Genomic DNA, 41,513 nt, shown 5'->3' on the forward strand with positions numbered 1-41,513 from the left:
CGGCGGGCATCGCCTCGAGCACGCGGGCCACCCGCAGGTCGCTGCCGCGCTGCGAGGTGACGTCCGACGCGACACCGAGCAGCCGGGTCGCCGTCCCGTCCGGATCGCACAGCGCCCGGCCGCGCGCGGACACCCAGCGGACCCCGCCGTCCGGGCGGAGCACCCGGTAGGCCGCGTCGAAGTCCCCGCACGTCTCGATCGCCACCTGCAGGGCGCTCGACACGGTGGGCAGGTCGTCCGGGTGCAACCGGGCGTTGAAGCCCGCGATCGTGCGGTCGAACTCCTCGTCGGCCCCGTAGCCGAACATCTGCAGCAGCCGGTCGTCCCAGTCGAGCTCGCCGGTGACCAGGTCCCAGTCGAAGGTGCCGATGCGGGCGGCGTGCAGGGCGAGCTCGCCGCGGAGCCTGGCCGCGAGGTCGTCGAGGTGGAACTCGTCGCCGGGGTCGTCCGGCCCGACGTCCGCCGTCTCTTCTCCCGCTCGCGCGCCGCTGCTCTCGTCCACTCCAGCCCTTCTGCACCCGTCGGACGACCCGACGACCCCTGAGTATCCAGGGGTCGCGGTGGTCACTCCCCGAGCGCGGCACTCACAGCATGCGGGCCAGGTGCCGGTTGCGCCGGACGACGGTGTGCTTGAGCACCAGCCCCGCGTGCGCGGCGATCGCGGCCAGCAGCGCGACCTGGCCGGCGACGTGCACCGGCAGCCAGCCGGTGCCGGCGGCCACGAGCAGCAGCCCGGTGGCCGGGACGACGACGAGGAGCAGCAGCAGCGCCTTCTCGAGCCGGCCCTCCAGCCGCCGCTCGCCCGGGCTGAGGTGCTCGGCCCAGGGCGGCAGCGGGGTGGTGCGCCGCCAGAGCAGCCGGACCAGCGCCAGGAGGACCACCGGCAGGCCGAGGGCGACGTGCAGCTCGCCGAGGGTGAACCCGTCGTCGAACGCGTCGCCCCGGACGACGTCGGTGAGGACGGCGGCCGCCTCGTCGTCCTCGCGGGCGTCGAAGGCGTCCTCGATCCGCTCGCTCTCGGCCTCGGCCGCCTCCTCGGCGGCCTCGCCCTGCTCCTCGGCCGCCTCCTCCCGCGCGTCGGCCTCGGCGTCGAGCCGGTCGCCCTCGCGGTCGAGGCCCTCGTCGAGGTCCATCGCCCAGCCGACGGCGAACTGGCCGGCGAGGGCGGCGACGGTGAGCCAGTGCAGCGCCTTGGTGACCAGTCCGTAGCCGTGCGGGCCGTTGCGCAGGCGCAGCCGGCGGGGCTGGGTCCCCGTGGTGGTCACGCCGGTCACGGTAGGGCGGGGGCGCGGCGGTCGCCCGCCCGTTCACCTGCTCGTGCGTAACCCGCCGCGGGCTAGGTTGCGGTCTGGTCGCCCGCTCTTCGCGCGCTCCGCCCGGACAGCAACACGGGTCTTCCGCGCGAGGAGCGGGCGATGGCCGCCCGGGCCATGGCGGTGCTCGGCCTGGCCTGAGCGGGCGGCCGCGCCGTCTTGATCGGGCGGCCCGGTGGTGGCTGGATGGCCTCCGAGCACATCGGCGTGCTCGGCCAGGAGGTCCAGCGATGACCACGTTCACCGCCGAACGGCCGGCCACGTTCGCGCCGCCGCGGATCGCGGCCGAGCAGCGGCCCGACGGCCGGCTGCACATCCGCTCGACCGAGCCGCTGGGGGAGCACCCGGCGAGCGTCGTCCACTCCTTCCGCGCGCACAGCGAGGCCCATCCCGACCGGCTGCTGGTCGCCGAGCGGGGCCCGGACGGGAAGTGGGCGCGCTGGACCTGGGGCGAGGTCCGGGCGCTGGTCGACCGGCTGGCGCAGGGGCTGCTCGACCGCGAGCTCAGCGGGCGACCGGTGATGGTCCTCTCGGGCAACTCGCGCCTGCACCTGGCGGTGACGCTGGCGGCGATGACCGTGGGGACGCCCGTGGTGCCGACCAGCGTCGCGTACTCCCTGCAGAGCACCGACCACGCCAAGCTCCGGGCGATGGCCGACCTCGCCGATCCCGGGCTGGTGGTGGCCGAGGACGCCTCGTACGCCGCGGCGGTGGCGGCCGTGGGGCAGGGGCGCACCGTGCTCAGCCGGGACGGCGTGCTGACACCGGAGTCGTTCGGGGCCGACCCGACCGACGCCGTCGACCGGCGCTGCGCCGGCCTCGAGGGCGGCGACGTCGCCAAGATCCTGTTCACCTCCGGCTCGACCGGGACGCCGAAGGGCGTGGTGAACACGCACGGCATGCTGGCCGCGAACCAGCAGCAGATGCGCCAGGTGTGGCCGTTCCTCGACGACGAGCCGCCGGTGCTGCTCGACTGGCTGCCCTGGTCGCACACCTTCGGCGGCAACCACAACCTCGACATGGTGCTGACCCACGGCGGGTCGCTGTGGATCGACGACGGCCGGCCCGCCCCGCCGCTGATCGGCCGCACCGCGCGCAACCTGGTCGACGTCCGGCCGACGCTGTACTTCAACGTGCCCGCCGGCTACGCCGCGCTGCTGCCCCTGCTGGAGGGCGACGACGACCTGGCGCGGGCGTTCCTCGACCGGCTGCGGCTGGGGTTCTTCGCCGCCGCGGCGCTGCCGCAGCAGCTGTGGGACCGGCTCGAGGCGCTCAACACGCGGCACGGCGGGTCGATGCGGATGACCACCTCGTGGGGGCTGACCGAGACCGCCCCGGCGGCCACCAGCGCACACTTCCCGATCACCCGCAGCGACGTGCTCGGCGTGCCGCTGCCCGGGGTGGAGGTGGCGCTGGTGCCGGTGGGCGAGAAGCGGGAGGTTCGCGTGAAGGGGCCGAACGTCACGCCCGGCTACCACCGCGCGCCCGAGCTCACGGCCGCCGCGTTCGACGAGGAGGGCTTCTTCCGCACCGGCGACGCCGTGGCGCTGGCCGATCCCGAGAACCCCGCGGCCGGGCTGGTGTTCCGCGGCCGGATCGCCGAGGACTTCAAGCTCTCCACCGGCACGTTCGTCAGCGTGGGGACGCTGCGGCCGAAGCTGCTCTCGGCGTCGCAGGGTCTGCTGGCCGACGCGGTGCTCTGCGGCGCCGACGGCGACGTCGTCACCGCGCTGGTCTGGCTCGCCCCCGCGCACGCCGGCCGGGTCGACGCGGACGGCGTGCCGGAGGAGTCGCTGCGGGACGAGCTGGCGGCGACGATGGCCCGGCTGGCCGCCGAGAGCGGCGGCTCCTCGCAGACCGTCGAGCGGCTGCTGGTGCTCACCGAACCGCCGCAGCTCGACGCCGGCGAGATCACCGACAAGGGCTACGTCAACCAGGCCGCCGTCCGCGACCGCCGCGCCGACCTCGTCGCCCTGCTCACCGCCGACCCGCTGCCGGCCCGCGTCGTGACCCGCTGACCGGCGCTGCCCACGACGGGGCAGCGCCGGCGCCGGTCGTCAGCGGGGGTCGATCGGCGTGAGCACGCCGGCGCGGGCCTCGATCGCCTCGCCGGCGCGCAGCAGCGCCTCCTCGTCGAACCGGCGGCCGAGCACCTGCACGCCCACGGGGAGCCCGTTCGTCACGCCGACGGGCACCGAGAGCGCGGGGAAGCCGAGCGCCGGGACCGCCATCTGCGACCACTGGACCGCGGCCAGCCGGCGCGAGGCGTCGAGCCCGGCCAGGTCGGCGTCCTGCTCGAAGGCCTGCTCCGTCGAGACGGGCATGAGCACGAGGGGGAAGGACTCCATGAACGCGGCCAGCTTCGCGACCAGGGTGTTCCGGCGGGCGTACCCGTTGATGTAGTCGGCCAGGGTCGGCGACGTCCCCCACCAGTCGGCCGCGGTGGCGTAGACCCCCTCCATGGCGATCTGCAGGCTCTTGCCGCCGAGGTCGTCCATCACCGGCCGGATCGTGCGGATCTCCTCGACCGCCAGCAGGTACCAGAGCCGGTAGGCCTCGGCGAGCAGGGGCAGCTCGACCTCCTCGACCTCGTAGCCGGCGTCGCGCAGGTGCCCGGCGGCCCGGTCGAGGGCGGCGTCCACCTCGGGGGAGGGGTCGGCCACGCCCACGGTCCGCAGCAGCCCCACCCGGCGGGCCCGCCGGGACACCGGCGCGACCGCGCCGTGCGCGTAGAAGGAGTCGCGGGGGTCGAACACCGCCATCGCCTCGTAGGCCAGCCGCAGGTCCTGGACCGACCGGGTCAGCGGCCCCTCGACCGAGAACAGGTGCGCCGTCATGGGCGCGTCCAGGCCCTCGATGCCCGAGGACGGCAGCCGGCCCGCGGTCGGCCGCAGCCCCGTGACGCCGCAGGCGAACGCCGGGAAGCGGATGGAGCCGCCGATGTCGTTGCCGTGGGCGACCGGCACCATGCCGGCGGCCACGGCCGAGGCGGCCCCGCCGCTGGAGCCGCCCGGCGTGCGGGTGGCGTCCCACGGGTTGAGCGTGCGCCCGTGGAGCTCGTTGTCCGTGATCCACCGGAAGGAGAACGCCGGCACGTTGCTGCGGCCGACGAACACCGCCCCGGCCCGGCGCAGCGCCGCGGCGCTCGCGCTGTCCTCGGCGGCGACCACGCCGGCGTGGGCCACCACGCCGCCGTCGGTCGCCCGCCCGGCCTCGTCGGTGTTGACCTTCATCGAGGTCGGCACCCCGTGCAGGGGACCGACGGCCCGGCCCTCGGCGACCATGCGGTCGGCCAGGTCGGCGGCTTCCAGCGCCACCTCCGGGTAGACGTCGACCAGCGCGTTGAGCGCGGGGTTCACCGCCTCGATCCGCGCGAGGCAGCTGCTGACGGCCTCGCGGGAGCTGATCTCCCGGGACGCGATCGCCCGCGCGAGGTCCGCGGCGGACCACCGCCACAGCTCGTCGGACGACGGGGGCGGTGGGGTGGCGTCGGTCATGGCTCTCCTCGAGGCGGCTGGCGGCACGAGCGGTCGCGTCATTCTCGGAACGGCTCCCGGCGTCCGGGGGCAAGCGATCTGTCACCCCCGTCGGGCGAATCCGACGATGTGCCGGCCGCCCGGCGGGCCCGGGCCTCCTTGAATCGGCGCAGTGCGTGGACCATCCCCCCGGGTCCGCCTCCACCGAGCGGAGACACCGATGCACTCGACCCCCGCCACACCGTCCCGGAAGCGCGGTGCCGCGCTGGCTGTCACCGCCCTCCTGACCGCGGCGTCCGCGGCCGCCTGCGGCGGTGACGACGGCGGCGGCGGGCAGCGGCAGTTCGAGGCCGAGCTCACCACCGAGGTGGCCGCTCCCACGGCCGACGTCGACAGCGTCACCTGGAACCTGCCCACCGGCGAGCCCCCCGTCCTGGACCCGGCCCAGTCGGCGCTGGAGAACATCAGCACCGTGGTCGGCAACATGTGCGAGGCGCTGTTCCGCTTCGACCGCGACTACCAGCTGCAGCCGGCACTGGCCGAGTCGGTGGAGCAGCCGGACGACCGGACCTACGTCTTCACGCTGCGCGAGGGCGTCACCTTCTGGGACGGCACGCCGATGACGGCGCAGGACGTCGTCTACAGCGTCAACCGCGTGCTCGACCCGGCCGTCGCGTCCCCGTGGGCCGGGTGGGCGGTCAACTTCGAGTCGGTCACCGCCACCGACGACCGCACGGTCACCCTGACGCTGCGCAACCCCGACCCGCTGGCGGAGAACTACTTCGCCCTGCCGGCGTTCACGGTCGTCTCGCAGGCCTTCGCCGAGCAGGCGGGCCCGGCCTTCGGCACCGCCGGCACCGGCGTGATGTGCACCGGCCCCTACGAGTTCGGCTCGTGGACCCCGGGGCAGGGCATCGAGCTCACCCGCAACGACGACTGGTGGGACCAGGACGCGCAGGCTCGCGTCGGCGCGGTGACCTTCACCTTCACCACCGACCCGGCCGCCCAGATAGCCTCGCTGCGCAGCGGGGAGACCGACGGCCAGTGGTCGATCCCGACCTCGGCGTTCGAGCAGCTGGGGGAGAGCGGCGAGCTGCTGTTCGGCAACAGCCTGTCCCCGTTCTTCCTGGTCCCGCTGGACCTGGCCGGCCCCATGGGGCAGCCCGAGGTCCGCGACGCCTTGCAGTCTGCCGTCGACTACCAGGGCATCGCCGACTCGGTGTACCGCGGGGTCGCCAGCCCGCTGCGGGCGCTGGTGCCGCCGGCGGCCTACGGCTACGCGCAGGAGACCTACCAGGAGGCCTACGACGCGCTGCCCGAGCCGGCGCAGGACCTCGACCGCGTCGCCACGCTGGTGGAGCAGAACCCGGCCGCCGCCGAGCCCATGACGCTCGCCTACCTCGCGGCCTCCGACGAGGAGAGCCGCGCGGCCACCGCGATCGCCGACGCGGCGAACCAGGCCGGCATGAGCGTGGAACTGCGGCCGCTGACCCCGCCCGAGTTCGGCGCGGTGTTCTCCTCACCCGAGGCGCGCGAGGGGATCGACGTCTTCCTGGTGACCGGCTACCTCGACTTCCCCGAGCCGCTGCAGTACTACCAGTACTTCACGACCGGCACGTTCTACAACTTCGCCGGCTACAGCAACGCGGAGTACGACGAGCTCATCGCCCGGGCCCTGGCCACGATCGACGACGAGGAGCGGGCCCAGCTGGTCCTCCAGGCGCAGCAGGTCCTGCTCGACGACGACGGCGTCATCCCCGTGGCCACGGTCGACGTCTCGCTGTACCACGGCGCCGACCTGACCGGTGTGGTGCCGCGGCAGAACTTCCTCTACACGCCGTGGCTCACCGAGCTCGGCGGCGTGTGAGCGGCACGGGCGGACGGCGAGGAGGCGGGCGGTGAGGGGATCGACCGGAGCGCAGCTGGCCCGGCGGCTGGTCGGCGGCGTGCTGACCGTCGCGGTCGCGTCGGTCGTCATCTACGGCTCGCTGCGCCTCGTCCCGGGCGACCCGGCCACGGTCCTGGCGGCCGGGCGCCGGCTCAGCCCGGAGCAGCTGGACGCGCTGCGGGAGCGGTACGACCTCGACGCCCCGTTCCTCACCGGCTACCTGAACTGGATCACCGACGTGCTGACCGGCGACCTCGGCACCTCGTCGGTGTACCAGGACGGCGTCGGCACGCTGCTGGCCGCGCGGCTGCCCGTGTCGGTGTTCCTGATCTCCTACTCGGTCGTGCTGACCGTCCTGCTCGGGCTCGCGGTGGCCCTCGTCGGCGCGGTCAGGGGCGGCGCCGTCGGCCGGCTCACCACGGTGCTCACCAGCGGCGCGGTCGCCACCCCGCCGTTCGTGGCCGCGGTGGTGCTGCTGTCGGTCTTCGCCGTCCAGCTCGGGTGGTTCCCCGTGACCGGGGCGGGGGACGGCTTCCTCGACCGGCTGTGGCACCTGACCTTGCCGGCGCTGGCCATGGCCCTGGTGGCGTTCGGCGTGCTCGCCCGGGTGGCCCAGGCGAGCTTCGTCGAGCAGCTCCGGCGCGAGCACGTGGAGGTGGCGCGCAGCCGCGGGGTGCGCTCCGCCGACATCGTCCGGCGGCACGTGGTCCGCAACTCCCTGGGACCGGTCCTCACCCTCGTCGGCCTGCTGGTGGCCTCGCTGTTCGTCGGGACGGCGGTGGTCGAGACGGCGTTCGGCATCAACGGCATCGGCTCGTTCCTGGTGTCGTCGGTGAACCAGCAGGACTTCCCGGTCGTCCAGGCCATCTCGCTGATCGCCGTCACCCTCTTCGTCCTGCTGAGCACGCTCGTCGACCTGCTGCTGCCGGTCGTCGACCCCGGGATGCGGAAGGAGCGCGCCCTCCTGTGACGCTGACCATCCCGGCCCTCCGCACCCGCCGGGCCGGCCTGCGCTCCCGCCGGCACCCGGTGGTGGTGCTGCTGGCCGGCGGCCTCCTCGTCGCCGTCGCCGTCGTCGCGGCCCTGGCACCGCTGCTGGCCCCGCACCCGCCGAACGCGGCGAGCCTGTCCGACTCGCTGCTCGCGCCCGGGGCACCCGGGCACCTCCTCGGCACCGACTCGACCGGCCGCGACGTGCTCTCCCGCCTCATGCACGGGGCGCGGCTGTCGCTGCTGGCACCGCTCGGCGTGGTGGTCATCGCCACCGTCGCCGGGGTGGTGATCGGGCTCGCCGCCGCGCGCGGCCCCGGCTGGCTGGACACGCTCCTGTCCCGCGGGATGGACGTCGTCTTCGCCTTCCCCGGCCTGCTGCTGGCGATGCTCGCCATCGCCGTGTTCGGCAAGGGGCTGACCGCGCCGGTGATCGCCCTGGCGATCAGCTACACGCCCTTCGTCGGGCGGGTCGTGCGCAGCCTGGCCCTGCAGGAGGCGAGCCGGCCCTACGTCGACAGCTACGCGGTGATGGGCTTCTCCCGGCTGTCGGTGACGGTCCGGCACATCCTGCCCAACCTCGTCCCGGTGATCGCCGCGCAGTCGGCGCTGTCGTTCGGCTACGCGCTGGTCGACCTGGCGACGCTGTCGTTCCTCGGCCTCGGCGTCCGGCCGCCGGCGTCGGACTGGGGGTCGATGATCAGCCAGGCCCAGCCCGCCCTGCTGCAGGGCCTGCCGTGGCCGGCCGTCGTGCCGGGGCTGGCGGTGCTGCTCACCGTCGTCGCGGTCAACGTCGTCGGTGACCACCTCGCGAACTCGGTGGGCCGCACGGGTGGTCGGTCGTGAGCGAGGTCGACGTGGAGGTCCTGCCGGCGGCCGGACCCGGGACGACGGCGCCGCCCGTCCTGTCGGTGGAGGGGCTCTCGCTGTCGGTGCCCGGACCCGACGGGCCGGTGCCGCTGCTGGCCGACGTGTCCCTCGCCGTGCACCGCGGCGAGACGGTCGGCCTGGTGGGCGAGTCGGGCTCGGGGAAGTCGCTCACCGTGCGCTCGGCGCTCGGCATGCTGCCGACGGGCGCCTCGGTCGGGGGCCGGGTGGTCGTCGGGGGGACCGAGGTGCTCACCGCCGGCCGGCAGCGGCTGCGCGCCCTGCGGCGCTCGGACGCGGCGATGGTCTTCCAGGACCCCCGTGCCTCGATCAACCCGGTGCGGCGCATCGGTGATTACCTCGTCGAGGGGCTGCGGGCGTCCGGGGTGTCCCGCGCCGAGGCCCGGGCCGAGGCCGTCGCGCTGCTCGGCAAGGTGGGCCTGCGCGACCCGGAGCGGGCGATGCGGCAGCACCCCCACGAGTTCTCCGGGGGGATGCTGCAGCGGGTGGTGATCGCCGGGGCCCTGTCGATCCGGCCCTCCCTGCTGCTCGCCGACGAGCCGACGACGGCGCTGGACGTCACCACGCAGGCCGAGGTGGTGGCGCTGCTCCAGGACCTCCAGGCCGAGCGCGGCATGGGGCTGGTCTTCGTCACCCACGACCTGGGCCTCGCCGCCGCCGTGTGCGACCGCGTCTACGTCATGTACGCCGGCCGCATCGTCGAGCACGCCGCCAGCGCCGACCTGTTCCGCGCGCCGGCCCACCCGTACACCGCCGCGCTGCTGGAGGCGCACCCGGCGCTGCACGGCCCGCGCCGGGAGCTGCGGGCGATCCCCGGCCGCCCGCTCGCGCTGGCCGAGACGCCCACCGGGTGCTCGTTCCGCGACCGGTGCCCGCGGGCGGTCGAGGCCTGCGGGGACGAGGTGCCGGCGACCCGCCGGCACGGCGCCTCGGACGTCGCCTGCATCCGGCCCGGGAAGGAGGACCCGGCATGACTCCACCCGTCCTGCAGGTGACCGGCCTGCGCAAGGACTTCGGGCAGTTCACCGCGGTGGACGACGTGACCTTCTCGCTGGCGCCAGGCGGCTCGCTGGGCATCGTGGGGGAGTCCGGCTCGGGCAAGACCACGACCGCACGGATCCTGGTGGGCCTCGAGCGGGCGACGGTTGGGGAGGTCCTGCTCGACGGGGAGCCGGTCGGCACGCCGTCGCGCGAGCAGCGCCGCGCCCGTGCGCGGAGGATCCAGATGATCTTCCAGGACCCGTACCAGTCCTTCGACCCGCGGCTGACGATCGAGGAGTCGATCGCCGAGCCGCTGCGCCTGCACTTCGGGCTCGGGCCGGAGGAGCGACGCCGGCGGGTCACCGAGCTGTGCGATCAGGTCGGGCTGGCCGAGCGCCACGCCCGCTCGCTGCCGCGGCACCTCTCCGGCGGGCAGCGGCAGCGGGCCGCGATCGCCCGGGCGCTGGGCATCGAGCCCCGGGTCCTCGTGCTCGACGAGGCGGTCGCCGCGCTGGACGTGTCGATCCAGGCGCAGGTGCTGACCCTGCTCGCCGGCATCCGCCGGGACACCGGGATCTCCTACGTCTTCGTCAGCCACGACCTCGCCGTCGTCCGCGCGGTCACCGACGAGGCGATCGTCATGCGGCACGGCCGCGTCGTCGAGGCCGGCGCCACCGAGCAGCTGCTCGCCGCACCGCAGCACCCGTACACGCGGCTGCTGCTGGCCTCCGTGCCCGAGCCCGGCTGGGACCCGGCCGCCGTCGTGCGCGCCGGCCGGGCGCTGACCGCGACCCCGTCGGAGGTGGGCAGGTGACCGACCTGGACGCCGTCCTGGACGCGGCCTCGCCGGTCCCGCTCTGGCTGGACACCCCCGACCGGCCCGCCCCGCGGCCGCCGCTGGACGGCGACGCGGAGACCGACCTGGTCGTCGTCGGCGGGGGCTTCACCGGGCTGTGGACGGCGCTGCGGGCCAAGGAGCGCCGCCCGGATCGCCGGGTGCTGCTGCTGGAGGCGGACCGCATCGCCGAGCACGCCACCGGTCGCAACGGCGGCTTCTGCGAGGCGAGCCTGACCCACGGCGAGGCGAACGGCCGGCAGCGCTGGCCGGACGAGTACGAGCTGCTCGACCGCCTGGGCCGGGAGAACCTGGCGCAGATCGCCGAGACGGTGCGGCGCTACGGCATCGACTGCGACTTCCGGACCGACGGCGTGCTGGCCGTCGCCACCCGCCCGCACGAGGTGGCCGGCCTGGAGCCGGGCGAGCCCGGCTTCCTCGACGCCGCGCAGGTGCGCGAGCTGGTCGACTCGCCCACCTACCTGGCCGGCCGCGAGGACCGGGACGGCTGCGCGCTGGTCGACCCCGCCCGGCTCGCGTGGGGGCTGGCGGCGGCGGCCGAGTCCCTCGGCGTGCGCATCGCCGAGCGGACCCCCGCCCTGGAGCTGTCCGGTCGCGGGGGCCGGGTGACGGTGCGGACCCCCTCGGGGACCGTCTCCGCCGCCCGCGTCGTGCTCGCGACCAACGCCTTCCGCCCGCTGCTGGCCCGGCTGCGGCTGCACACCGTCCCCGTCTACGACTACGTGCTCGCCACCGAGCCGCTCACCGCCGCGCAGCTGGGTGCGGTCGGGTGGAAGGGCCGGCAGGGGATCGCCGACTCGGGCAACCAGTTCCAGTACTACCGGCTCACCGCCGACGACCGGGTCCTCTGGGGTGGGTACGACGCCATCTACCACTACGGCCGCCGGATCGACCCCGCGCTCGACGACCGCCGCGCCACGCACCGGCTGCTGGCCGAGCAGTTCGCCGAGACCTTCCCCCAGCTGGCCGGCGTCCGGTTCACCCACCGCTGGGGCGGCGTGATCGACACGTGCACCCGGTTCTGCGCCTTCTACGGCACCGCGCTGCGCGGCCGGGCCGCCTACGCGCTGGGGTTCACCGGCCTCGGCGTCGGGGCCTCGCGGTTCGCCGCCGACGTGCTGCTCGACCTCGTCGACGGGCAGCGGACCGAGCGCACGCGGCTGCGGATGGTGCGCCGCCGGCCGCTGCCCTTCCCGCCCGAGCCGCTCGCGTTCGTCGGCATCCAGCTCACCCGCTGGTCCCTCGCCCGCGCCGACGTCACCGGCCGGCGAAACGTCTGGCTGCGCACGCTGGACCACCTCGGCCTCGGCTTCGACAGCTGACCTCGAGAACTGGAGACCCCGTGGACATCCGCGTCCTGCGCCCCGCACCCGTCCCCCCGGACGCGGTCGAGGTGTGGATCCCCATGCGCGACGGCGTCCGGCTCGCCGCCGACCTCTACCTCGCCGACCCGGGCCCGCGCCCGGTGGTGCTGGTCCGGCTGCCCTACGACAAGGACGGCGAGTACTGCTTCATGCCGGCCATCGCCCGCTACGCCGTGCGGCGCGGCTACACCGCGGTGGTCCAGGACGTCCGGGGCAGGTTCCGGTCGGAGGGCGCCACCGAGTTCGGCGTGCACGAGGTCGACGACGGCTACGACACCGTCGACTGGATCGCCGCCCAGCCCTGGTGCGACGGCGACGTCGTGTTGTGGGGCGACTCCTACTACGGCATGACGCAGCTCGCCGCGGCGGCGAGCGGGCACCCGGCCCTCCGGGCGATCTCGCCGCGGCTCACCGGCACGCGGCTCGGGCGCGAGGTGACGTTCCCCGACGGCAGCCGGGACGTCGAGGTCACCTCGCGCAAGGTCTACTTCTCCAGCTGGTACGTCGACCGCGACGCCTACGAGTGGCCCGTCGACTGGACGGCGCGACCGCTGCGGAGCACCTTCGAGAAGTTCTTCGGGGAGCTCGGCCGGCGCTCGGTCAACTTCGACGGCGAGTTCGCCGGGGAGCCGGACGGGGCGCGCTTCGAGGGGCCGGCGCTCGAGCGCCTGCTGGCCGCTCCGCCGCTGCCCGTGCTGTTCACCGTCGGCCTGTTCGACAACTGCGCCCCCTACTCGTGGCACGACCTGCGCGGGCTGCTCGCCGACGACGGCTGGCGGGACCACGTGCACCTGCGGCTGGAGGCGCTCGACCACGAGAACATCCACCTCGGCGACGACCCGGCCGTGCCCCCGGGGCCGACCCCGGAGGCGCTGGCGCGCATGGTGGGCCCCGGCCTCGACTTCTTCGACGCCGTCCTCGGCGGGCGGCGGTCGGAGGTCCCGTCGGTCCTCTTCGAGACCTGCCACGGGGAGACCCGCACCGCCGCGACCTGGCCCCCCGACGGCGCCCGCGAGGCGTTCCTGCACCTGGCCGTGGTCGACGGCGCGCTGGTGCTCGCCGACGAGCGCGGCGCCCCAGCGGCCGCCTCGTGGCGGCACGACCCCGACGACCCGGTGCCGTCCGACGCGGAGAACCCCTTCGCCCGGCTCGCCGACCGGCGCGACCTCTCGGCCGTCGCCGAGCGGCCCGACGTCCTCACCTTCGTCGGCCCTCCGGTCGGCGAGGCCGTCGACCACACCGGCCCGGTGCACGTGGAGGTGGTCCTGGAGAGCACCGCGCGGGTGACGAACCTGCACGCCCGGCTGCTCGACGTCGAGCCCGGCGGCGCCCACCTGCTCGTCGCCAAGGGGCAGGTGCACCTGCCGGAGGTGCCCGCCGACCGCCCGGTCCGGGTGGACCTGCACTCGATCAGCTACCGCCTGCGCGCCGGCCACCGGTGGGCCCTGCAGCTGATGAGCAGCGACTTCCCGGAGTACGTGCTCGAGCCGGGCGACGGCACCGACCCGTGGGAGGCCGGGACGTTCGCGGCCTCCGAGCAGACCCTGCACCTCGGCGGCCCCTCGGCCGGCCGCCTGTCCCTGACCCTGCGCTGACCGCGCGCCCCCGACGGAGACGATGCCCCGATGTCCGAACTGCTCGAGCCCCGGCTCACCTTCGCCTTCGAGGCGCGCGTCGAGGTCGCGCCGTCCATCCGGATCGGGCGGGGCCCCGCTGAGGAGGTCTGGTTCACCCCGATCACCGGCGGGGTCGTGACCGGTCCCCGCCTGAACGGCGCCGTCCTGCCCCACGGCGGCGACTGGTCGACCACCCGCCCGACCGGCACCGAGCTCGAGGCGCGGTACCTGCTGCAGGCCGACGACGGTGCGGTCATCGACATCCTCAACCGCGGGTTCTGGCGGGCCGACCCGGACGTCGACGCGCGGGTGGAGGCGGGGGAGGACGTGCCCGAGACCGAGTACTACTACCGGACCTCGCCGATGTTCCAGACCGACGCCGAGCCGCACGCCTGGCTCACCTCGACCGTGTTCGTGGGGATGGCCCGCGGCGAGCAGGGCACGGTCTGCATCCGCTTCTTCGAGCTCAGCTGACGTCGCCGCGCGCCGCCGTCAGCACCTCGTCGGCGACGACGGCGGCGTGCAGCGACAGCCGCACGTCCGGGTCGTCGAGGTCGACGCCGAGCAGGCGCTCGATCTTGGTCAGCCGGTCGTAGAAGGCCGGCCGAGACATGTGCAGGCTCGCCGCCGCGTCGGACTTGCTGCACGGGTGCAGCACGAGCGCGCGGACGGCGTCGAGCAGGCCCGTCTGCCACCGCGCGTCGTGCTCGCGCAGCGGCTCGAGCTCCCGCGAGACGAACATCCGCAGCCGGTCGTCCTCGGCGAGCATGGTGAGCAGCCCGCGGACGTGCACGTCCGCGAGCCGGTGCACGACGGGACCGGTGCTGCCGGCGCGCACCGAGTCGACGACGTGCAGCGACTCGCGCAGGGTGCGCTCCACGGCCCCGATCCGGTCCACCGGCGCGCCGGCGCCGACGACGACCGCGTGGCGCCGGTGCACGCGGCGCGCGAGCTCCTCGGTCACCGCGCCGGCGTCGGCGGCGCGGTCGAGGGAGAGCAGCACCCGGACGTCACCGTCGGCCGAGGCGATCAGGGCGGGCAGCCGCTCCTCGTGCGCGGCGTGCACCACGGCGGCGACGACCGCGTCGACACCGGCGACGCGGCGCGGCGCCGGGTCCGCCGTGTGCTCCGTCGCCCGGACGGTCAGCGCGACGAAGGTCCGCCGCCCGAGCGGCAGCCCGGCCAGCTCGCACCGCTGCTGCACCTCGGGCGCGGTCGGGTCGCGCAGCAGGGCCGCCAGGATCTCGGCGTGGGTCCGGCGGACCAGGCTGTCGCGCTGCCGGTCGTGCAGGTTGTGCAGGGCGAGCGCGGCCGCGGCGCGCTCGGCGGTGGCCACGAGCCGGGGCGGCGGCGGTTCCGCCGACTGGATGACCAGCCGGCCCCAGGAGCGCTCCGGCCGCCCGACCCGCGTCACCAGCCACCCGTTGGCCGCGTCCCACGCCGTCCGGCGGTCGAGGTGCACCGCGCGGGAGCGGCGCTGCCAGTCGTAGAGGAAGCCGGCCGGGTCGCCGAACCCGCAGCGGTAGTCGACGAGCCGGTGCTGCCCGTCCTCGAGGACGACGGTGGCGCCGGCCAGCTGCTGCACCGCCTCGAGGACCTCCGCCGGGCCCGCCTCGGCCATCCCGAGGTCGGTGAACACCTCGTGCACGCGCTGCGCCTGCCGCAGCTCCTCGAGCTGCTCGTCGACGATCTGCTCGCCGACCGCCTGGGCCACCGCCGCGAAGCGCACCTCGCGCGGCAGCGCGACCAGCGGCAGGGCCAGCCGGTCGCAGGCCTCGACGAGCGCTGCGGGGAGGGCGTCCCAGCGCCGGCCCAGCTCGATGACCAGGCCGGCCGCGTCGCTGCGGTCGAGGCTCTCGGCGAAGGCGGCCAGCTCCGCGGGCCCGTCGGGGAGCGCGATGCCCGTGCTGAGCACCAGGTCCCCGCCGCGCAGCAGCGGGGCGACGTCGACGAGCTCCGTGGTGTGCACCCAGCGCACGACGCGGTCCAGGCCCGCCGCGCCGGCCACCACGACCGGGTCGGCCGTGCGCAGGACGGGCACCCGCAGCGTGCGGGCGACGGTCATCCCGGTGCCGTCGAGGCCGCTGCCGGCGGGCGCGGCGGTGTGCGGGCGGACGACGTCCGCCGGGACGGCGGGCACGGCCCGCAGCGCCGGGGCGCGCAGGGGAGCGGAGCGCACGAGGAGCTCTCCCTTCGTCGGAGGAGCTCATGGAAGCGGCCGCCAACGCCGTTGTCAACAGCGTTGACAGAACCGTAGTCTGAGCGCCATTAGGCCGGAGGAGGGGAGCGCGGGTGACGGAGACGGACCGGCGGGGACGGCGCCCGTCGTCGGGGCGGGCACGTGCCGCGAGGGACGCGACCCTGACGCCGGACGTGATCGTCGACCGCGCGCTCGAGTTCATCGAGCGCGAGGGAGCCGGTGCGCTCACCGTGCGCCGGCTGGGGGCGGAGCTCGGGGTCGACCCGACGGCCTTCTACCGCCACTTCCGCGACAAGGACGACCTCGTCCTCGCCTGCATGGACCGGGCGGAGCAGATCGCGTTCGACGGGCTGGCGGCGCGGATCGGCGACCTGCCGTGGCAGGACGTGCTCCGCGCGGTCGCCGACGAGAGCTGGAAGGTGGCCATCGCCTACCCCGCCATCTACGCCTCGGCGTTCGCCCGGACCACCGGCGGGACCGGCGAGCGGAGGATGGTCGAGCTCCTGCTGACGACGATCGGCCGCCTGGGCCTCGACCGCGCGACCACGGTGCTGCTGTACCGGTCCTTCGGCGACTGCCTGCTGAGCATGACCGGCGCCCAGGCGGCCGTGCTCCAGCTCGGGCCGGACCTCGTGGCCAAGGACGAGTCGGCCTGGACGCGGGTGTACGCCGCCCTGCCCGCGGCGGAGTACCCGGTCACCCGCGCGCACGCCGCCGAGCTGGTGGCCGTGACCGACCGGCAGATCTTCGACACCGTCGTGGAGTCGCTCATCGCGACCATCGAGGGCGCCGCCGCCCGGGCGGGCTCACCGCGGTCCTGAGCGCCGCGCGGCAGGGTGTCCGTCGCCGGCCCGGATGCTGACGATCTGTCGCCCTCGGAGCGCAGGCCCACCACCGACGCTCGGGCGGTGGCAGCCACCCGCCGTCCCGGAACGGCCGACGTCGTCCTGACCGGGGGCCGCGTGCACCCGGTCACCGGCCCGCCCGGGCAGGCGCTGGCGGTCGCCGCCGGCCGCGTCCTGGCGGTCGGCGGCGACGACGAGGTGCGCGCGCTCGCAGGACCGGGGACCCGCCGGATCGACCTGGACGGGCGCACCGTGGTCCCGGGGTTCGTCGACGCCCACGTCCACCCGGTGTCCGCCGGCCTGGCCATGCGCGCGTGCGACCTCAGCGGTGCGCACGACGCCGAGGACGCCCGCCGGCTCGTGGCGCGCTACGCCGCCGCCCACCCGCAGCGGCCGTGGATCACCGGGGGCGGGTGGTCGATGGAGTGGTTCCCGGCGGGGACGCCGTCCCGGGCCCTGCTGGACCACGTCGTCCCGGACCGGCCGGCGCTGCTGGTCAACCGCGACGGGCACGGCGCGTGGGCCAACACCGCCGCGCTGCGGCTGGCGGGCCTCGGCGCGGGGACCCCGGACCCGGAGGACGGGCGCATCGAGCGGGAGGCCGACGGGTCGCCGCAGGGCACCCTGCACGAGGGCGCCGTCGACCTCGTGGCCCGCTGCCAGCCGGTCCCCGGCGAGGAGGAGCTGCTCGAGGGGCTGCTGCTCGGCCAGCGCTCCCTGCACGCGGTGGGCGTGACCGGCTGGCAGGACGCCATCGTGGGGTCCTACGGGTCCCTCCCCGACGTCCTCGGGACCTACCTGCACGCGGCGCGCAGCGGGCTGCTGACCGGGCGGGTGGTCGGCGCGCTGTGGTGGGACAGGCGCCGTGGGACCGAGCAGGTGGCCGACCTGGTCGCGCGCCGGGCCGCGGCGGGCGGGGCGGGCGGCACCGGCCGCTTCCGCGCGACGAGCGTCAAGATCATGCAGGACGGCGTGGCCGAGAACTTCACCGCCGCGATGCTCGCGCCCTACCTCGACGCGTGCGGCTGCCGGAGCGGCAACCGCGGTCTCAGCTACGTGGACCCCGACGTGCTCGGGGCCGCCGTGTCGCTGCTGCACGCCGAGGGGTTCCAGGTGCACCTGCACGCCGTCGGCGACCGGGCCGTGCGGGAGGCGCTCGACGCCGTCGGGCGCGCGCTGGCCGACCACGGGCCGCGGGACCTCCGACACCACGTCGCGCACCTGCAGGTGGTGCACCCCGACGACGTCCCGCGGTTCGCGCAGCTCGGCGTCGCGGCCAACCTGCAGGCGCTGTGGGCGGCGCACGAGCCGCAGATGGACGAGCTGACCATCCCGTTCCTCGGGCCGGAGCGCAGCGGGTGGCAGTACCCCTTCGCCGCGCTGCGCGACTCCGGTGCGCGGCTGTGCGCCGGCAGCGACTGGCCGGTGAGCTCGGCGGACCCGCTGCAGGCGATGCACGTGGCGGTGAACCGGCGGGCACCCGGCGACGGGGCCGGCCCGGCGTTCCTGCCGGAGCAGCGGCTGGAGCCGGCGGAGTTCCTGCACGCCGCCACGCTCGGCTCCGCGTGGACCAACCACGCCGACGCCGACACCGGCAGCCTGGAGCCCGGCAAGCTCGCCGACTTCGCCGTCCTCGACGCCGATCCGCTCGCCGTCGCGCCCGACCGGATCGGGAGCACCTCGGTGACCGAGACCTGGGTCGAGGGCCGGCGGGTGTGGTCGCCGTGACCGCTCAGGCCAGGTAGACCTTGCGCAGGGGCTCGGCAACCTCCCACGTCGTGCGGTCACCCGCGTGCAGGCGGACGACGGCGCCGGGCCGCAGAGCCACGGCGGACCCGTCGGCGAAGGTGACGGTGCCGCGGCCGGCGACGACGACGAAGACCTCGTCGCCCTCGACGTCGGTCACCGTGCCCGCGGTGAGTTCCCAGATCCCCACCTCGGCGGCGCCGAGCGCACCGAGCGGGCGCAGCGCGGTGGTGGGCTCGCCGGCGAGCACGGAGGCGGGATCGAGCGGCAGCGGGCCCAGCGGCTCGGTCGCGGCGTCGGCGGCGAGCAGCCGGTCGGCGGCGGTGGGGGGAGTGGTCACGGCCGGTCAGTCTCGCGCGTCCGCGGCCCGTGCCCCGCGACGGAACGACCGGTCCCGCGCCGCGGTCCCGACGGTCTGTCGCGCCGCCGGCGCGGGCGCGGCGGGCAGGATGCCGCCATGGAGATCCCCGCCGGCAGCCACTGGATCGACGGCACGTACGGCACGGGCGGCGGCCCGGAGCAGCAGGTCGTCGACCCGTCGACCGGCGAGGTGCTCTGGACCTACCGGGCGGACACGCCGGCCGACGTCGAGCGGGCGATCGACGCCGCCGCGGCCGCGCTGCCCGGCTGGGCCGGCGCCACCCCGGCCGAGCGGTCGGCGGTGCTGCTGCGCCTGGCCGCCGAGCTCGAGGCCGTGGCCGAGGAGCTGGCGCAGGCCGAGACCGCGCAGGCCGGCAAGCCGATCCGCCTCTCCCGCGAGTTCGACGTCCCCGGCTCGATCGACAACGTCGCGTTCTTCGCCGGCGCCACCCGGCGGCTCGACGGCATGGCGGCCGCCGAGTGGTCGGGCACGCACACCTCGACGATCCGCCGCGAGCCGGTCGGTGTGGTCGGGTCGATCGCGCCGTGGAACTACCCCCTGCAGATGGCGGTGTGGAAGGTGCTGCCGGCCGTCGCCGCCGGCAACGCGGTCGTGCTCAAGCCGGCCGAGACCACGCCGCTCACCACGCTGCTGCTGGCCGAGGCCGCCGCCCGCGCCGGCTTGCCGGCCGGTGTGCTCAACGTCGTCGTCGGCCCGGGTCCGCTCACCGGCGAGGCCCTGGTGGGCAGTCCGCGGATCGCGATGACGTCGTTCACCGGGTCCACCGCCGTCGGCCGGCACATCGCCGCGCTGGCCGCGGCCAACGGCACCCGGCTGCACCTCGAGCTGGGCGGCAAGGCGCCGTTCGTCGTCTTCGACGACGCCGACCTGCACGCCGCCGTCCGCGGCGCGGTGGCCGGGTCGCTGATCAACAGCGGGCAGGACTGCACCGCCGCCACCCGCGCCTACGTGCACCGGTCGGTGTTCGACGACTTCGTCGCCGGGGTCGCCGACCTGATGGGGTCGGTGCGGCTCGGTCCGACCCGCGACGGGGACACCGACCAGGGGCCGCTGGCCTCCTTCCGGCAGCGCGACAAGGTCGCCGCGATGGTCGACCGCGCGGTGCGCGACGGTGCCAAGGCGGTGACCGGCGGGCGCGTCCCGGGCGGGGAGCTGGCCGCCGGCGCCTACTACGAGCCCACGCTGCTGGTCGGAGCCGACCAGCGCAGCGAGATCGTGCAGGACGAGGTGTTCGGCCCGGTGCTGGTCGCGCTCCCGTTCGACACCGACGACGAGGGGCTCGCGCTGGCCAACGACGTCCCCTACGGGCTGGCCGCCTCGGCGTGGACCCGCGACGTGTTCCGCGCCCAGCGGGCGAGCCGCGAACTGGTGGCGGGGACCGTCTGGATCAACGACCACATCCCGATCGTCTCGGAGATGCCGCACGGCGGCGCCAAGGGCTCCGGCTACGGCAAGGACATGAGCGTGTACTCGTTCGACGAGTACACGCAGGTCAAGCACGTGGCCAGCGACATCACGGGGCTGGCGCACAAGGAGTGGCAGGACACCGTCTTCCGGACGCGGTGAGGGGTCAGGCCAGCGGGCCCTCGCCGCGGGTGAGCGCGAGCAGCAGGTCGCGGGTGGTGGCCAGCTCGTCGGGGTCGAGCGGCCCCTCGAACAGCGGGGCGATCGAGGCGCCGTCGCAGGCGCGCAGCACCACGACGACGCGCTGCGGGTCGACGCCGTCCTCGGCCAGCGTCTGGTTCCAGCGGCGGTAGCGCTCCTGCGACAGCCGCGCGGCCTCGGGGAACGAGCCGAGCGTGGCCAGGAGGGTGGCCAGCTCCACGGCGTCGCCGCGCTGCTCGAGGTCGTCGAAGGTGACGCGCACGTAGGCGCGCAGCCGCCGCCCGGGCGCGTCGTCGTCCGGGTCGACCCGGTCGTCGACGGCCCGGGCGAACCGCTCGAAGAGGTCGTCGGCGAGCGCGCCGAGCAGCTCGTCCTTGCTCCGGAAGTGGTGCATCAGGCCGCCCTTGGACACGCCGGCCTCGCGGGCGACCGCGTCCAGGCTGACGCCGGCGCCGTGGACGAGCACCGCGCGCGCGGCGGCGTCGAGCAGCGCCCGGCGCGTCCGTGCGGCGTCGCGCAGCGGTCCCGGCACCCCGTACCTCCTCGGCTCTCGAGCGGCTACTGCTTCATGGTGGCGAGCTGGATCAGGTTGCCGCACGTGTCGTCGAGCACGGCGACCACCACCGGTCCCAGGTCGGTGGCCTCCTGGGTGAACTCCACGCCCAGCCCCTTCAGCCGCTCGACCTCGGCGTGGACGTCGTCGACGGCGAACTGCGTGAACGGGATGCCGTCGGCCACCAGCGCCTCCTTGAACGGGCGGGCCGCCGGGTGGCCGTCGGGCTCCAGCAGCAGCTCGACGCCGTCCGGGGCGGCGGGGGAGACCACGGTGAGCCAGCGGTAGTCGCCGGCGGGCACGTCGGTCTTCTTCACGAAGCCGAGCTTCTCGGTGTAGAAGGCCAGCGCCTTGGCCTGGTCGTCGACGAACACGCTGGCGACGTTGATCCGGATCACGGGTTCGGAGCCTCTCGGTCGATGGGCCACCGCTCGACGATCGAGCGCAACGGGCCCGTGTCGATGTGGTGGATCTTGTACCGGCCCTGCCGGCGGGTGTGCACCAGACCGGCCTCCTCGAGCACGGCGAGGTGCTGCGAGATGGCCTGGCGGGAGGAGCCCAGGCCGTGCTTCATGGTCAACCGGGTGCAGATCTCGAACAGCGTCTGACCGTCCTTGTCGGTCAGCTCGTCGAGGATGGTGCGTCGGGTCGCGTCACCCAGGGCCTTGAACAGCTCGGGGTCGGCCTCCACGCGCACCGTTATAGGCAAGCGGACACTTGCCTGTCAAGGGAGTAGCTAACGAACCGTCTGGTCGGTACGCTACTCGACCATGAGCGCCACCGTCCGACCGCCCGACGTGCCGGCCACCCCCGAGGAGGAGCTCCGCCCGGCCGGCCCCCGCGAGTGGGCGGCGCTGGCGGTGCTCGTCCTCGCCGTGGTGCTGCTGGCCGTCGACGGCACGGTGCTCGCCCTCGCGGTGCCGGCGCTGACCGCCGACCTGCGACCGACCGCCGGCGAGCTGCTGTGGATCGGCGACGTCTACGGCTTCGCGCTCGCCGGGCTGCTGGTGCTCATGGGCGGGCTGGCCGACCGGTTCGGGCGCAAGCGGGTGCTGCTCGTCGGCAGCGCGGCCTTCGGCGTCGCGTCCGCCGTGGCGGCCTTCGCGCCGGACCCGGCCACGCTGATCGCCGCCCGGGCCGCCCTGGGCATCGCCGGGGCGACGCTCATGCCCTCGACGCTGTCGCTGATCCGCAACCTCTTCCCGGTCGCGCGGCAGCGCACCCGGGCGATCGCGCTGTGGAGCGCGGCGGCCTCCGGCGGTGCGGTGCTCGGCCCGCTGGTCGGCGGGGTGCTGCTGGAGCACTTCTGGTGGGGCTCGGTCTTCCTGGTCAACCTGCCGGTCGTCGCCGTGCTGCTGGTCGGCGGCTGGTTCCTGCTGCCGGAGTCGCGCGACCCGCGGCCCGGGCGGCTCGACGTCCTCGGCGCGGTCCAGTCGGTGGTCGCCGTCCTGGCCGCCGTGTACGCGGTCAAGGAGGTCGTCGGGCACGGCCCGACGCCGGTCGCCGGCGCGACGGCGGTGCTCGGCGTGCTGACGGCGGTGCTGTTCGTGCGGCGGCAGCGGCGCGTCCCGTCGCCGCTGGTCGACCTCCGCCTGTTCGCCAACCGCGCGTTCTCCGGCGCCCTGGCCAGCCAGCTGATCGCGCTGGTCGCGCTCATGGGGCTGCTGTTCTTCTTCTCCCAGTACCTGCAGCTGGTGCGCGGGCACACCGCGCTGGAGGCCGGCGTGCGGGAGCTGCCGCTCACGCTCGCCTCGCTGGGCGTCCTCCTCGTGGTCGGCCCGCTGGTCGCCCGGGCCGGCCTCGGCCGCGCCATCGGGCTGGGTCTCGGCCTGTCGGCGGCCGGCATGCTGGCCCTGGCCGGCGCCGAGTCGCTGCCCGGCTACGCATGGCTCGCCGTCGCGCTGCTGGTGCTCGGCGCCGGGTTCGGCCTCGCGTTCACGCTGAGCACCGACGCCGCCGTCGGCTCGGTGCCGCCGCACCGCGCCGGGACGGCGTCCGCGCTGTCGGAGACCTCCTACGAGCTCGGCGCGGCCCTCGGCATCGCCCTGCTCGGCTCGCTGCAGACCGTGCTCTACCGCGCGCACCTGCCCGCGGACGTCGGCGGCGCGGCGCGGGAGTCGCTGGCCCGCGCCGGCGAGGTGCTGGACGAGGCGGCGCTGACCACCGCCCGGGAGTCGTTCACCTGGGCCATGCAGGTCACGTCCGTCGGCGCCGCGGTGCTGCTCGGGGTCGCGGCCGTCACGGCGTGGCGGGTCATCCCGTCGACCCGCACGCGCACGCCGCACGCCTGAGGCGTCACGCGCCGCCGAGCACCTCGTCGGCGAGGACGGCGACGTGCAGCGAGACGAGGACGTCGGGGTCGTCGAGGTCGACGCCGAGCACCTGCTCCACCTTGGCGAGCCGGTCGTAGAACGCCGAGCGGGACACGTGCAGCGCGGCCGCCGCGTCGGACTTGCTGCCGGGGGAGCGGACGAGCGCGCGCACGGTGTCGAGCAGGCCGGTCTGCCAGCGGGCGTCGTGCTCGCGCAGCGGGTCGAGCTCGCGGGCGGCGAACAGCCGGAGCCGGTCGTCGTCGGCGAGCATGGTGAGCAGCCCGCGCAGGTGCACGTCCTCCAGCCGGTGCACGGTCCGCTCGCGTGCCCCGGGGCGCACCGAGTCGAGCACGTGCAGCGCCTCGCGCAGGGTCCGGTCGACCTCCCCGACGCGCTCCACCGCCCGGCCGGCGCCCACCACGACCGCTGCCCGCCGCTGCACCCGGCCGGCCAGGTCGTCGGTGGTGCGGAGGTCGTCGGTGGCCGGCCCCAGGGAGAGCAGCACCCGCACCGCGTCGTCGACCTCGGCGACGAGCGCGGCCAGCCGGAGCTCGTGGGCGGCGTGCACGACCGCGGCCACCACGGCGTCGACCTGCCCGCCCGCCGGCCGCACGGCCAGCCCGACGAGCCGGCGGCGGGCCAGCGGGACGCCGGCCAGCTCGCAGCGCCGCTGCACGTCGGGGGAGCCGGGGTCGGCGAGCAGCCGGAGCAGCAGTTCGTGGTGGGTGCGGCGCACCAGGCCGTCCCGCTGCCGGTCGTGCAGCCGGTGCAGCGCCAGGGCCGCCGCCGCCCGCTCCGCCGTCGCCACGAGGCGCTGCGCCGGGCGGAACGGCGACTCGATGACCAGCCGCCCCCAGCCGCGGTCGGGCCGACCGACGCGTGTCACCAGCCAGCCGTTGGCCTCGTCCCACCCCGTCCGCCCGTCCAGGACGACGGCGCGCGAGCGGGCCGCCCAGTCGGCGAGGAAGGCGGCCGTGTCGCCGGGGCCGGGCAGGTGGTCGACGACCCGGTGCTGCGCGTCCTCCAGCACGACGGCGGCGCCGGCCAGCCGCTGCACCGCCTGCAGGACCTCGGGCGGGCCCGCCTCGGCGACGCTCAGCTCGGTGAACACCTCGTGCACCCGCTGCGCCTCGCGCAGCTCGGTGAGCTGCTCGTCGACGATCCGCTCACCGACCGCCTGCGCCACCGCCGCGAACCGCACCTCGCGGGCGAGCGCGACCAGCGGCAGGCCCAGCCGCTCGCAGGCCTCGACCAGCGCCGCCGGCACCTCCCGCCAGCGCCGGCCGAGCTCGATGACCAGCCCCGCCGCCTCGCTCCCGTCGAGGCTCTCCGCGAACGCGGTGAGGTCGCCGGGGGCGTCGGGCAGCGCGATACCGGTGCTCAGCACCAGGTCGCCGCCGCGCAGCAGGGGCGCGATGTCGACCAGCTCGGTGGTGTGCACCCAGCGCACCGGCCGGTCGAGCCCGGCCGCGCCGGCCAGCACCACCGGACCGGCCGCGCGCAGGACCGGCACGGCCAGCGCCTCGCGCACGGTCATGCTGGCCACGCCCGGAGCGTACGGAGCGGCCTCCGGGGTCAGGAGACCTTCACCAGCGTGCGGCCGCGGGCGCCGCCGGCGAGGAGCCGCTCCAGCGCGGCCGGGACGCCGTCCAGCGGGACCTCGTCGGTGGCGAGCTCGTCGAGCACGGGGGGACGCAGGTCGTCGGCCAGCCGCGCCCACACCGCGCGGCGGCGGTCGATCGGGCACTGCACCGAGTCGATCCCCAGCAGGGCGACCCCGCGCAGGATGAACGGGAACACCGTGGTCGGCAGCGCGAACCCGCCCGTGTTGCCCGACGCGGCCACCGCGGCGCCGTAGCGCAGCGAGGCCAGGACGGCGGCGAGCGTCTCCCCACCCACGCAGTCGACGGCCCCGGCCCACGTCTCCTTCTGCAGCGGGCGCTTCGGGTCCAGTGCCGACCGGTCGAGCACAGCGGCGGCGCCGAGCGAGCGCAGCCAGTCGGCGGCGTCCGCCTTGCCGGTCACCGCCGTCACCTCGTACCCGCGGGCGGCCAGGATCGACATCGCCACGCTGCCCACCCCGCCGGTGGCGCCGGTCACCAGCACCGGCCCGGTGCCGGGGGCGAGCCCGTGCTCCTCGAGCGCCACCACGCTGAGCGCCGCGGTGAAACCGGCGGTGCCCAGGGTCATCGCCTGCCGCCCGGTCAGCCCCTCGGGAAGCGGCACCACCCAGCCGGCGGGCACCCGCGCGAGCTCGGCGTAGCCGCCGTGGTGCGCGACGCCGAGGTCGTAGCCGTGCACCAGGACCGGCGTTCCCGCCGCGAGGCCGGAGGAGCCGGGTTCGACGACGGTGCCGGCCAGGTCGATGCCCGGCACCAGCGGGTCGATCCGGGCCACCTTGCCGTCCTTGCGGGAGGCGAGGCCGTCCTTGTAGTTCACGCTCGACCACGAGACGGCGACCAGCACGTCGCCGTCGCCGAGCTCGTCGGCGGGCAGCTGGCGCAGCTCGAGGCGGGCCTCCTCTCCGGAGGCGTCGGCGACCAGGGCACGCACCGGGGACGTCATGCCACGATCCTGCGCGGGCGGCGGCGCACCCGGAGCGGCACCGTGTCCGCCGATCGCGGCGGATCCCGACAGAACGTCGCCCCGTCCCGGCACCGGGGGACAGCAGGCTGGCCGCATGTCCTTCGCCGTCCGGTACCGGCCGCGCTCGCTGGCCGTCGTCGGCGCCTCCCCGTCGAGCTTCGTCGGCCGCATCGCCCTGGAGAACTGCCGGAACCTGGGCTTCCCCGGTCGGCTGGTGGCCGTGACCCCGAAGTACGCCGAGGTGGCGGGCGTGCCGGCGGTGCCGAGCCTGGCCGACCTCGACGAGCCGGTCGACGCCGCGCTCGTCCAGGTGCGCGCCGACCGCGTGCTGGGCGTGGTGGAGGAGGGGCTGGCCGCCGGGGTGCGCACCTTCGTCGTCCCCGGTGCCGGGGCGACCGACTCCGGCGACGTCGCCCGCGAGCTGGTGCGCGAGCTGCGCCGGCTGCGCGCCGGGCACGACCTCGCCGTCTTCGGCCCCAACTGCATGGGTGTGCTCGACCTGGTCACCGGAGCGGCGCCCTACATCGGCACGGTCGGGCCGGAGCTGCGGCGGGGGACCGTCGGGCTGGTGGCCCAGAGCGGCGCGGTGGTCGAGGCGTTCGTCAACGCCGGGCCGCGCGTGCCGCTGTCGACGGCGGTCTCCTCCGGCAGCGAGGCCGTGCTCGAGCTGCCGGACCACCTGCGGTTCTTCGCCGCCGACCCCGAGACGACGGCGGTGCTCGCCTTCGTCGAGGCGGTCGACGACGCCGGCGCGCTGCTGGCCGCCTGCCGCGAGCTGGCCGAGGCCGGCAAGACCGTGGCCGCCTGCGTGGTCGGCCGGTCGGCCACCGCCCAGGAGGGCGTGCAGGCCCACTCGGGCCGGCTGGCCGGCGCCGCCCGGACGACGGCGGCGGCGCTGGCCCAGGCCGGCGTCGTCCTCGCGCACGACCTCGACGAGCTGATGGCCCTCGGGGAGGTGCTCGGCACCCGGCGGCGCATCGCGGGCCGCCGCGCGCACGTGGTCACCAACTCCGGCGGCGAGGCCAACCTGCTGGCCGACCTCGCCGACGACGTCGGCCTGGAACTGCCCCGCCTGGGCGACGGCGCCGCGGCCCGGCTGACCGGGCGGTGGCCGCTGTTCGCCCCGCGCAACCCGATGGACCCGTGGGGCGCCGACGACCACGAGGTGATCTACCCGGCGGCGCTGCGCGCGCTGGCCGGGGAGGGCGGCGACCTGCTCGTCGTCGGCATCGACCAGCAGCGGACCGCCGGGGCCTACGAGAAGGACCTCGGGCTGTTCCTCGCCAAGACGCTGCGCGAGGCGGTCGCCGGAACCGCGACCGTGCCGGTGCTGCTCAGCCCGGCCGCCCAGGACCCGCCCGACGGACTCGCGGCCTTCTGCGCCGCGGCGCGGATCCCGCTGCTGCGCGGCGCCCGGCCCGCCCTGGCCGCGCTCGCCGCGCTCGGGAGCCGGCCCGAGGTGCGCCCCGCGCCGCCGTCGCCGGCCGTCCCGCTCGCGGAGGTGCCGCGCACCGAGGAGGAGGTGCTCGCCGCGCTGGCCGCGCACGGGGTCGACGTGCCGCGCACCCGCCGGGTGGCGACGCCGGAGGAGGCCGCCGCCGCGTTCGCCGAGCTGGGTGGGCCGGTGGTGCTCAAGGGCGTCGCCGACGGCCTGCTGCACAAGACCGACGTCGGGCTGGTCCGCGTGGGGCTGGGCACGGCCGCCGAGGTGGCCGCCGAGGCCGGCCGGATGCTCGCCCGGGCGGCGGAGCGCGGCCTCGCCCTCGACCTGCTGGTCGCCGAGCAGGTGCGCGGCGATCTGGAGGTCCTCGTCGGCCTCACCCGCGACCCGGTCTTCGGCCCCACCGTGCTGGTCGGCCTCGGCGGGGTGTGGACCGAGCACCTCGACGTCGTCGACGTCCACGTGGGCGCGCTCGACGAGCCGGCCGCCCGCGACTTCCTCGACCGCAGCCGCGTCGGCCGGATGATCGCCGCCGCCCGCGGCGGCGCGCTGCACGCCGACGGCGTCGTCCGGGCGCTGTGCGCCGTGAGCGCCCTGGGCGCCGACGACCGCGTCGGCGCCGTCGACGTCAACCCCGTGATCGTGGGCCGCGACCGGGCGGTCGCGGTCGACGCCGCCCTGACCACCACCCCCGGAGGAACCGAGCCATGAGCGAGCCCATCGTCAGCACGCTGCGCGTCCGCATCGGCCAGGAGGAGGCCCACTACGGCGGCAACCTCGTCGAGGGCGCCCGCGTGCTGAAGCTGTTCGGGGACGTCGTCACCGAGGTCGCGATCATCACCGACGGCGACGAGGGCCTGTTCGTCGGCTACGACAGGATCGAGTTCCTGGCGCCGGTGTACGCCGGCGACTTCCTCGAGGTCACCGGCACCGTCACCCGGATCGGCACCACCAGCCGCACCGTGGCGCTGGAGGCGCGCAAGGTGATCGCCTCCCGCTACGACGACACCCCGTCGGGCGCCGACGTGCTCGACGAGCCGGTGGTCGTCGTCCGCGCCGTGGGCACCACCGTCGTCCCCGCGAAGAACAGCCGCGGCCCGCGCGGCAGGGGCCGGGCCGCCTGATCAGGCCACCGGCAGCTGGGCCCGCATCCCCGCGATGAGCGCGGCGAGGCCGCGCTCGAAGGCCGCGTCGGTGCGGGTGGCGCCCCGGGGCCCGGCCTGCACGGCGGCGTCGAGCGCCGGCGTGTCGCCGGCACCGCTCAGCCAGACGTCCACCGGTGAGGCGATCTCGAGCGCCGCGCCGACCGCGTAGCAGTCGAGCACGGTGATCCAGAGGATGACCTCGTCCGCGGGGAACCCGGCCGCGGCCAGCACGGCCGCGACCCGGTCGTACCCCTGCAGGGCCGACGCCGCGGTCATCGGCTGCTCGATGAGCAGCGGGATCAGCGTGGGGTGCTCGGCCAGCGACCGCCGGTAGGAGCGCATCCACGCGGTCACCTGCGCGCCCCAGTCGCTGTCGTCCAGGGGCGGCAGGGCGACCTTCGCGGCGAGCCGTTCGCGGACCAGCTCGATGATCCCGGCCCGCCCCTGGACGTGGTGGTAGATCGAGGACGCGCTGCTGCCGAGCCGGGCCGCGAGGTCGCCCATGGTCAGCCGGCCCTGCTCGTCCACGCACGCCACCGCCGCGTCGACGATCATCTCGACGTCGAGCAGGCGCTTCCGTCGCTGGACCACGGTCCCCCCACCTCCCGGATGCCGAATCCTCGCAAAGTCGTGCTTGACGCTGTGGCGCGCCTCACCCATCCTAACCGAACGTCATTCGGTTAAGGCCGGAGCCCGGCCGCGAGAGGACCCCCGTGACCACACAGCACCCCGCGACGGACCCTGCGCGCGCCCCCGGCGACGGCCACCTCAAGCCCGGCGTCCTGGGCACCGGGAGCATCGTCTTCATGGTCGTGGCGGCAGCCGCGCCGCTGACGATCCTCGCCGGGATCGCCCCGCTCGCGATCCTGATCGGCGGCATCGGGGCGCCCGTGGCGTACCTGTTCGCCGGCCTCGTGCTCGCCGTCTTCGCGGTCGCCTTCACCCGGATGACCAAGCACGTCGGCAGCGCCGGCGCCTTCTACGCCTACGTCGCCAAGGGCCTCGGCAAGGCGTGGGGACTGGCCGCCGCGCTGCTGGCGCTCATGTCGTACAACGCCATCCAGATCGGCGTGTACGGGCTGCTCGCCGTGCAGACGCAGGCCACGCTGGCCGACCTGTTCGGCATCGACGTCCCCTGGCCGGTGATCGCCCTGGTCGCGATCGCGCTGGTCTTCCTCGTGGGCTGGACCGGCATCGACGTCGGCGCCAAGGTGCTGGGCCTGCTGCTCGTGCTGGAGACCGGCATCCTCCTGCTGCTGGCCTTCGCCGTGGTCTTCCAGGGCGGCGCGTCCGGGCTGGACGGTGCCTCGTTCACCGCCGACGCCGTCTTCAGCCCCGGCATGGGCGCGGCGCTGGCCTTCGCGTTCGCCGCGTTCATCGGCTTCGAGTCCACCGCGATCTACCGCCGGGAGGCCCGCGACCCCCAGCGGACGGTCCCGCGGGCGACCTACATCGCGATCGTCGGCATGGCGGTGACCTACGCGTTCATCGTCTGGGCCGTCGTGCAGGCGTTCGGCAGCGACCGGGCGCAGGCAGCGGCCGGCGGCGACCTGGCCGGCATGTTCTTCACCGCCATCGAGACCTACGTCGGCCCCTGGGCCTCGACGCTCATGTCGCTGCTGATCATCACCAGCGTCTACGCCTCGCAGCTGGCGTTCCACAACGCGATCAACCGCTACGCGTTCGCCCTGGCGAAGGACGGCGTCCTCCCCGCCCGGTTCGGCACCACCCACCCGCGGTTCGGGTCGCCCTACCGCGCCGGCGTCGTGCAGTCGGTGCTCGCCGCCGTCGTCGTCCTGGCCTTCGCCGCGGCCGGCGCCGACCCGTACACCCGCCTGCTGCTGTGGGTGAACACCCCCGGTGCGGTCGGCATCTTCGTCCTCATGCTGCTCACGGCGATCGCCACGGCCGTCTACTTCGTGCGCCGCAACCCGGCCGCGGGCTCGCCGACCACCGTCGGCGCGGCGGTCGGCAGCACGGTGCTCCTCGCCGTCGCCCTCTACGTCACGGTCGACAACGTCGAGCTCATCACCGCCTCGTCGGCCGGCGTCAACGCGGTGCTCGTGGGCATCGTCCCGGCCACGCTCCTGGTCGGGCTGGCCCTGGCGGCGTGGCTGCGCCGCAGCCGGCCCGCCACGTTCGCCCGGATCGGCGAGGGGCAGGACGTCGAGGCGGCCCCCGCGCGCGAGGCGGCCGCCGCGTGACCGCCGACCTCGTCCTCTGCGCCGACACCGTCCACACCCTCACCGAGGGCGCCCGCCCCGTGCAGGCGGTCGCGATCGCCGACGGCGCCGTCGTCGCCACCGGTGGCCGGGACGACGTCCGCGACTGGCGCGGCCCGCGCACCGAGGTGCTCGACCTCGGCGACGCCGTCCTCACCCCCGGGCTGACCGACGGCCACATGCACCCGGTGATGGGTCTGCAGCTGACCGCCGACGTCGACCTCTCCCGGGCCCGCTCCCTCGACGAGGTGCACGCCCTGCTGGCCGCCGCGGCCGAGGGGCGCGGACCGGAGGAGTGGGTGCAGGGCTGGGGGCTCGACCCCAACGTCTTCGGCGGCAGCCCGGTCACCGCCTCGCCCGTCGAGGCGGCGGTCGACGGGCGCCCGGCGTTCGTCCGGCTCTTCGACGCGCACTCGGCCCTGGCCACCGGGCGCGCCCTGGCGCTCGCCGGGGTCGACGGGCCGCGGTCGTTCGCCCAGCGCTCGAGCGTGGTCTGCGACGACGCCGGCCGCCCCACCGGGCTGCTGCTCGAGTCGGCCGCAATGGAGCTGGTCCAGGAGGTCATCCCGCTCGACCCGGTGCCGGTGCGCGCCGCCCAGCTGCGTGCCCTGCTCGCCGCGATGGCGGCCACCGGGCTCACCGGCGGGCACGTCATGGACCTGCTCGGCGACAGCCGGGCCGTCGTCGCCGCGGCCGAGGACGGCGGCGAGCTGCCGCTGCGGCTGCGGTTCGCGCCGTGGTGCCTGCCCGGCGTGGACGCCGACGGCCTCGCCGAGCTCGTCGACCTGCAGGGCCGCGGCGGCCGCCGGTGGTCGGTCGGCGGGGTGAAGTTCATGGTCGACGGCACGATCGACAACGGCACCGCGTGGCTGGAGCACCCCGACGCGCTGGGCGAGTCGACCGAGAGCTTCTGGCCCGACCCCGACGCCTACACCGCCGCCGTCCGCGCGCTGGCCGCGGCGGGCGTGCCGACCGCGACGCACGCGATCGGCGACGCCGCCGTCCGGCACGCCCTCGACGCGCTCGACGGGCTGCCCCGCGGCGCGGCGCCGCACCGGATCGAGCACATCGAGACGCTGCCCACCCCGCTGATCGGCCGGTTCCTCCGCCAGGGCGTGGTGGCCAGCATGCAGCCCACGCACTGCACCCACTTCACCCGCGCCGACCACACCGACAACTGGTCGGTGCGGCTGGGCGACGAGCGGGCCGACCGCGCCTGGCGGTGCCGCGACCTGCGCGAGGCCGGGGTGCCGCTGGTGCTCGGCTCCGACTGGCCGGTGGCGCCGTTCGACCCGCGCCGGGTGCTGGCCGACGCGCAGCTGCGCCGGCCGGCGGGGGAGCCCGACGTCCCCCCGGTGCAGCCGCACCAGGGCCTGACGCCGCTCATGGCGCTGCAGGGGTACACCAGCCAGGCGGCCGACGTCGCGGCCGAGCGGGCCGGGCGGATCGCGGTGAGGATGCGGGCCGACCTGACCGCCTTCGCCGTCGACCCGCTGCGCGCCGACCCCGACGAGCTGGCCGACGCCCCCATCGCGCTGACCGTGGTGGACGGCGCGGTCGTGCACCGGGGCGCCCCCGCCGACGGGTGACCCGGGGTCACCGGTCCAGGGCGCTCATCACGTGCTTGATCCGGGTGTAGTCCTCGAACCCGTACATCGACAGGTCCTTGCCGTGGCCGGAGTGCTTGAAGCCGCCGTGCGGCATCTCGGCCACCAGGGGGGCGTGGGTGTTGATCCAGACGCAGCCGAAGTCGAGGCGTCGGGCCAGGCGCATCGCCCGGCTGTGGTCGCGGGTCCACACGCTCGACGCCAGGCCGTAGCGCACCCCGTTGGCCCAGGCCACCGCCTGGTCCTCGTCGGTGAACCGCTGCACCGTGATCACGGGCCCGAAGACCTCGTCCTGGACGATCTCGTCGTCCTGGCGCAGCGCCCCGACGACGGTCGGGGCGTGGAAGAAGCCCGGCGCCAGCTCGCCGTCGAGCCGGTGCCCCCCGGCCAGGACGTCGGCGTGGTCGGGCAGCCGGGACAGGAACCCCTGGACGGCGGCCAGCTGCCCGGCGTTGTTGACCGGCCCCATCGCGACGTCCGGATCGGCCGGCCGCCCCACCGGCAGGGCGCGGGCCTGCTCCGCGAGCGCGGCGGCGAGCTCGTCGTGGACACCCGGCGCGACGAGCACCCGCGTCGCCGCGGTGCAGTCCTGGCCCGCGTTGAAGAACCCCGCGGCCGCGATCGTCTCCGCGGCCGCCTCGACGTCGGCGTCGTCGAACACGACGACCGGCGCCTTGCCCCCGAGCTCCAGGTGCACGCGCTTCAGGTCGCGCGCCGCCTGCCCGGCCACCTGCATCCCGGCGCGGACCGAGCCGGTGATCGACACCATCTGCGGGACAGGTGAGTCGACCAGCGCCCGGCCGGTCTCACGGTCGCCGCAGACGACGTTGACCACCCCGGGTGGCAGGAACTCGCCCAGCAGCTCGGCCATCAGCACCGTGCTCGCGGGGGTGGTGTCCGAGGGCTTGAGCACGACGGTGTTGCCCGCCGCGACCGCCGGAGCCCACTTCCAGACCGCCATCATCAGCGGGTAGTTCCACGGCGTGATCTGCGCGCAGACCCCGACGGGCTCGCGCCGGATCACCGAGGTGTGGCCGGGCAGGTACTCGCCGGCCGAGCGCCCCTCCAGCACGCGCGCGGCGCCGGCGAAGAACCGGATCTGGTCGACGATCGGCGGCAGCTCCTCGGTGCCGGTCAGCCCGAGCGGCTTGCCCGTGTTGCGCGCCTCCACCCGGACGAACTCGTCGGCCCGCCTCTCGAGCGCGTCGGCGATCCGCAGCAGCGCCAGCTGGCGCTGCGCCGGGGTGGTGTCGCGCCAGCTCTCGAACGCGCGCGCCGCGGCAGCGCATGCCGCTTCGACGTCCTCGGGCCCGGAGACGGGTGCGGTGCCGAAGGTCTCGCCCGTCGAGGGGTCGACCAGCTCGCTCGTGCGGCCGGAGGACGCGGGGACGGCCTTCCCGTCGACGACGTTGAGGACGTCGTGCCGGTCGGTCAGGGGATCGGTGCTCATGCGCGCCGCCCGGTCAGCGCCATGGCCGACAGCAGCTCGTAACCCACGTGCGCGGCCGCGACCCCGGTGATCTCGGCGTGGTCGTAGGCGGGCGCCACCTCGACCACGTCCGCGCCCACCAGGTCGCACCCGGCGAAGGCCCGCAGGATCGCCAGCAGCTCGCGGCTGAGCAGACCACCGGCCTCCGGCGTCCCGGTGCCCGGGGCGAACGCGGGGTCGAGCACGTCGATGTCGACCGAGACGTACACGGGTCGGTCCTGCACCCGTGCCCGGATGCGCTCGATCACCCCGGCGGTGCCCAGCTGGTCCATCTCCGTCGCCGGCACCACCTGGAAACCGAGCTCCGCGTCCTGCACCAGGTCCTCGGCGGAGTACAGCGGGCCTCGGGTGCCGACGTGCAGGCAGGCGGAGGAGTCGATCAGCCCCTCCTCGGCCGCCCGGCGGAACGGCGTGCCGTGGGTCTCCGCGGCGCCGAAGTAGGTGTCCCACGTGTCGAGGTGCGCATCGAAGTGGACGACCGCGACCGGGCCGTGCCGGCGGGCCAGCGAGCGCAGCAGTGGCAGCGCGATGGTGTGGTCGCCGCCGATGGTCAGCAGCCGGCGGGCCCGCTCCAGGGCGGCGTCGGCGGCCAGTTCGATCGACTTCACGGCCTCGGGGATGGAGAACGGGTTGACCGCGACGTCCCCGGCGTCGGCCACCTGCTGGCCGGCGAAGGGCGCGACGCCGACCGCCGGGTTCCACGGACGCAGCAGCCGAGAGGACTCGCGGACGTGGGCCGGCCCGAACCGGGCACCCGGCCGGTAGCTGACCCCGGCGTCGAACGGCACGCCCACGACGGCGACGTCCACGTCGCCCACCTCGTCGATGCGCGGCAGCCGCGCGAAGGTCGCCGGGCCGGCGAAGCGGGGGACGAGGCTGGCGTCCACGGGGCCGACGCGGCCGTCGGCGACGACGCGCTGCGGGGGCTCGAACATGCGGGGGTCTCCTCGGGAGCAGGGCAGACGGCCCATGCAATCCCACTGCTCGACGCGAACCCATTGGATGGTTCGTCCAACCAGCCGTCCCGGAATTGGAGGGTCCGGCCGTTCGAGGAGCGGATACGGGGTCGCAGGGTGTGCGCAGGACCCGGATCACCCACCGGGAGGATGAGGAGAAGACCGTGCCCGCGACTGCACTCACGATCGACGACGTCGTCCCCGTCTCCGCGGGAGCGGGAACGACGGTCGCGCCACCCGTGGACGGCTACCACGTGCTCTCCGCACGCTGGGAAGAGGTCGAGCACCGCGTGTTCGGTGGCGACGCCGAGTCGTACTTCGGCGGCTTCTGGACCGGTGAGCCGGGCGCGGTCCGCTTCGACGCCTGGCCCTACGACGAGATCTGCGTCGTGCTGAAGGGCCGCGTGGCCGTGGTCGACCAGACGGGTCGCCGCAAGGAGTTCGGTGCCGGCGAGGCCTTCTTCGTCCCCCAGGGCCTGGCCGGCGACTGGGTGACCGTGGAACCGTCGGCCAAGGTGTTCGTGGCCGTGAGCCGGTGAGACCCACCTAGCCTGCTCCCGTGCTGCAGCTCCGAGACTTCGCCGAGCGGTTGGGCCTCCCCGTGCTCGTGACGGGCGCCGGCCTCGACCGGGACGTGCGGTGGGTGCACGTCAGCGAGCTGCGCGACCCGACGCCGTTCCTGCGGGGCGGCGAACTCCTGCTGCTCGCCGGCACCAATCTCGACCTCGCCGACTGCCGGTCCTACGTCCGGTCGCTGGTCCGGGCGGGGATCGCCGGCCTGGGTGTGGGGCTGACGCCGATCTTCGACGTGGTACCGCCCGAACTGGTCGAGGCCTGCGCCGAGCACGCCCTCGCCCTGCTCGAGGTACCGGCCGCGGTCCCGTTCCTCGCCGTCAGCGAACTTCTGTACCAGGAGCTCGCGGCCGCGGAGACCCGCGGGCTGAAACGGTTGTCGGACGCCCAGCAGGCGCTGATCCAGGCGGCTACGGGTTCGGCCCCCATCCGCAGCGTGGTGGAACGGCTGGCCGTCGCCGTGGGCGGCTGGGTGGTGCTCGTCGACCGCAACGTCGGCCTGCACTGGACGGCCGGCGCGGCCGATCCCAGCCCCGCGGTGCTGGCCGAGCTGGACCGGGTCGCCCGCGCCACGACGCCGACCAGCGCCGCCCTGGACCGGCCGGGGGAGCGCGTCGAGGTCCAGTGGCTGTCCGGCCCGGTGCGGTCGGGCTACGCCCTCGCGGTCGGCGGCACCGGCCCGTTCGGTGTGGTGGAGCGAGCGATCATCGGTGTCGCCGCCTCGGCGCTGTCGCTGCTGTTCAGCGATCCCGAGCCCGAGTGGTCGGCCGGTGATCTCGGGGCGGCGGCGCTCACCGCCGTGCTCGCGCCCGACGAGGCGCCGTCCCGGTTCGGGGAGGTGTCCGGCGGGCCGGCAACGGTATGGCGAGTCGTCGCCGGACGCGCCCGCCGCACAGGACCGGAGGCCGACGCGCTGGTGGCCCGTGACCTGTCCAGGGCGCTGCGGACCCCCTTCGTCGTGGTCCGAGGCGGCGAGGTGCTGATCCTGCTCGACGCCGGAGCCGACGCCGCGCGGCTGGAGGCGGCGTTGGGGGCCACGGACGTGACGGCCGGGATCAGCGGCGTGCACGGCTGGGGCGACCTCGGGACGGCCCTCGACGAGGCACGCCGCGCAGCCGTCCTGGCCGACCTCCGGGACGCCTCCCTGGTGGACAGTGCTGAGCGGGCCGGGCTGGCGGCGACCGTCGACCCGGGGCGCGCCGGGGCGTTCAGCCGCGCCCTCCTCGCCCCGCTGCAGGTGCCCGGCACCCGCGCGCCCCACCTGCTGCCGACGCTGCGCACCTGGCTGGCGCACCACGGCAGCTGGGATCGCACGGCGGTCGCCCTCGGGGTCCACCGGAACACCGTGCGTCACCGCATCGCGCAGGTCGAGCAGCTGCTCGCCGTCGACCTCACCGATGCGCATACGCGGATGGAGCTCTGGTTCGCCCTCTCGTGGACGGGCGCTCGAGACGAGCCGACCCCCGAGCAGACCCCGCCGTTGGGCGAATAGGTCAGCTCCCGCCCCCAGATTGTCCGGTTCGTCCAATGTCGGCGGTCGAGTGCCGGTCCCTAGCGTCCTGGCTGCCGCCAGGCACGCCGCCTGACCAACCCGACCGCTGTCGGGTCGACCTCCCCCGGAGAGACGATGACCGAGACGAATTCGCGCAACAGGTCCCACGGACCCGCCGCGAGCGCCACGCGGCCCGCCGTGGACACCGATCCCCAGCCGCAGCGCGCGCTCCGTCGCAACGCCGTGAGCGCACGTCACCTGGTCTTCTTCGTCGTCGCGGCCGCCGCGCCGCTGACCGTGTCCGCGGGGTTCCTGCCGCTCGGCTTCCTGGTCGGCGGGACGTTGCTGCCCGCGGCGTTCGTCATCGCCGGTCTGGTGTACGCGCTGTTCGCGGTGGGCTTCACGGCGATGAGCCGCCACGTCACCGATGCCGGCGCCTTCTCCGCCTACATCGAGAAGGGGCTCGGTCGCACGACCGGCGGGGCGGCGGCGATGGTGGCCTGGGTCGGCTACACGCTGGGCCAGATCGGGTTCGCCGCGGCGGCCGGGTTCTTCGCGTCCTTGTTCCTCGAGACGCACACGACCATCTCCGTCCCGTGGGGCGTCTGCGCCGTCGTGATCGCCGTTGCCGTCGCCGGCATCTCCTACGCACGCATCAACGTGGGAGCCCGCGTCGCCGCGGTGCTCCTGCTGCTGGAGATCGGGGTCCTCGCGGTCTTCGCCGTCGCGGTGTGGGTCCAGGGCGGACCGGAGGGAGCGCCGTTCGCGGCCTTCGACCCGAGCACCTGGGAGGTGCCGGTCCTCGGCGCGACGTTCCTCGTCACCTTCCTGGTCTTCATCGGCTTCGAGCAGACCGCTGTCTACAGCGAAGAGGCGACCGACCCCCGGCGCACCGTGCGCCGGGCCACCTTCCTGGCCGTCGCGGTGCTCACGGTGATCTACGTGCTGGCCGCCTTCACCATCCTCATGGCCGTCGGGCCATCGCAGTTGTTCCCCGCGCTCGGCGCCGACCCGGCGCAGGTGGTGTTCGCCCTCAACAGCGAGTACGTGTCCCCCTGGTCCACGCGGGTCATGGAGGCGCTGGTGATCACCAGCTTCGTGGCCGGCGTCCTCGCCCTGCAGAACGCCGGGTCCCGCTACCTCTTCTCCATGTCCCGGCGGGGGCTGCTCCCCGCAGCGCTCCACTCGACCGGCCCGTCCGGCAGCCCGAGGCAGGCGGTGCTCGTGCAGGGCGGTCTGGTGACGGTCGCGCTCATCGCGTTCGGCATCTCCAGCCTCGATCCGTACACCCAGGTGGTCATCTGGACGAACACGCCCACCCTGTTCGCCGTCCTCGCCCTCCAGATCGCCACGAGCATCGCCGTCATCCGCTGGTTCTCCCGCAGCCCGCAGGGCGAGAACACCTGGACCCGGCTGGTCGCCCCCGCTCTCGCCGCGCTGGCCCTCGCCGTCGTCCTGTGGCTGGCGGTCGACAACATGGGCCTGCTCACCGCGCTCGGCGGCGCCGGCAACGCGCTGATCATCGCCCCGCTGGTCGTGGCGGCGGTGGTAGGGGCGGTCCGCGGACGGTCCGCCCGCCCGCTCGCGGCGACCACGGACGACGAGGCTTCCGGGGCGGCCACCCGCTGATGAGGAGACCGATGACCGATCAGCTGCCCACGCCGGTGACGACCACCGGCCGGCCCGCCGGACCCTCACCGTCCCCGCGCTACGCTTGGTCCATCCCCGGGTTCGCCGTGGAGCGTCCGGGCGCGGGTGGGATCGAGGCGTGGTGCTACACCGACCGGTGGACGTACTCGCCCGGTGAGCAGGTGCAGGTCCACACGCACACGACGGCCGCGAGCTACTCGTTGACGCTCGTCCGCGACGGTGTCGCGCCGCAGGTGGTGTGGACCGCCGACGCCCTGCCGGGTCGCGCCCATCCCACGCCGGCCGACGCGTACGCCGTGGGGTGCGGGTGGCCGGTGGCGACGACCATCCCGGTGTCCCCGGACTGGGAGCCCGGCTTCTACCTGCTGGTCATCGCGGTGGAGGTGGACGGTCGCAGGCACGAGCGGGAGCACTTCCTGGTCGTCCGCAACGCCGACCCGGGAGAGCGGACACCGTACGTCCTCGTGCTGTCGACCAGCACGATGACCGCCTACAACGACTGGGGCGGCGCCAACTCGTACCGCGGTCTCGGGGACGATCCGTACACCGACGTGATGAGTCCGCGCCTGTCGACGTTGCGTCCGATCGCCCGCGGGATGATCCGCAAGCCGGACGACGCGCCGCGCAGCTCGAACCCGCACACCCCGGCGCGCGGCGAGCTCCCTCGCCACCCGGCCTACGAGTGGGCCCACACCCACGGCTACTCCCGGCACCACGCCGATGCCTTCTGGGCCACCTACGAGCGACCGTTCGCCCTGTGGGCCGAGCGGGAGGGCTTCGTGCTCGACGTGCTGACGCAGCACGACCTGCACCTCGACCCCGGATCGCTCGCCCCCTACGCATGCGCGATCTTCGTCGGTCACGACGAGTACTGGACGGCGGAGATGCGCGACACCGTCGACGCCTTCGTCGACGCCGGCGGCCACGTGGCTCGCTTCGGCGGCAACTTCCTCTGGCAGGTGCGGCTGGAGGAGGACGCTTCGGTCCAGGTGAACTACAAGGTGCCGACCGACGACCCGCTCTACGAGGTGGACCCGACCAGGGTCACCACGGCGTGGGACTGGCCGGCGATCGGGCGGCCGGGCGCGCTCACCATGGGGCTCACCGGCATGGCCGGTGTCTACAACCGCTACGGCTCCGCCGTGTCGCGGTCGAGCGGCGGGTTCACCGTCCACCGGCCCCGGCACTGGGCTTTCGAGGGCACGGACCTCGGTTACGGGGACGTGTTCGGCGGCACTCCGGTGTGCGTGGCCGCCTTCGAGCTGGACGGATGCGACTACACGTTCCGGCGGGGGCTGCCGTTCCCGACCGGTGCTGACGGCGCTCCGGACGACCTGGAGATCATCGCGATGTGCCCGGCCGTCTTCGGGGAGGAGGACCGCTGGCAGGGGCAGGTCCCGCTCGGTGCACCCATCGACGAGGTGCGCGGGCTGACCGAAGCGCTCTTCGACCCCGTGCCGGACCGGTTCACCGGTGAGTCCTACGGGGCGGGCATGGTCGCGACCTTCACCCGTGGCCTCGGGGACGTCTTCTGCGCCGGGACGACCGAATGGGTCAACGGGCTGCGCCTGCACGACGAGTTCACCGAGCAGATCACCCGCAACGTCCTGACGCGCTACGCGTCCCGAGGATCAGCCCAGGAGCTCCTGGGTCGCGGTCGGCCGTGAGCCGGGTCCCGCCACGATCAGCCGACCTGTTCGTGGCGGGACCGGCCATCCGCACCGGCCCCGGTGGACGGACCGGCACCTTCCCGGCGGCCGCGCCGTCGGGCAGCGTCGGGCCGAACCCTGCTCCTGTCCGAGGAGGACGCATGTCCACGACGCCCTACTGGGTCGCCGGCGCGCCGCGCTCCGCCGCCGACGTCCTCGAGATCAACTCGCCGCACGACGGCCGGGTGGCCGGCCGGACCACCCTGGCGAGCGCCGCGGACGTCGAGGCCGCGGTCACCGCCGCGCACGAGGCCCGGGCCGCCTGCGCCGCGACCCCCGCGCACGTCCGCGCCGCGGCGCTGGACCACGTCTCCCGGCGGTTGGCCGAGCGCGGAGAGGAGATCGCCGCGCTCATCACCGCCGAGTCGGGCAAGCCGCTGAAGTGGGCGCGACTGGAGGTCGCCCGCGCGGTCTCCACCTTCCGGTGGGGCGCCGAGGAGGCGCGCCGGTGGTCGGGCTCGCTGCAGCGGCTGGACACCGACCCCGCCGCGACCGGCCGGCTGGCGCTGGTCCGCCGAGCGCCGCGCGGACCGGTGCTCGGGATCGCGCCGTTCAACTTCCCGCTGAACCTGGTCGCGCACAAGGTCGCCCCGGCGATCGCGGTCGGCGCGCCGATCGTGCTCAAGCCGGCCCCGGCCACGCCGCTGTCGGCGCTGCTGCTCGGCGAGATCCTGGCCGAGACCGAGCTGCCCGCCGGCGCCTGGTCGGTGCTGCCGGTGACCAACGAGGTCGCCGCCGAGCTGGTTCGCGACCCGCGGCTGCCGGTGGTCTCGTTCACCGGCTCGGTGCCGGTCGGCTGGTCGATCCGCGACGCCGTCCCGCGCAAGCACGTCACCCTCGAGCTCGGCGGCAACGCCGCCGTCGTCGTCGCACCCGACCAGGACGACGACGCGCTGGCGTACGCCGCCTCCCGGATCGCCACCTTCGCGATGTACCAGGCCGGCCAGTCCTGCATCTCGGTGCAGCGGGTGTTCGCCCACCGCGCCGTCGCCGACGTGCTCACCGACCGGGTGGTCGAGGCGGTGCAGAAACTGGTCACCGGGGAGCCCGCCGACGACGCGACCGACGTCGGCCCGCTGATCGACGAGGCCGCCGCCTGCCGGGTGGAGAGCTGGGTCGACGAGGCGGTCGCCGCCGGCGCACGGCTGCTCACCGGCGGGGTGCGCGACGGCGCCGCGTACGCGCCCACCGTGCTCACCGGCGTCCCGGCCGACGCCAAGGTGGCCTGCGAGGAGGTGTTCGGCCCGGTCGTCGTGCTCGACGTCGTCGACTCGGTCGACGAGGCGTTCGCGCGGGTGAACGACAGCCGCTTCGGCCTGCAGGCCGGCGTGTTCACCGGCGACCTGCAGCTGGCCTTCCGCGCCGCCCGCGAGCTCGAGGTCGGCGGCGTGGTGGTCGGCGACGTGCCCAGCTTCCGCGCCGACCAGATGCCCTACGGCGGGCTCAAGGACTCCGGCACCGGCCGCGAGGGCGTGCACGCCGCCATGGAGGACCTCACCGAGGAGCGCGTCCTCGTCCTCACCGGCATCGAGGTGTAGCGCCGCGGCTACCGGCGTCGCCCTCGCTCGACGGCCGGCGCGACGGAGTGCGCTCAGGCGGGGTTCTTCCCATAGGAACCCCGCCTGAGC

At 75.3% G+C, this 41,513-nt stretch carries 35 protein-coding genes (1 of these 35 cut by a window edge); 22 read left to right on the forward strand and 13 right to left on the reverse strand.

Annotated features, from left to right (window positions below):
* Both ACI8AF_RS06705 and ACI8AF_RS06710 read right to left on the reverse strand, forming a co-directional pair.
* A protein-coding gene (locus tag ACI8AF_RS06705) for a SpoIIE family protein phosphatase (protein ID WP_456538905.1) crosses the window boundary here: on the reverse strand, window positions 1–502 show its 5' end (the start). It extends 1,646 nt beyond the left edge of the window; the window shows 502 of its 2,148 coding nt (coding positions 1–502); it begins with the start codon at window positions 500–502; its stop codon lies beyond the left edge, outside the window.
* An 82-nt stretch (window positions 503–584) separates the two neighbouring features.
* Window positions 585–1,265 (reverse strand): cytochrome b/b6 domain-containing protein, encoded by a 681-nt coding sequence (locus ACI8AF_RS06710; RefSeq protein WP_456538906.1) that lies wholly within the window; start codon window positions 1,263–1,265, stop codon window positions 585–587.
* A 278-nt stretch (window positions 1,266–1,543) separates the two neighbouring features.
* On the opposite strand from ACI8AF_RS06710, the gene ACI8AF_RS06715 reads away from it, so the two are divergent.
* Entirely contained in the window at window positions 1,544–3,331 is a 1,788-nt protein-coding gene (locus ACI8AF_RS06715; RefSeq protein WP_456538907.1) for a feruloyl-CoA synthase, read from the forward strand.
* 39 nt (window positions 3,332–3,370) lie between these two features.
* Here the strand turns inward: ACI8AF_RS06715 and ACI8AF_RS06720 are convergent, their stop codons facing one another.
* The gene (locus ACI8AF_RS06720) at window positions 3,371–4,810 is read right to left on the reverse strand and encodes an amidase (protein WP_456538908.1); all 1,440 of its coding nucleotides are present in this window, start codon (window positions 4,808–4,810) and stop codon (window positions 3,371–3,373) included.
* Window positions 4,811–5,009: 199 nt separating this feature from the next.
* Between ACI8AF_RS06720 and ACI8AF_RS06725 the strand changes: the two genes are divergently transcribed.
* Genes ACI8AF_RS06725 through ACI8AF_RS06760 form a run of 8 tightly spaced genes read left to right on the forward strand, consistent with a single transcriptional unit; the run spans window position 5,010 to window position 13,846 of the window.
* Entirely contained in the window at window positions 5,010–6,656 is a 1,647-nt protein-coding gene (locus ACI8AF_RS06725; protein ID WP_456538909.1) for an ABC transporter substrate-binding protein, read from the forward strand.
* A gap of 31 nt (window positions 6,657–6,687) precedes the next feature.
* On the forward strand, window positions 6,688–7,647 hold the full coding sequence (locus tag ACI8AF_RS06730; protein ID WP_456538910.1) for an ABC transporter permease: 960 nt from the start codon (window positions 6,688–6,690) through the stop codon (window positions 7,645–7,647).
* The gene (locus ACI8AF_RS06735; protein ID WP_456538911.1) at window positions 7,644–8,513 is read left to right on the forward strand and encodes an ABC transporter permease; all 870 of its coding nucleotides are present in this window, start codon (window positions 7,644–7,646) and stop codon (window positions 8,511–8,513) included. Before ACI8AF_RS06730 ends, ACI8AF_RS06735 begins: the two co-directional genes overlap by 4 nt.
* Entirely contained in the window at window positions 8,510–9,529 is a 1,020-nt protein-coding gene (locus ACI8AF_RS06740; protein WP_456538912.1) for an ABC transporter ATP-binding protein, read from the forward strand. Before ACI8AF_RS06735 ends, ACI8AF_RS06740 begins: the two co-directional genes overlap by 4 nt.
* Window positions 9,526–10,350 (forward strand): ABC transporter ATP-binding protein, encoded by an 825-nt coding sequence (locus tag ACI8AF_RS06745; protein WP_456538913.1) that lies wholly within the window; start codon window positions 9,526–9,528, stop codon window positions 10,348–10,350. The genes ACI8AF_RS06740 and ACI8AF_RS06745 overlap by 4 nt, the downstream gene beginning before the upstream one ends.
* A complete protein-coding gene (locus tag ACI8AF_RS06750; RefSeq protein WP_456538914.1) occupies window positions 10,347–11,714 on the forward strand; it encodes an NAD(P)/FAD-dependent oxidoreductase in 1,368 nt (455 codons plus the stop codon). The genes ACI8AF_RS06745 and ACI8AF_RS06750 overlap by 4 nt, the downstream gene beginning before the upstream one ends.
* A 20-nt stretch (window positions 11,715–11,734) precedes the next feature.
* Window positions 11,735–13,351, forward strand: coding sequence for a CocE/NonD family hydrolase (locus ACI8AF_RS06755; RefSeq protein WP_456538915.1), 1,617 nt, complete (start codon window positions 11,735–11,737; stop codon window positions 13,349–13,351).
* A 30-nt stretch (window positions 13,352–13,381) separates the two neighbouring features.
* On the forward strand, window positions 13,382–13,846 hold the full coding sequence (locus ACI8AF_RS06760) for a DUF3237 domain-containing protein (RefSeq protein ID WP_456538916.1): 465 nt from the start codon (window positions 13,382–13,384) through the stop codon (window positions 13,844–13,846).
* Here ACI8AF_RS06760 and ACI8AF_RS06765 read toward each other — a convergent pair.
* Window positions 13,839–15,551, reverse strand: a complete 1,713-nt coding sequence (locus tag ACI8AF_RS06765) for a PucR family transcriptional regulator (protein ID WP_456538917.1) — start codon at window positions 15,549–15,551, stop codon at window positions 13,839–13,841. The two genes, ACI8AF_RS06760 and ACI8AF_RS06765, sit on opposite strands and share 8 nt — an antisense overlap.
* A gap of 194 nt (window positions 15,552–15,745) precedes the next feature.
* Here ACI8AF_RS06765 and ACI8AF_RS06770 point away from each other — a divergent pair, with 194 nt between their 5' ends.
* Window positions 15,746–16,393 (forward strand): TetR/AcrR family transcriptional regulator, encoded by a 648-nt coding sequence (locus ACI8AF_RS06770; protein ID WP_456538918.1) that lies wholly within the window; start codon window positions 15,746–15,748, stop codon window positions 16,391–16,393.
* Between the two features lie 87 nt (window positions 16,394–16,480).
* Complete coding sequence (locus ACI8AF_RS06775) at window positions 16,481–18,145, forward strand: amidohydrolase (RefSeq protein WP_456538919.1); 1,665 nt, start codon at window positions 16,481–16,483, stop codon at window positions 18,143–18,145.
* 4 nt (window positions 18,146–18,149) lie between these two features.
* On the opposite strand, the gene ACI8AF_RS06780 is transcribed toward ACI8AF_RS06775, so the two are convergent.
* Window positions 18,150–18,503: a cupin domain-containing protein gene (locus ACI8AF_RS06780; RefSeq protein ID WP_456538920.1), complete on the reverse strand. Its 354-nt coding sequence runs from the start codon at window positions 18,501–18,503 to the stop codon at window positions 18,150–18,152.
* Window positions 18,504–18,620: 117 nt separating this feature from the next.
* On the opposite strand from ACI8AF_RS06780, the gene ACI8AF_RS06785 reads away from it, so the two are divergent.
* Entirely contained in the window at window positions 18,621–20,111 is a 1,491-nt protein-coding gene (locus ACI8AF_RS06785; RefSeq protein ID WP_456538921.1) for an aminobutyraldehyde dehydrogenase, read from the forward strand.
* A 4-nt stretch (window positions 20,112–20,115) separates the two neighbouring features.
* Here ACI8AF_RS06785 and ACI8AF_RS06790 read toward each other — a convergent pair whose 3' ends face one another.
* Genes ACI8AF_RS06790 through ACI8AF_RS06800 form a run of 3 tightly spaced genes read right to left on the reverse strand, consistent with a single transcriptional unit; the run spans window position 20,116 to window position 21,394 of the window.
* Window positions 20,116–20,682: a TetR/AcrR family transcriptional regulator gene (locus tag ACI8AF_RS06790; RefSeq protein ID WP_456538922.1), complete on the reverse strand. Its 567-nt coding sequence runs from the start codon at window positions 20,680–20,682 to the stop codon at window positions 20,116–20,118.
* A gap of 26 nt (window positions 20,683–20,708) precedes the next feature.
* Window positions 20,709–21,101 carry a VOC family protein gene (locus ACI8AF_RS06795; protein WP_456538923.1) on the reverse strand — a complete coding sequence of 131 codons (393 nt, stop codon included), beginning with the start codon at window positions 21,099–21,101 and terminating at the stop codon, window positions 20,709–20,711.
* The gene (locus ACI8AF_RS06800) at window positions 21,098–21,394 is read right to left on the reverse strand and encodes an ArsR/SmtB family transcription factor (protein ID WP_456538924.1); all 297 of its coding nucleotides are present in this window, start codon (window positions 21,392–21,394) and stop codon (window positions 21,098–21,100) included. Before ACI8AF_RS06800 ends, ACI8AF_RS06795 begins: the two co-directional genes overlap by 4 nt.
* Before the next feature lie 79 nt (window positions 21,395–21,473).
* On the opposite strand from ACI8AF_RS06800, the gene ACI8AF_RS06805 reads away from it, so the two are divergent.
* A complete protein-coding gene (locus ACI8AF_RS06805) occupies window positions 21,474–22,994 on the forward strand; it encodes an MFS transporter (RefSeq protein WP_456538925.1) in 1,521 nt (506 codons plus the stop codon).
* A 4-nt stretch (window positions 22,995–22,998) separates the two neighbouring features.
* Here the strand turns inward: ACI8AF_RS06805 and ACI8AF_RS06810 are convergent, their stop codons facing one another.
* Together ACI8AF_RS06810 and ACI8AF_RS06815 are read right to left on the reverse strand one after the other, a co-directional pair.
* Entirely contained in the window at window positions 22,999–24,552 is a 1,554-nt protein-coding gene (locus ACI8AF_RS06810; RefSeq protein ID WP_456538943.1) for a PucR family transcriptional regulator, read from the reverse strand.
* Window positions 24,553–24,590: 38 nt separating this feature from the next.
* Entirely contained in the window at window positions 24,591–25,580 is a 990-nt protein-coding gene (locus ACI8AF_RS06815) for an oxidoreductase (protein WP_456538926.1), read from the reverse strand.
* Window positions 25,581–25,695: 115 nt separating this feature from the next.
* Here ACI8AF_RS06815 and ACI8AF_RS06820 point away from each other — a divergent pair, with 115 nt between their 5' ends.
* Together ACI8AF_RS06820 and kal are read left to right on the forward strand one after the other, a co-directional pair.
* Window positions 25,696–27,753, forward strand: a complete 2,058-nt coding sequence (locus ACI8AF_RS06820) for an acetate--CoA ligase family protein (protein ID WP_456538927.1) — start codon at window positions 25,696–25,698, stop codon at window positions 27,751–27,753.
* Complete coding sequence (kal, locus tag ACI8AF_RS06825) at window positions 27,750–28,166, forward strand: 3-aminobutyryl-CoA ammonia lyase (RefSeq protein WP_456538928.1); 417 nt, start codon at window positions 27,750–27,752, stop codon at window positions 28,164–28,166. Before ACI8AF_RS06820 ends, kal begins: the two co-directional genes overlap by 4 nt.
* Here kal and ACI8AF_RS06830 read toward each other — a convergent pair whose 3' ends face one another.
* On the reverse strand, window positions 28,167–28,778 hold the full coding sequence (locus ACI8AF_RS06830) for a TetR/AcrR family transcriptional regulator (protein ID WP_456538929.1): 612 nt from the start codon (window positions 28,776–28,778) through the stop codon (window positions 28,167–28,169). It lies immediately after the preceding gene.
* 122 nt (window positions 28,779–28,900) lie between these two features.
* Between ACI8AF_RS06830 and ACI8AF_RS06835 the strand changes: the two genes are divergently transcribed.
* On the forward strand, window positions 28,901–30,391 hold the full coding sequence (locus ACI8AF_RS06835) for an APC family permease (RefSeq protein WP_456538930.1): 1,491 nt from the start codon (window positions 28,901–28,903) through the stop codon (window positions 30,389–30,391).
* Window positions 30,388–31,998 (forward strand): amidohydrolase, encoded by a 1,611-nt coding sequence (locus tag ACI8AF_RS06840; RefSeq protein ID WP_456538931.1) that lies wholly within the window; start codon window positions 30,388–30,390, stop codon window positions 31,996–31,998. The genes ACI8AF_RS06835 and ACI8AF_RS06840 overlap by 4 nt, the downstream gene beginning before the upstream one ends.
* Before the next feature lie 7 nt (window positions 31,999–32,005).
* Here the strand turns inward: ACI8AF_RS06840 and ACI8AF_RS06845 are convergent, their stop codons facing one another.
* Window positions 32,006–33,466 carry a gamma-aminobutyraldehyde dehydrogenase gene (locus ACI8AF_RS06845; protein ID WP_456538932.1) on the reverse strand — a complete coding sequence of 487 codons (1,461 nt, stop codon included), beginning with the start codon at window positions 33,464–33,466 and terminating at the stop codon, window positions 32,006–32,008.
* Window positions 33,463–34,440: an agmatinase gene (gene speB / locus ACI8AF_RS06850; RefSeq protein WP_456538933.1), complete on the reverse strand. Its 978-nt coding sequence runs from the start codon at window positions 34,438–34,440 to the stop codon at window positions 33,463–33,465. Before speB ends, ACI8AF_RS06845 begins: the two co-directional genes overlap by 4 nt.
* 185 nt (window positions 34,441–34,625) lie before the next feature.
* On the opposite strand from speB, the gene ACI8AF_RS06855 reads away from it, so the two are divergent.
* From ACI8AF_RS06855 to ACI8AF_RS06875, 5 genes are all read left to right on the forward strand, one after another.
* Window positions 34,626–35,000 (forward strand): cupin domain-containing protein, encoded by a 375-nt coding sequence (locus tag ACI8AF_RS06855; RefSeq protein WP_456538934.1) that lies wholly within the window; start codon window positions 34,626–34,628, stop codon window positions 34,998–35,000.
* A 20-nt stretch (window positions 35,001–35,020) separates the two neighbouring features.
* On the forward strand, window positions 35,021–36,526 hold the full coding sequence (locus tag ACI8AF_RS06860; RefSeq protein WP_456538935.1) for a PucR family transcriptional regulator: 1,506 nt from the start codon (window positions 35,021–35,023) through the stop codon (window positions 36,524–36,526).
* Window positions 36,527–36,769: 243 nt separating this feature from the next.
* Window positions 36,770–38,155: an APC family permease gene (locus ACI8AF_RS06865; protein ID WP_456538936.1), complete on the forward strand. Its 1,386-nt coding sequence runs from the start codon at window positions 36,770–36,772 to the stop codon at window positions 38,153–38,155.
* Window positions 38,156–38,166: 11 nt separating this feature from the next.
* Entirely contained in the window at window positions 38,167–39,843 is a 1,677-nt protein-coding gene (locus ACI8AF_RS06870; RefSeq protein WP_456538937.1) for a N,N-dimethylformamidase beta subunit family domain-containing protein, read from the forward strand.
* Window positions 39,844–39,986: 143 nt separating this feature from the next.
* Window positions 39,987–41,423: an aldehyde dehydrogenase family protein gene (locus ACI8AF_RS06875; protein ID WP_456538938.1), complete on the forward strand. Its 1,437-nt coding sequence runs from the start codon at window positions 39,987–39,989 to the stop codon at window positions 41,421–41,423.
* Window positions 41,424–41,513 lie beyond the last annotated feature (90 nt).

The organism is Blastococcus sp. SYSU D00669, assembly GCF_054050715.1.

What these genes read in the sequence shown, in the direction of transcription:
- ACI8AF_RS06715 (WP_456538907.1), top strand. Translation starts at nt 1,544, where the DNA reads ATGACCACGTTCACCGCCGAACGGCCGGCCACGTTCGCGCCGCCGCGG.
- ACI8AF_RS06720 (WP_456538908.1), bottom strand. Translation starts at nt 4,810, where the DNA reads ATGACCGACGCCACCCCACCGCCCCCGTCGTCCGACGAGCTGTGGCGG.
- ACI8AF_RS06725 (WP_456538909.1), top strand. Translation starts at nt 5,010, where the DNA reads ATGCACTCGACCCCCGCCACACCGTCCCGGAAGCGCGGTGCCGCGCTG.
- ACI8AF_RS06745 (WP_456538913.1), top strand. Translation starts at nt 9,526, where the DNA reads ATGACTCCACCCGTCCTGCAGGTGACCGGCCTGCGCAAGGACTTCGGG.
- ACI8AF_RS06760 (WP_456538916.1), top strand. Translation starts at nt 13,382, where the DNA reads ATGTCCGAACTGCTCGAGCCCCGGCTCACCTTCGCCTTCGAGGCGCGC.
- ACI8AF_RS06785 (WP_456538921.1), top strand. Translation starts at nt 18,621, where the DNA reads ATGGAGATCCCCGCCGGCAGCCACTGGATCGACGGCACGTACGGCACG.
- ACI8AF_RS06805 (WP_456538925.1), top strand. Translation starts at nt 21,474, where the DNA reads ATGAGCGCCACCGTCCGACCGCCCGACGTGCCGGCCACCCCCGAGGAG.
- ACI8AF_RS06810 (WP_456538943.1), bottom strand. Translation starts at nt 24,552, where the DNA reads ATGACCGTGCGCGAGGCGCTGGCCGTGCCGGTCCTGCGCGCGGCCGGT.
- ACI8AF_RS06815 (WP_456538926.1), bottom strand. Translation starts at nt 25,580, where the DNA reads ATGACGTCCCCGGTGCGTGCCCTGGTCGCCGACGCCTCCGGAGAGGAG.
- ACI8AF_RS06820 (WP_456538927.1), top strand. Translation starts at nt 25,696, where the DNA reads ATGTCCTTCGCCGTCCGGTACCGGCCGCGCTCGCTGGCCGTCGTCGGC.
- kal (WP_456538928.1), top strand. Translation starts at nt 27,750, where the DNA reads ATGAGCGAGCCCATCGTCAGCACGCTGCGCGTCCGCATCGGCCAGGAG.
- ACI8AF_RS06845 (WP_456538932.1), bottom strand. Translation starts at nt 33,466, where the DNA reads ATGAGCACCGATCCCCTGACCGACCGGCACGACGTCCTCAACGTCGTC.
- speB (WP_456538933.1), bottom strand. Translation starts at nt 34,440, where the DNA reads ATGTTCGAGCCCCCGCAGCGCGTCGTCGCCGACGGCCGCGTCGGCCCC.
- ACI8AF_RS06870 (WP_456538937.1), top strand. Translation starts at nt 38,167, where the DNA reads ATGACCGATCAGCTGCCCACGCCGGTGACGACCACCGGCCGGCCCGCC.
- ACI8AF_RS06875 (WP_456538938.1), top strand. Translation starts at nt 39,987, where the DNA reads ATGTCCACGACGCCCTACTGGGTCGCCGGCGCGCCGCGCTCCGCCGCC.